The 56,065-nt window shown below is 71.3% G+C and carries 55 protein-coding genes (1 of these 55 cut by a window edge); 36 read left to right on the forward strand and 19 right to left on the reverse strand.

Annotated elements, in window-relative coordinates:
* Positions 1–90: 90 nt before the first annotated feature.
* The 7 genes from AS857_RS35375 (at position 91) to AS857_RS35400 (ending at position 5,852) form a co-directional block, all read left to right on the forward strand.
* The gene (locus tag AS857_RS35375; RefSeq protein ID WP_058047654.1) at positions 91–741 is read left to right on the forward strand and encodes an HAD family hydrolase; all 651 of its coding nucleotides are present in this window, start codon (positions 91–93) and stop codon (positions 739–741) included.
* Between the two features lie 82 nt (positions 742–823).
* A complete protein-coding gene (locus AS857_RS35380; protein ID WP_058047580.1) occupies positions 824–1,996 on the forward strand; it encodes an acetoin utilization protein AcuC in 1,173 nt (390 codons plus the stop codon).
* A gap of 129 nt (positions 1,997–2,125) precedes the next feature.
* Complete coding sequence (locus tag AS857_RS35385; protein WP_245700782.1) at positions 2,126–2,965, forward strand: phosphatase; 840 nt, start codon at positions 2,126–2,128, stop codon at positions 2,963–2,965.
* Between the two features lie 128 nt (positions 2,966–3,093).
* Complete coding sequence (locus AS857_RS35390; RefSeq protein ID WP_123975194.1) at positions 3,094–3,303, forward strand: helix-turn-helix domain-containing protein; 210 nt, start codon at positions 3,094–3,096, stop codon at positions 3,301–3,303.
* 110 nt (positions 3,304–3,413) lie between these two features.
* Complete coding sequence (locus AS857_RS38355; protein WP_003948845.1) at positions 3,414–3,512, forward strand: 30S ribosomal protein bS22; 99 nt, start codon at positions 3,414–3,416, stop codon at positions 3,510–3,512.
* Positions 3,513–3,738: 226 nt separating this feature from the next.
* Positions 3,739–4,785: an NAD-dependent epimerase/dehydratase family protein gene (locus AS857_RS35395; protein WP_058047581.1), complete on the forward strand. Its 1,047-nt coding sequence runs from the start codon at positions 3,739–3,741 to the stop codon at positions 4,783–4,785.
* A gap of 14 nt (positions 4,786–4,799) precedes the next feature.
* Positions 4,800–5,852, forward strand: a complete 1,053-nt coding sequence (locus tag AS857_RS35400; protein ID WP_058047582.1) for a lysophospholipid acyltransferase family protein — start codon at positions 4,800–4,802, stop codon at positions 5,850–5,852.
* Between the two features lie 76 nt (positions 5,853–5,928).
* Here AS857_RS35400 and AS857_RS35405 read toward each other — a convergent pair whose 3' ends face one another.
* The 4 genes from AS857_RS35405 to AS857_RS35420 all read right to left on the reverse strand — a co-directional run bounded on the left by AS857_RS35405 (position 5,929) and on the right by AS857_RS35420 (position 9,987).
* Positions 5,929–7,131, reverse strand: coding sequence for a DUF5667 domain-containing protein (locus AS857_RS35405; RefSeq protein ID WP_058047583.1), 1,203 nt, complete (start codon positions 7,129–7,131; stop codon positions 5,929–5,931).
* A gap of 205 nt (positions 7,132–7,336) precedes the next feature.
* Positions 7,337–8,170, reverse strand: coding sequence for an ECF subfamily RNA polymerase sigma factor, BldN family (locus AS857_RS35410; RefSeq protein ID WP_058047584.1), 834 nt, complete (start codon positions 8,168–8,170; stop codon positions 7,337–7,339).
* Between the two features lie 481 nt (positions 8,171–8,651).
* On the reverse strand, positions 8,652–9,590 hold the full coding sequence (locus AS857_RS35415; protein ID WP_058047585.1) for an HAD family hydrolase: 939 nt from the start codon (positions 9,588–9,590) through the stop codon (positions 8,652–8,654).
* A 118-nt stretch (positions 9,591–9,708) separates the two neighbouring features.
* Positions 9,709–9,987, reverse strand: a complete 279-nt coding sequence (locus tag AS857_RS35420; protein WP_079110954.1) for a glutaredoxin family protein — start codon at positions 9,985–9,987, stop codon at positions 9,709–9,711.
* A gap of 447 nt (positions 9,988–10,434) precedes the next feature.
* Here AS857_RS35420 and AS857_RS35425 point away from each other — a divergent pair, with 447 nt between their 5' ends.
* The 6 genes from AS857_RS35425 (at position 10,435) to AS857_RS35450 (ending at position 16,833) form a co-directional block, all read left to right on the forward strand.
* A complete protein-coding gene (locus AS857_RS35425; protein ID WP_058047587.1) occupies positions 10,435–11,226 on the forward strand; it encodes a redox-sensing transcriptional repressor Rex in 792 nt (263 codons plus the stop codon).
* Positions 11,223–12,665 carry a glutamyl-tRNA reductase gene (locus tag AS857_RS35430; protein ID WP_058047588.1) on the forward strand — a complete coding sequence of 481 codons (1,443 nt, stop codon included), beginning with the start codon at positions 11,223–11,225 and terminating at the stop codon, positions 12,663–12,665. The genes AS857_RS35425 and AS857_RS35430 overlap by 4 nt, the downstream gene beginning before the upstream one ends.
* Positions 12,662–13,630, forward strand: coding sequence for a hydroxymethylbilane synthase (gene hemC / locus AS857_RS35435; protein ID WP_058047589.1), 969 nt, complete (start codon positions 12,662–12,664; stop codon positions 13,628–13,630). Before AS857_RS35430 ends, hemC begins: the two co-directional genes overlap by 4 nt.
* Positions 13,627–15,276: a bifunctional uroporphyrinogen-III C-methyltransferase/uroporphyrinogen-III synthase gene (locus AS857_RS35440; protein ID WP_058047590.1), complete on the forward strand. Its 1,650-nt coding sequence runs from the start codon at positions 13,627–13,629 to the stop codon at positions 15,274–15,276. Before hemC ends, AS857_RS35440 begins: the two co-directional genes overlap by 4 nt.
* Entirely contained in the window at positions 15,273–16,268 is a 996-nt protein-coding gene (gene hemB / locus AS857_RS35445) for a porphobilinogen synthase (protein ID WP_058047591.1), read from the forward strand. Before AS857_RS35440 ends, hemB begins: the two co-directional genes overlap by 4 nt.
* 133 nt (positions 16,269–16,401) lie before the next feature.
* Positions 16,402–16,833 carry an ATP-binding protein gene (locus AS857_RS35450; protein WP_058047592.1) on the forward strand — a complete coding sequence of 144 codons (432 nt, stop codon included), beginning with the start codon at positions 16,402–16,404 and terminating at the stop codon, positions 16,831–16,833.
* A 34-nt stretch (positions 16,834–16,867) separates the two neighbouring features.
* Here the strand turns inward: AS857_RS35450 and argS are convergent, their stop codons facing one another.
* Entirely contained in the window at positions 16,868–18,622 is a 1,755-nt protein-coding gene (gene argS, locus AS857_RS35455) for an arginine--tRNA ligase (protein ID WP_058047593.1), read from the reverse strand.
* Positions 18,623–18,782: 160 nt separating this feature from the next.
* Here argS and lysS point away from each other — a divergent pair, with 160 nt between their 5' ends.
* Positions 18,783–20,519 (forward strand): lysine--tRNA ligase, encoded by a 1,737-nt coding sequence (gene lysS, locus AS857_RS35460; protein ID WP_058047594.1) that lies wholly within the window; start codon positions 18,783–18,785, stop codon positions 20,517–20,519.
* 66 nt (positions 20,520–20,585) lie between these two features.
* Here lysS and AS857_RS35465 read toward each other — a convergent pair whose 3' ends face one another.
* Positions 20,586–21,299, reverse strand: coding sequence for a hypothetical protein (locus tag AS857_RS35465; RefSeq protein WP_058047595.1), 714 nt, complete (start codon positions 21,297–21,299; stop codon positions 20,586–20,588).
* A gap of 108 nt (positions 21,300–21,407) precedes the next feature.
* On the reverse strand, positions 21,408–22,268 hold the full coding sequence (locus AS857_RS35470; RefSeq protein WP_058047596.1) for a hypothetical protein: 861 nt from the start codon (positions 22,266–22,268) through the stop codon (positions 21,408–21,410).
* A gap of 163 nt (positions 22,269–22,431) precedes the next feature.
* Between AS857_RS35470 and AS857_RS35475 the strand changes: the two genes are divergently transcribed.
* Complete coding sequence (locus AS857_RS35475) at positions 22,432–23,625, forward strand: RtcB family protein (protein ID WP_058047597.1); 1,194 nt, start codon at positions 22,432–22,434, stop codon at positions 23,623–23,625.
* Between the two features lie 75 nt (positions 23,626–23,700).
* Here the strand turns inward: AS857_RS35475 and AS857_RS35480 are convergent, their stop codons facing one another.
* The 3 genes from AS857_RS35480 to AS857_RS35490 all read right to left on the reverse strand — a co-directional run bounded on the left by AS857_RS35480 (position 23,701) and on the right by AS857_RS35490 (position 25,368).
* Complete coding sequence (locus AS857_RS35480) at positions 23,701–24,096, reverse strand: VOC family protein (RefSeq protein WP_058047598.1); 396 nt, start codon at positions 24,094–24,096, stop codon at positions 23,701–23,703.
* A 116-nt stretch (positions 24,097–24,212) separates the two neighbouring features.
* Positions 24,213–24,956 (reverse strand): SDR family NAD(P)-dependent oxidoreductase, encoded by a 744-nt coding sequence (locus tag AS857_RS35485; protein WP_058047599.1) that lies wholly within the window; start codon positions 24,954–24,956, stop codon positions 24,213–24,215.
* A gap of 61 nt (positions 24,957–25,017) precedes the next feature.
* Positions 25,018–25,368, reverse strand: coding sequence for a YnfA family protein (locus AS857_RS35490; protein WP_058047600.1), 351 nt, complete (start codon positions 25,366–25,368; stop codon positions 25,018–25,020).
* Positions 25,369–25,845: 477 nt separating this feature from the next.
* Between AS857_RS35490 and AS857_RS35495 the strand changes: the two genes are divergently transcribed.
* Entirely contained in the window at positions 25,846–26,229 is a 384-nt protein-coding gene (locus tag AS857_RS35495; protein WP_058047601.1) for an STAS domain-containing protein, read from the forward strand.
* 60 nt (positions 26,230–26,289) lie between these two features.
* Positions 26,290–27,027 (forward strand): GAF and ANTAR domain-containing protein, encoded by a 738-nt coding sequence (locus AS857_RS35500; protein WP_058047602.1) that lies wholly within the window; start codon positions 26,290–26,292, stop codon positions 27,025–27,027.
* Positions 27,028–27,121: 94 nt separating this feature from the next.
* Here the strand turns inward: AS857_RS35500 and AS857_RS35505 are convergent, their stop codons facing one another.
* The gene (locus AS857_RS35505) at positions 27,122–27,754 is read right to left on the reverse strand and encodes a hypothetical protein (RefSeq protein WP_079110946.1); all 633 of its coding nucleotides are present in this window, start codon (positions 27,752–27,754) and stop codon (positions 27,122–27,124) included.
* A gap of 129 nt (positions 27,755–27,883) precedes the next feature.
* Here AS857_RS35505 and hemL point away from each other — a divergent pair, with 129 nt between their 5' ends.
* From hemL to AS857_RS35545, 8 genes are all read left to right on the forward strand, one after another.
* Positions 27,884–29,218, forward strand: a complete 1,335-nt coding sequence (hemL, locus tag AS857_RS35510; protein ID WP_058047604.1) for a glutamate-1-semialdehyde 2,1-aminomutase — start codon at positions 27,884–27,886, stop codon at positions 29,216–29,218.
* Between the two features lie 53 nt (positions 29,219–29,271).
* A complete protein-coding gene (locus tag AS857_RS35515; protein WP_079110955.1) occupies positions 29,272–29,919 on the forward strand; it encodes a histidine phosphatase family protein in 648 nt (215 codons plus the stop codon).
* A 177-nt stretch (positions 29,920–30,096) separates the two neighbouring features.
* Positions 30,097–31,305 (forward strand): polysaccharide deacetylase family protein, encoded by a 1,209-nt coding sequence (locus AS857_RS35520; protein ID WP_058047606.1) that lies wholly within the window; start codon positions 30,097–30,099, stop codon positions 31,303–31,305.
* A gap of 105 nt (positions 31,306–31,410) precedes the next feature.
* A complete protein-coding gene (locus tag AS857_RS35525; RefSeq protein ID WP_058047607.1) occupies positions 31,411–32,034 on the forward strand; it encodes a TlpA family protein disulfide reductase in 624 nt (207 codons plus the stop codon).
* A gap of 49 nt (positions 32,035–32,083) precedes the next feature.
* Positions 32,084–32,821 carry a cytochrome c biogenesis CcdA family protein gene (locus tag AS857_RS35530; RefSeq protein ID WP_058047656.1) on the forward strand — a complete coding sequence of 246 codons (738 nt, stop codon included), beginning with the start codon at positions 32,084–32,086 and terminating at the stop codon, positions 32,819–32,821.
* Between the two features lie 4 nt (positions 32,822–32,825).
* Positions 32,826–34,685 carry a cytochrome c biogenesis protein ResB gene (gene resB, locus AS857_RS35535; protein ID WP_079110947.1) on the forward strand — a complete coding sequence of 620 codons (1,860 nt, stop codon included), beginning with the start codon at positions 32,826–32,828 and terminating at the stop codon, positions 34,683–34,685.
* Positions 34,685–35,836: a c-type cytochrome biogenesis protein CcsB gene (ccsB, locus tag AS857_RS35540; protein WP_058047658.1), complete on the forward strand. Its 1,152-nt coding sequence runs from the start codon at positions 34,685–34,687 to the stop codon at positions 35,834–35,836. The genes resB and ccsB overlap by 1 nt, the downstream gene beginning before the upstream one ends.
* Before the next feature lie 96 nt (positions 35,837–35,932).
* Positions 35,933–36,493, forward strand: coding sequence for an SRPBCC domain-containing protein (locus tag AS857_RS35545; protein ID WP_058047608.1), 561 nt, complete (start codon positions 35,933–35,935; stop codon positions 36,491–36,493).
* Positions 36,494–36,525: 32 nt separating this feature from the next.
* Here AS857_RS35545 and AS857_RS35550 read toward each other — a convergent pair whose 3' ends face one another.
* Both AS857_RS35550 and AS857_RS35555 read right to left on the reverse strand, forming a co-directional pair.
* Positions 36,526–37,953: a phosphocholine-specific phospholipase C gene (locus AS857_RS35550; protein WP_058047609.1), complete on the reverse strand. Its 1,428-nt coding sequence runs from the start codon at positions 37,951–37,953 to the stop codon at positions 36,526–36,528.
* A gap of 316 nt (positions 37,954–38,269) precedes the next feature.
* Entirely contained in the window at positions 38,270–38,575 is a 306-nt protein-coding gene (locus tag AS857_RS35555; RefSeq protein ID WP_058047610.1) for a PLD nuclease N-terminal domain-containing protein, read from the reverse strand.
* Between the two features lie 87 nt (positions 38,576–38,662).
* Between AS857_RS35555 and AS857_RS35560 the strand changes: the two genes are divergently transcribed.
* From AS857_RS35560 to AS857_RS35570, 3 genes are read left to right on the forward strand one after another with little or no spacing between them, the layout of a single operon-like run.
* On the forward strand, positions 38,663–40,114 hold the full coding sequence (locus AS857_RS35560; protein ID WP_058047611.1) for a menaquinone biosynthesis decarboxylase: 1,452 nt from the start codon (positions 38,663–38,665) through the stop codon (positions 40,112–40,114).
* Positions 40,111–41,031, forward strand: coding sequence for a menaquinone biosynthesis prenyltransferase MqnP (gene mqnP / locus AS857_RS35565; protein ID WP_058047612.1), 921 nt, complete (start codon positions 40,111–40,113; stop codon positions 41,029–41,031). The genes AS857_RS35560 and mqnP overlap by 4 nt, the downstream gene beginning before the upstream one ends.
* Positions 41,032–41,082: 51 nt before the next feature.
* Positions 41,083–41,778 carry a UbiX family flavin prenyltransferase gene (locus tag AS857_RS35570; protein WP_079110948.1) on the forward strand — a complete coding sequence of 232 codons (696 nt, stop codon included), beginning with the start codon at positions 41,083–41,085 and terminating at the stop codon, positions 41,776–41,778.
* Here the strand turns inward: AS857_RS35570 and AS857_RS40545 are convergent.
* Positions 41,775–41,921 (reverse strand): hypothetical protein, encoded by a 147-nt coding sequence (locus AS857_RS40545; protein WP_173864878.1) that lies wholly within the window; start codon positions 41,919–41,921, stop codon positions 41,775–41,777. The genes AS857_RS35570 and AS857_RS40545 overlap by 4 nt on opposite strands.
* 132 nt (positions 41,922–42,053) lie before the next feature.
* On the opposite strand from AS857_RS40545, the gene AS857_RS35575 reads away from it, so the two are divergent.
* The 5 genes from AS857_RS35575 to AS857_RS35595 all read left to right on the forward strand — a co-directional run bounded on the left by AS857_RS35575 (position 42,054) and on the right by AS857_RS35595 (position 46,638).
* Entirely contained in the window at positions 42,054–42,509 is a 456-nt protein-coding gene (locus AS857_RS35575) for an Lrp/AsnC family transcriptional regulator (RefSeq protein ID WP_058047613.1), read from the forward strand.
* 51 nt (positions 42,510–42,560) lie between these two features.
* Positions 42,561–43,724: an aminofutalosine synthase MqnE gene (gene mqnE / locus AS857_RS35580; protein WP_058047614.1), complete on the forward strand. Its 1,164-nt coding sequence runs from the start codon at positions 42,561–42,563 to the stop codon at positions 43,722–43,724.
* A gap of 82 nt (positions 43,725–43,806) precedes the next feature.
* On the forward strand, positions 43,807–44,094 hold the full coding sequence (locus AS857_RS35585) for a DUF4229 domain-containing protein (protein ID WP_058047615.1): 288 nt from the start codon (positions 43,807–43,809) through the stop codon (positions 44,092–44,094).
* A 363-nt stretch (positions 44,095–44,457) separates the two neighbouring features.
* A complete protein-coding gene (locus AS857_RS35590) occupies positions 44,458–45,789 on the forward strand; it encodes a dicarboxylate/amino acid:cation symporter (RefSeq protein WP_058047616.1) in 1,332 nt (443 codons plus the stop codon).
* 150 nt (positions 45,790–45,939) lie between these two features.
* Positions 45,940–46,638: a TetR/AcrR family transcriptional regulator gene (locus AS857_RS35595; RefSeq protein ID WP_382044726.1), complete on the forward strand. Its 699-nt coding sequence runs from the start codon at positions 45,940–45,942 to the stop codon at positions 46,636–46,638.
* Between the two features lie 36 nt (positions 46,639–46,674).
* Here AS857_RS35595 and AS857_RS35600 read toward each other — a convergent pair whose 3' ends face one another.
* Positions 46,675–47,397: a hypothetical protein gene (locus AS857_RS35600; RefSeq protein ID WP_144440929.1), complete on the reverse strand. Its 723-nt coding sequence runs from the start codon at positions 47,395–47,397 to the stop codon at positions 46,675–46,677.
* A 145-nt stretch (positions 47,398–47,542) separates the two neighbouring features.
* Here AS857_RS35600 and AS857_RS35605 point away from each other — a divergent pair, with 145 nt between their 5' ends.
* Positions 47,543–49,426, forward strand: coding sequence for an AMP-dependent synthetase/ligase (locus tag AS857_RS35605; protein WP_058047619.1), 1,884 nt, complete (start codon positions 47,543–47,545; stop codon positions 49,424–49,426).
* A gap of 33 nt (positions 49,427–49,459) precedes the next feature.
* On the opposite strand, the gene AS857_RS35610 is transcribed toward AS857_RS35605, so the two are convergent.
* Together AS857_RS35610 and AS857_RS35615 are read right to left on the reverse strand one after the other, a co-directional pair.
* The gene (locus AS857_RS35610; protein WP_058047620.1) at positions 49,460–50,626 is read right to left on the reverse strand and encodes a lipase family protein; all 1,167 of its coding nucleotides are present in this window, start codon (positions 50,624–50,626) and stop codon (positions 49,460–49,462) included.
* 155 nt (positions 50,627–50,781) lie between these two features.
* Positions 50,782–51,840: an AraC family transcriptional regulator gene (locus tag AS857_RS35615; RefSeq protein ID WP_058047621.1), complete on the reverse strand. Its 1,059-nt coding sequence runs from the start codon at positions 51,838–51,840 to the stop codon at positions 50,782–50,784.
* Between the two features lie 208 nt (positions 51,841–52,048).
* Between AS857_RS35615 and AS857_RS35620 the strand changes: the two genes are divergently transcribed.
* The gene (locus AS857_RS35620; protein WP_058047622.1) at positions 52,049–53,797 is read left to right on the forward strand and encodes an AMP-dependent synthetase/ligase; all 1,749 of its coding nucleotides are present in this window, start codon (positions 52,049–52,051) and stop codon (positions 53,795–53,797) included.
* A 164-nt stretch (positions 53,798–53,961) separates the two neighbouring features.
* Here the strand turns inward: AS857_RS35620 and AS857_RS35625 are convergent, their stop codons facing one another.
* Complete coding sequence (locus AS857_RS35625; RefSeq protein WP_003984261.1) at positions 53,962–54,165, reverse strand: cold-shock protein; 204 nt, start codon at positions 54,163–54,165, stop codon at positions 53,962–53,964.
* A gap of 285 nt (positions 54,166–54,450) precedes the next feature.
* Here AS857_RS35625 and AS857_RS35630 point away from each other — a divergent pair, with 285 nt between their 5' ends.
* Positions 54,451–55,341: a menaquinone biosynthetic enzyme MqnA/MqnD family protein gene (locus tag AS857_RS35630; RefSeq protein ID WP_058047623.1), complete on the forward strand. Its 891-nt coding sequence runs from the start codon at positions 54,451–54,453 to the stop codon at positions 55,339–55,341.
* Positions 55,342–55,389: 48 nt separating this feature from the next.
* Here the strand turns inward: AS857_RS35630 and AS857_RS35635 are convergent, their stop codons facing one another.
* Positions 55,390–56,065, reverse strand: partial view of an alpha/beta hydrolase gene (locus AS857_RS35635; protein ID WP_079110949.1) — the 3' portion only. 437 nt of this gene lie beyond the right edge of the window; only the last 676 of its 1,113 coding nucleotides appear in the window; its start codon lies off the right edge, out of view; the stop codon is at positions 55,390–55,392.

Raw genomic sequence — 56,065 nt, forward strand, 5'->3', positions numbered from 1 at the left:
CGCCGAACAATTTTTCAGCCTCAGGCCCTGAGTGTTATCACTCGGGGCCTGAGGCATTTTTGCGTTCCGGGCCTCTAGGGTGACGTCATGATGCGCTATGACCTCGTCATCTTCGACAACGACGGTGTGCTCGTCGACAGCGAGCCGATCGCCAACCGGGTCCTCGCCGACTACCTCACCGAACTCGGGCACCCCACCACGTACGAGGAATCCGTCCGGGACTACATGGGGTCGGCCGTGCACCGCGTCCACGACCTGGTGCTCGAGCGCACCGGCCGGCAGCTGCCCGCCGACTTCGACACCACCCTGCACTCCCGCACCTTCGATGCCTTCGACCGCGAGCTGCAGCCCATAAAGGGTGCTGTGGAGGTTCTCGAGTATCTGGTGGCCACCGGCGTTCCGTACTGCGTCGCCTCCTCCGGGACCCATGAGCGGATCCGGTACGGCCATGGCCGTACCGGGCTGGACGAATGGTTCGAGGAATCCTGGATTTTCAGCGCGGAGGACGTCGGCAGGGGCAAGCCGGCCCCGGACCTCTTTCTTCACGCCGCTCGTTCCATGGGCGTCGATCCCGCCCGCTGTGTCGTCGTCGAGGACAGCCCGCTGGGCGTCCAGGCCGCGCTCGCCGCCGGAATGGACGTCTACGGCTACACCGGTATGACTCCGGCGGAGCGGTTGACCGAGGCCGGCGCCAAGGGATTGTTCGGCGACATGACCGAACTTGCTCGGCTCCTCGTCTGACCCACTCGTCCACCCATTCATCTCATCGCCTTGTCCGAACCTCCTCCGATTTCCGTCCGGCCCATCCACTACGGTGACGCTCATGAGCGGCCGTGCGCAGTTGATGTGGGACGAGGCGGTAACGGGCTACGACTTCGGGCCCGGCCACCCCATGGATCCGGTGCGGCTCGCGCTCACCATGCGGCTCGTCGAGGCGCTCGGCCTGGACCGTGCCGTACGCGTCGCCGCGGCCCGGCCCGCGGGGGATTCCACGCTGCGGCTGGTGCACCGCGAGGACTACATCGCCGCCGTGCGTGCCGCGGCCGCCGACCCCGCGTCCGCCGACGGCTCGTACGGTCTCGGGACGCCCGACGTCCCGGCCTTCCCGGCCGTGCACGACGCCTCGGCGCTGATCGCCGGGCAGTCGGTGGGCGCCGCGGAATCCGTATGGCGCGGTGAGGCCCTGCACGCGGTGAACTTCGCCGGCGGGCTGCACCATGCGATGCCCGGCGCGGCGTCCGGGTTCTGCGTGTACAACGATGCGGCCCTCGCCGTGGCCCGGCTGCTGGAGCTCGGGGCCGAGCGGGTCGCGTACGTCGACGTGGACGTGCACCACGGTGACGGCGTCCAGGCGGCCTTCTGGGAGGACCCGCGCGTCCTCACCGTCTCCCTGCACGAGCACCCCAGCACGCTCTTCCCGCAGACCGGCTGGCCCCAGGAGACCGGTGGTCCGGGAGCCGAGGGGAGTGCCGTGAACGTGGCGCTGCCGGCGGGGACGGGTGATGCGGGGTGGCTGCGGGCGTTCCATGCCGTGGTGCCGGAGCTGCTGGCCGCCTTCCGTCCGCAGGTGCTGGTGACGCAGCACGGCGCCGACACGCACTTCGAGGATCCGCTGGCCCATCTGGCGGTGTCCTTGGACGCCCAGCGGATGGTGGCCGAGGCCTGTCACGCGCTGGCTCACGAGCATGCGGAGGGGCGGTGGGTCGCCCTGGGCGGTGGCGGGTACGCGGTGGTCGACGTCGTGCCGCGGTCCTGGGCCCATCTGGTGGGGATCGCCGCGGGGGTGCCGGTGACTCCCGAGAGTGCCGTTCCGGAGGAGTGGCGGGCCGAAGTGTTCCGTCGTACGAGGCAGTTGGGGCCGTACCGGATGACGGACGGGCGCCGGCCGGAGTGGAAGGACTTCACGGATTCGGGGTACGACCCGGGGGACCGGCTCGACCAGTCGATCCTCGCGACGCGGCGTGCGGTGTTCCCGGCCCACGGTCTGCTCCCGTAATCGGAGGAAGATGACGCTGCGTCACGCGGGCCGTGCCGCGGCGTGCAGGCCGTGCAGGCCGTTAGGCCGACCGTGGGATCCTGCGCGAATCCCCTTCGGCCCGGGGGCGGTTCCGTCAGCATCGGAACCGTGCTGACCGAGCTGCCCGCCCAGTCCTGTGCTCAACGTGCCCTCCGTAGCCACCTCCTCCACTCCCGTATCGCCGGTGTCGTATCCACCTCCCGGGAGCGGAGTCTGAGCCGCTATCGGATGTTCGTGGCCGGAGACCCCCGGGCGTTGCTCGGGCTGGAGCCGGAACGGGACTGGCGGCTGGGGGACTTGTTACAACTGATGGGCCGCAAGTGTGGGGTTTCGGCCGATCCCGGTCACACTTCGGGGCAGGATGTCATCGACCCCGACCGTACGATCGTGGCACTGAGTGCCTTGGCGGACCGGCTCCCCGCGGCGGCCGCGGCCGCCGCGCCGGTGCTGATCGGCACCGGTCACCCGCACCGGCTCCTGGGCTTCTACGCCGGGTTGGCCGCCGGTCTCTCGGCGGCGGGATGCACTGTCCTCCGTCCGGCGCAGGGTCGAAGTGTCGACATAACGACCCGGTTCGGGGTACGTACCTACAACCTGGACTACGTTCGAGGCGTCGCGCTGGTGCGTGAACCCGGCGCACGTGGGTGTGGAAGTGAGCCCGGCGTACATACGCATTCTCCGCTCCCGCTTCGGGTGGCCCTGGGAGCGGCGATGGACGGTGACGGACCGCTTCCGGCGGTGGTCATCGGGGACCACGGCTGGGTCTGCGGGGCAGGTCAGCTGGGTATTGAGGCCCTTGGCCTGGCGGATGCGGACGACCCGGCGCCGTTCGTCGGGCAGGCGGAGGGGCGGGTGTCCGTCGTCGTTCCGCTTGATGACACTGTGCGGTCTGATTACTACCGACCGCTTACTCGCTATGTACTCAATCGAGCGTGTCTGTCACAGTAGGCGGCCGATGGCTGCTCCTCTTCCCCACTCGCATCACCCGCCCCTAACCTGGGGAGTGAGCGCGCAGCGACGAGGAGTCACCGGAGGGGAAGCCGGTGCGCGTCATGTGCGGAAGGTTCAGGTGTGTCATGGCTGCTGACCAGAGGCCTCTCAACGAGGTCGTGTTCCTGACCGTGGCGGAAGTCGCCGCGGTGATGCGAGTGTCCAAGATGACCGTGTACCGCTTGGTGCACAGCGGTCATCTGCCGGCGATCAGGGTGGGCAGGTCGTTCCGGGTCCCGGAGCAAGCGGTGCACGAGTACCTCCGAGAGTCCTACGTGGGGGTGGAAACAGCCTGACGGGGGCCCTGGATTACGCTGATCGCCCGGTGCCGGGTAGGCTGGCCCGATGTAGGTCGTGTGGGCTCGGACGCCCCGCACCGAGTGAATCGATGTAAGCGAGGGTAGTCGTGGGCTCTGTTATCAAGAAGCGGCGTAAGCGGATGGCCAAGAAGAAGCACCGCAAGCTGCTCAAGCGCACGCGCGTTCAGCGTCGCAACAAGAAGTAAGCGGCACGCCGCTGTGCTCGTCCCGCAGCCCTTCCACCGATCATGGTGGGAGGGCTGCGGTGCATTGCGGGCAGGTTGCAGTGAGTGAAGCCTCGGCTACGGCTTGAAATGTAGCTCCCCGCATCGGCCGGTCATCACAGCGCAACAACGACCCGCTACGGTGGCCGCGGCAGCACCACTCATGGGTAGGTCGTGGGCGGATCGTGGGCAGAGGAAGGCGCTGATCTTGGGCAAGGTCGTGCTCGTCACCGGAGTCGCACGGCAGCTGGGGGGCCGGTTCGTCCGCCGCATCCAGCGCGAGCCCGATGTGGACCGGGTGATCGGGGTGGACGCGGTGCCACCCGCGCACCATCTGGGCGGGGCCGATTTCGTACGGGCGGACATTCGCCATCCCAGGATCGCGCGGGTTCTGGCCGAACACGCTGTGGACACGGTGGTCCACATGGATGTGAACGGCACCCCGCTGGGCAAGCGCGGCAGCCGGGCGTCGGTCAAGGAGACCAACGTCATCGGCACGATGCAGCTGCTCGGCGCCTGCCAGAAGACGCCCTCGGTCAAGCGCCTGGTGGTCAAGTCGAGCACCAATGTCTACGGATCCGCGCCACGCGATCCCGCGATCTTCACCGAGACCACCCCGCCGAAGTCGCTGCCCAGCGGGGGCTTCGCCAAGGACGTGGTGGAGGTCGAGGGGTACGTGCGCGGCTTCGCCCGGCGCCGGCCCGACGTGGCGGTGTGCGTGCTGCGCTTCGCGAACATCCTCGGGCCCTGCGCCGACTCGCCGCTCGCGGAGTACTTCGCGCTGCCCGTGCTGCCCACCGTCCTCGGCTTCGACCCCCGGCTGCAGTTCGCCCACGAGGACGATGTGATCGAGGTGCTGCGGATCGCCTCGGGCGAGCCGCGCAGGGGCACGCTCAACAGCGGCACCTTCAACGTCGCGGGGGACGGGGTGCTGCTGCTCTCGCAGGCGGCCCGCCGCCTCGGGCGTCCCACGCTCCCCTTCTTCCTGCCGACCGTCACCTGGGTCGGCTCCGCACTGCGTTCGGTCGGCGTGACGGACTTCTCGCCCGAGCAGATCCGGCTCCTCACGCACGGGCGGGTCGTCCGGACCACCCAGATGCGCGAGGTCCTCGGCTTCGATCCGCGCTACACCACGGCGGGGGCCTTCGAGGACTATGCGCGCAGCCGAGGGCCCGGGCTGCTGCCGCCCGAGACCCTTGCCCGTACCGTCGACCGGATCGCTGCGGCACTGCCTGCCGGCCGCGGCCAGAAGTGAGGAGCGCACCCACCATGGCGGACGCGAAGGTCATCCCGTTCGGCGGCGAGGAGCCGCGGTCCAAGCGCAAGGGCAAGCGGACGGGGCGGGCCCGTACGAACCGCGTCTCGTCCCTCGCGCCCGTGCCGCCGCAGCGGGACGTGGACCAGGCCGCGGCGGCCGAGCCCGAGCAGCCGGTGGCCGCGGACGGCAGCACCCGGGGGCGGGGGCCTGAGGCCGCGCAGGAGGGCGGCTGGGACCGGAAGCTGGCGCACGGGCTGAGCTTCCTGCGGCGGCGGATCACCGGCGAGTACGAGGTCGACGAGTTCGGCTACGACGAGGAGCTGACCGACCAGGTCCTGATGTCCGCGCTGCGGCCGTTCTACGAGAAGTACTTCCGGGTCGAGGTGAAGGGCATCGAGAACATCCCGGAGAAGGGCGCGGCCCTGGTCGTCGCCAACCACTCCGGGACGCTTCCGGTGGACGGGCTGATGCTGCAGGTCGCGGTGCACGACCACCACCCGGCCGACCGGCACATCCGGATGCTCGCCGCGGACCTGGTCTTCATGCTGCCGGGCGTCAACGAGGTCTCCCGCAAGCTCGGGCACACCCTCGCCTGCGCGGAGGACGCGCAGCAGCTCCTGGAGCGGGGCGAGGTGGTCGGGGTGATGCCGGAGGGGTTCAAGGGGATCGGGAAGCCGTTCTCGGAGCGGTACAAGCTCCAGCGCTTCGGCCGGGGCGGCTTCGTGTCGACGGCACTGCGTGCCGGGGCGCCGATCGTGCCGTGCTCGATCGTCGGGGCCGAGGAGATCTATCCGATGCTCGGCAATTCCCGGACGGTCGCGCGGCTGCTGGGGATTCCGTACTTCCCGCTGACGCCCGCGTTCCCCTGGCTGGGGCCGCTGGGGCTGGTGCCGCTGCCGACGAAGTGGACGATCCAGTTCGGGGAGCCGATTCCCACGGACGGGTATCCGCCGGAGGCCGCGGACGACCCCATGCTGATGTTCAACCTGACCGACCAGGTACGAGAAACGATTCAGCACACGTTGTACAAGCTGCTTGTGCAGCGGCGATCTGTGTTTTTCTGACCGGACCATGGCGGCCGGCGTTCTTCTGAGCCCCGTATCTTCCGGGGCCGAAGAACGCCGGCCGCCTGCCGCGCTGCTACTTCGGATCGTCGCCGTGGATGCCCAGGCCCGGGAGGATGTCCGGGAGGACCGGCGGGATCGTGATGCTCGGCTGCTTGGCCGGCTTGCTCTCCTTGCCGTGCGACGTGCCCTCCGGGCTGGCGCTGCCGGGCGCCGAGGGGGGCTTCAGCAGCCCCGTACCCCCGAGGAGGCCCTCGTGCTCCTCATGGCCGCCGGGGGCCGCCGGGTGCTGCCGGCCGCCGCCCGCGTGCTTGCCCTCGCCGCTGGACGAGGACGACGGCTTGGGCGCGGCGTGGCCCGAGCGGGCGGACGTGCCCGGGGAGGGGACGTCCGGCCGGACGGACGAGCCGTGCTTGCCGTGGTGGGCGGGCAGCAGGGACTGCAGCGGCTTGACCTCTTCGTCTATGGCGAAGAGGACCGAGCTCACTTCGGCTCCCACGTCGGCCAGTTGGACCGGGAGCTTCTCGCGCAGCTGGCTCCAGCTCTCGCGGTGCGAGGACGCGAAGCTGGAGAGGCGCTGGATGGGGCCGAGCGAGCGGTCGCGCTTGTAGGCGGTGTGCAGCAGGCGGTGGCCTTCGGAGGCGTCCTGGCGCATGCCCGAGAGCGTCTTGCGGATCTCGCCCAGGACCTCGTGGTCCAGGGTGCTGCCCAGCTTGCCGCGCTCCATCAGGCGGCGCGCCTCCTGCAGGCGGGTGGAGGCCCGGTCGAGCAGCAGGCCGCCGCGGTCGGAGTCGTCGTCGGCCATGCCGAGGCGGAGATCCTCCATGCCGCGCTTGAGCGGATAGAGCGAATCGCCGGGCAGGGCATTGGAACTGGCGGCCGCCACGCCGCCGAACGCACCCGCTGCCACACCCACGGTCAGCCCGCCCGCGGCGAGCCCCTTCGACCAGCGGGAGCGCGGCCGGAGCCGGCCCAGCGCGCGGTGGGCGCCGCGCCCCGACCGGCGGGCCTTCTGCTCGGGGAGGGCGGCGGAGTCACCCCCTGCGAACTGGGTCTCCATGGCAGCGATGAGCTGTGCCCGCTGCACGGTCTTGGTCTCCGGATCGAGCCCGGGGCGGGGCAGCTCACCGAGCCGGCCCGTGAGGGCCAGCAGCCTGCCCGGCTCCGCGCCTTCGGCCGGCGGATCGGGCTGTGTGGCCGCCGCGTCCTGGACTTCCTGCTGCTCCAGGGACCGGGCGAAGGCGTTCGCCCGCCGGTGCGCCGATACGTTCGCGATCACAGGCGGCACCTCCTCTCGTCATGACGGTCGACTCCTCTGAACACCTGGAGGGTTGCACGCCGTGATGAGCCTCCACTCGATCGAGTGAGTGGCTGCGGGCATGGCGTGACCGCAGGGAGTCTGCAACCCGCACAACGACTGGCGCGCCAGCCGGGTTACGCGCCTTGGGCGATGTGACCGCTGGTGAGTGAACGGGCGCGCACGGTTAACGCGCGTCGTCGGGAAGGAGGCGGGCCAGGGTGCGGACCGCGCGGTACTGGAGGGTCTTGATGGCGCCCTCGTTCTTGCCCATGACGCGGGCGGTTTCGGCGACCGAGAGCCCCTGCAGGAAGCGCAGGGTGACGCACTCCTGCTGCTGGGGGTTGAGCTTGCGCACCGCCTCCAGCAGCGCGGCGTTGGACAGGGACTCGAGGACGGAGTCCTCCGGGCTGCGCTCGACCTCATTGGCGTCGAGCATCTCGCCGGTGGTCACTTCGAGCCGGAACCTCGACGACTTGAAGTGGTCGGCGACCAGATTGCGGGCGATCGTCACGAGCCAGGCGCCGAAGTCGCGGCCCTGCCAGGTGAAGGTGCCGATGCGGCGCAGGGCGCGCAGGAACGTCTCGCTGGTGAGGTCCTCCGCGGTGGCCCGGCCGCCTACCCGGTAGTAGATATAGCGGTAGACCGTATCGGCGTACTGGTCGTAGAGACGGCCGAAGGCCTCGGCCTCCCCGGCCTGGGCGCGCTCGACCAGGTCGAGCATGCGGGCGCTGTCGCTGTCCGCGCTGGGGCGGCGCGTTGACGTGGCGGAGCCGGAGGGCGCGGCGGACGACGCGGTGGCCGCACCGCCCCGGCGGGCGGCTCGTCTGCCCACCGCCGCGCTGCTCTCGGCGAGGGCGTAGCAGGGGCCGGCGTGGCCGGCACGGCCGCCTCCTGCAGGGGCGAGCGTGGCGAGGGCGGGGACGGCGTACGCGGTGGGGACGAAACCGCGCAGGCGGTCGAGGACCGTTGCGCGAAGCGTAGCCAGGCCCGAGGCGTCAACCCCGACGTGTGGGTACACGGGACTCCCAGAGGCAGAGCTTCCATCACGTGCAGTACGGAACCGTTCACTCGTCGTAGGGACAAGGGGGTACCGGTTTGCGTCTGAGGAGAATAACGCTTCGTACAGGCAGCACTACACCGAGTTGCTCAAATCATCGTTTCCGTTCGATCTCTTACCGGTTGGGGATCGATCAAATATCGAACTATGAAAGGAGGTTGAACAGATTTGGTCATGGTGTGGCCGAATGGGCGGCGTGTTGTGGCAATCCGGACGCGGAAGGACTGAGGAGGAGGATGTGAGGGTATGAAGACAGGATTGCCTGAGAGTGACGCCCGGCTACGCGCTGTTGCCGAACCTTTGTGGCGACGACGCGGCGTGGTGGCGTGAAGTGGACGGCGCGGTACGGCGCGCCGCCGCATGAATCCGCCCGGGAGCCGCTAGAGCGGGCCGGGCGGGGGAGCGGGACGTGCCCGCGTCGGTTCCGGTGTCGGCGCCCGCGTCAGTGCCGGCGCCGGTGCAGGGCCACGGCCGCGGCCGCGCCGCCCGCCAGGGCGCCCACGCCGGCCGCCGCCGGGATGCCGACCTTGGCCGCCTTGCGGCCCGTACGGTAGTCGCGCAGCCGCCATCCGCGCTCGCGGGCGTGCTTGCGCAGCCGGCTGTCGGGGTTGACGGCGTAGGGGTGGCCCACGAGCGAGAGCATCGGGATGTCGTTGGCCGAGTCGCTGTAGGCGGCGCAGCGCGAGAGGTCGAGCCCCTCGGCCGCGGCCAGGGCGCGGACGGCCTCGGCCTTCGCCGGGCCGTGCAGCGGCTCGCCGACGAGCTTGCCGGTGTAGACGCCGCCGATCGACTCGGCGACGGTGCCGAGCGCGCCGGTCAGCCCGAGGCGGCGGGCGATGATCGTCGCGGCCTCGACGGGCGCGGCGGTCACGAGCCAGACCTTCTGTCCCGCGTCGAGGTGGGCCTGGGCGAGGGCCCGGGTGCCGGGCCAGATCCGCTCGGCCATGTACTCGTCGTAGATCTCCTCGCCGATGGTCATCAGCTCGGAGACGCGGTGGCCCTTGACGATGGACAGGGCGCTGTCGCGGGCGTCCTGCATGTGCTCGGCGTCCTCGCCGGCCAGCCGGAACCACACCTGCTGCCAGGCGAAGCGGGCGAGCTCGCGCTTCTGGAAGAACCGCCGCTTGTACAGCCCGCGGCCGAAGTGGAAGAGGGAGGCGCCCTGCATGACCGTGTTGTCGAGGTCGAAGAAGGCGGCGGCGTGCATGTCGCCGACGACGGGGAAGTCCGGCTCGGACGGCTGCTGCGCGGCGCCCTCGGCGCTCTCGGCAGCGCTCTCCTGAGCGGTTTTGCGGGCTGCTTCCGCCGCGGCCTCGCCTGCCAGCACGCTGCGTGCCGTGGCTGAGCGCCTGCGCGGAGTGATCCATCCCAGTGCGGCCATGGCCCGAGCATAGCCAGTTTGTTCGGGGTAACCGGAGTCGGGATGATTCCGGGGCGTGAACTTCCCTTGACGCTCCGGTTACCCCCGGCGGGTCCGCGTGCGCGCGGGCGGGGAGGGGTCAGCCCGCGAGGGCCTTGCGCAGCCGGTCGGGGTCCACGCGCCAGAAGTCGTGCTGGGCGCCGTCGACGAGGATCACCGGGATCTGCTCCCAGTACTTGCGGTGGAGCTCCTCGTCCTGGGTGATGTCCTTCTTCTCCCAGTGGGCGCCGAGTTCGCCGCAGACCTCGGCGATCACGGCCTCGGCGGCGTCGCACAGGTGGCAGCCGGGCTTGCCGATCAGGGTGACCGTGCTGTCGGCGGGGTTCTTGCGGGGGCGGCGGCGCAGCAGGGGGGTCATGCCCGCCATTGTGCCCGCCCCTGGTGCCCGTCCGTGTGCGCCCGTATGCAATGGCGTGCTCCCGGCTCGTTCAAACGTGCGGGATGGGTGCCTGGGTCGACTACCATCATGTGGCGATTTATTGGTGTCCGGGGTTTTTTCTGGGCGGGGTCCGGGGTTTCCTCCGGTAAGCAAGCAGTGAGTCAGGAGTGAGCGCCCGTGTCCCCGTGGACGCTCCCCTGGGTCGTGTGTGACGGGTGTGGCTGCTGTTGCAGTGCGGCCGGTCGTCCCCGGGAGGGGCCGAATGGTTCCCGGAGAGGGCCGAAAGGCCGCGTGACCCCGGTCACTTTGACCGGGCAAAACGGACACCATCTTTGTGCACGCGTTCACAAAGGCATAGCCTGCGTTCGACGGGGCGGTCCTGGGACGAGGCGCCGCCCGCAGCCCCGCTCTACCCGCAGGAGCACCGTGGCAACTGGCCGAACTCACCGACCGGCGACCCGAAGCCGAGGGATTCCCGAGGCCACCGTCGCCCGGCTTCCGCTGTACCTGCGCGCACTGACCGCGCTCTCCGAGCGCTCGGTGCCCACGGTCTCCTCCGAGGAGCTCGCGACCGCGGCGGGGGTCAACTCCGCCAAGCTGCGCAAGGACTTCAGCTACCTCGGTTCCTACGGCACCCGCGGTGTGGGCTACGACGTCGAGTACCTCGTCTACCAGATCTCCCGCGAGCTCGGCCTGACCCAGGACTGGCCGGTCGTCATCGTCGGCATCGGAAACCTCGGCGCGGCCCTCGCCAACTACGGCGGCTTCGCCTCCCGCGGCTTCCGCGTCGCGGCCCTGATCGACGCCGACCCCGCCATGGCCGGCAAGCCGGTCGCCGGGCTGCCCGTGCGTCACACCGACGAGCTCGAGTCGATCATCACGGACAACGGCGTCTCCATCGGTGTCATCGCCACCCCGGCCGGCGCCGCCCAGCAGGTCTGCGACCGGCTCGTGGCTGCCGGGGTCACCTCGATCCTCAACTTCGCGCCCACCGTGCTCTCCGTGCCCGAGGGCGTCGACGTGCGCAAGGTCGACCTGTCGATCGAGCTGCAGATCCTCGCCTTCCACGAGCAGCGCAAGGCGGGCGAGGAGACCTCCCCCGCACAGGAGACCGCCGTGGCCGCCACGGCGCAGCCCCGCTCCGGCGCGGGCGTGCGCTCGGCCGCGGGCGGCAGGAAGGGACCGGACGGGGACGTACCCGCCGTGATGCCGGCATGAGCCTTCTCGTCGTCGGACTGAGCCACCGCAGCGCGCCGGTGAGCGTGCTGGAGCGCGCCGCCCTCGCGCGCGAGGCGCAGGCCAAGCTGCTGCAGGACACCCTCGCGGCCGAGCCCGCCACCGAGGCGGCCGTCCTCGCCACCTGCAACCGCATCGAGCTCTACGCCGACGTGGACAAGTTCCACGCCGGTGTGGCCGAGCTGTCCACGCTCCTCGCCCAGCACTCGGGCGTCGGGCTGGAGGAGCTCACTCCGTATCTCTATGTGCACTACGAGGACCGCGCCGTCCACCACCTGTTCTCGGTGGCCTGCGGGCTGGACTCGATGGTCGTCGGCGAGGGCCAGATCCTCGGCCAGATCAAGGACGCCCTCGCCCTCGGCCAGGAGCTGCACACCGCCGGGCGGCTGCTGAACGACCTGTTCCAGCAGGCCCTGCGGGTCGGCAAGCGCGCCCACAGCGAGACCGGGATCGACCGGGCGGGCCAGTCCCTGGTCACCTTCGGCCTGGAGCGCCTGGCCGACGGCGTGCCGCTGGGCGACTGGGCCGGCGGCAGGCGGGCCCTCGTCATCGGCGCCGGCTCGATGTCCTCCCTCGCCGCGGCGACGCTGGCGCGGGCGGGCGTCGCCCACGTGGCCGTCGCCAACCGCACGCTCGCTCGCGCGGAGCGCCTGGCGGAGATCCTCACCGAGCCGGGTGCCCGGGCCGCCGCCGGCTTCACGGCCTCGGCCGTGGAGATGGCCGCGGTGCCGAAGGAGCTCGCGTTGGCGGACGTCGTGGTCAGCTGCACCGGCGCCATGGGCGTCGTGCTGACGGCCGAGGCCATACGCGCTGCGCTCGCCTCCCGTCCGGAGGCGGCCGGCGCCGGTCGTACGGACGCGGCCTGCGCTCTCGACGCCGCCTGCGGCGACGCGGCCCGCACCGGCGACCGCCTCGCCCTCCTCGACCTCGCCATGCCGCGCGACATCGACGCCGCCGTCCACCGCTTGGAGGGCGCACGGCTCGTCGACATCGAGTCGCTCGCCGAGGCCTCCGCCGACGCGCCCATGGCCGCCGACGTCGACCGGGTGCGCGCCATCGTCTCCGACGAGGTCGCCGCCTTCGGCGCCGCCCAGCGCGCCGCCCACATCACCCCCACCGTGGTCGCCCTGCGCACCATGGCCGCGGACGTCGTCGCGAGCGAGATCGCCCGCCTCGACGGCCGCCTGCCCGACCTGGACGACAAGCAGCGCGCGGAGATCACCCAGACCGTGCGCCGCGTCGTCGACAAGCTCCTCCACGCGCCCACCGTGCGCGTCAAGGAGCTGGCCTCCACCCCCGGCGGCGCCGGCTATGCCGACGCGCTGCGAGAGCTCTTCGACCTCGACCCGCAGGCGGTCGCCGCCGTCAGCCGGGCCGACTCGCAGGCCGGTACGCACAACACGGCACGGGAGCCGGCATGAACGACAACTCTTCGCGGCCGCTGCGCCTCGGCACGCGCCGCAGCAAGCTCGCCATGGCCCAGTCGGGCCAGGTGGCGCAGGCCGTGCAGCAGCTGACCGGTCGCCCGGTGGAGCTGGTGGAGATCACCACCTACGGCGACGTCTCGCGCGAGTCCCTCGCGCAGATCGGCGGCACCGGCGTCTTCGTCTCCGCGCTGCGCGACGCGCTGCTCGCGGGCGAGATCGACTTCGCCGTGCACTCCCTGAAGGACCTGCCCACCAAGCAGCCCGAGGAGCTGGCCCTCGCGGCGATCCCGCCGCGCGAGGACCCGCGCGACGTGCTGATCGCCCGCGACGGCCTGACCTTCGAGACCCTTCCCGAGGGTGCCCGCATCGGCACCGGCTCCCCGCGCCGCATGGCCCAGCTCAACGCCTGGGCCCGCGAGCTCGGCAAGGACATCGAGACCGTGCCCATCCGCGGCAACATCGACACCCGCATCGGCTTCGTCACCGACGGCGAGCTCGATGCCGTGGTGCTCGCCGCTGCGGGGCTGTCGCGGATCGGCCGCAGCGCCGAGGTCTCGCAGTTCCTGGAGCCCGACGCAGTTTTGCCCGCCCCCGGCCAGGGGGCCCTGGCGATCGAGTGCGCCATGACCAACGCACCCCTCGCCGCGACGCTCGCCGAGCTCGACGACCCGTACACCCGGGTCGCCGTGACGGCCGAGCGTTCCCTGCTCGCCGCCCTGGAGGCCGGCTGCTCCGCACCCGTGGGTGCGCTGGCCGACCTGTTGGCCGACGGGCAGATTGTCACCGAAATGCGCCTGCGGGGCGTCGTCGGCACGACCGACGGCAAGACGCTGGTGCAGCTGTCCACCACCGGCCCCGTGCCGTCGTCCAGCGAAGAAGCCGTGGCCATGGGCCGCGAGCTCGCCGCAGCGATGCTCGACAAGGGAGCGGCCGGTCTTATGGGGGAGCGAGCACTTTGAACCCCACCGCCCCGAACCACCCCGTGCACGGGCACGTCACCTTTCTCGGTGCCGGCCCCGGAGACCCGGGACTGCTGACGCTCCGCGCCGTGGAGGCGCTCGCGGCCGCGGACGTCCTGATCGCCGATCCGCAGGTGCTCGACGTGGTGCGCACGCATGCGCGCGCCCATGTGGACATGCCTGCCCAGACGGTTACTGACGAGGCATCAAAAACCGCGGACGTCCCCGTCCTTAGGGACACCGCCAATCTTGTCATGACGGCCGCGCGCAGCGGCAAGCGGGTCGTCCGTGCCGTTCTCGGCGACCCCGGTCTCGACGGCGACGCCGCCGACGAGATGCTCGCCTGCGCGGCCGAGGGCATCACCTTCGAGGTGGTTCCCGGCGTCGCCACGGCCGTCGGCGTGCCCGCCTACGCCGGTGTGCCGCTGCGTGACGGCAAGGGCGGCGACGTGCGCTTCGTCGACGCCCGCACGGCCTCGGCCACCTGCTGGTCCGAGGTGGGTGCCAGCGAGGTCACCGCTGTCGTCTCCACCACGCTCGACTCCGTCGTCTCCGCCGCCGGCGAACTGGTCTCCGCCGGCCGCGGTCCCGACACGCCGATGACCGTCACGGTCGCCGGCACCACCACGCGCCAGCGCACCTGGACCGCCACCCTCGGCACCCTGGCCCAGGTGCTCAAGGCCGCCAAGGTGCTGCCCTCGGCCGACGGCGCCCAGCCGGTCATAGCCGTGGTCGGCGAGCGCAGCGCTGCCGAGCAGCGCGACCGGCTCTCCTGGTTCGAGTCCAAGCCGCTCTTCGGCTGGAACGTCCTCGTGCCGCGCACCAAGGAGCAGTCCGCCTCGCTCTCCGACCAGCTCCGTTCCTACGGCGCCGTGCCCAGCGAGGTCCCGACCATCGCCGTCGAGCCGCCGCGCACCCCCCAGCAGATGGAGCGCGCGGTCAAGGGCCTGGTCACCGGCCGCTACGAGTGGATCGCCTTCACCTCGGTGAACGCCGTCAAGGCGGTGCGCGAGAAGTTCGAGGAGTACGGGCTCGACGCGCGTGCCTTCGCCGGCATCAAGGTCGCGGCCGTCGGCGAGCAGACCGCCAGGTCGCTGATCGAGTTCGGCGTCAAGCCCGATCTCGTGCCGTCCGGCGAGCAGTCCGCCGCCGGCCTGCTGGAGGACTGGCCGCCCTACGACCCGGTCTTCGACCCGATCGACCGCGTCTTCCTGCCGCGCGCCGACATCGCCACCGAGACCCTGGTGGCCGGCCTGATCGAGCTGGGCTGGGAGGTCGACGACGTCACCGCCTACCGCACCGTCCGGGCCTCGCCGCCGCCGGCCGAGACCCGCGAGGCCATCAAGGGCGGCGGTTTCGACGCCGTGCTCTTCACCTCGTCGAGCACGGTGCGCAACCTCGTCGGCATCGCCGGCAAGCCCCACAATGTCACCGTCATCGCCTGTATCGGCCCGGCCACCGCGAAGACCGCGGAGGAACACGGCCTGCGGGTGGACGTGCTGTCGCCCGAGCCTTCGGTGCTCAAGCTCGCCGAGGCGCTCGCGGACTTCGGCGCGGCCCGCCGGGACGCCGCCCTGGAGGCCGGCGACCCGGTCACCCGCCCGAGCGAGCGACGGCCCGGATCGCGTAGAAGGGCACGGAGTTGAGCACCACCTACGGCACGTTCCCGGGGTCCCGCCCCCGGCGCCTGCGCACCAGCCCCGCCATGCGCCGCATGGTCGCGGAGACCCGTCTGCACCCGGCCGACCTGATCCTTCCCGCCTTCGTGCGGGAGGGCATCGGCACGCCGGTGCCGATCACCTCCATGCCGGGGGTCGTCCAGCACACCCGTGACACCCTGCGCAAGGCGGCCGTCGAGGCGCTGGAGGCCGGCGTCTCCGGGATCATGCTCTTCGGCGTCCCGGAGGAGTCCAAGAAGGACGCCGCCGGCACCGCCGGCACGGACCCGGACGGCATCCTGCAGGTCGCCATCCGCGACGTGAAGGCCGAGGTCGGCGACGAGCTCGTCATCATGTCCGACCTGTGCCTGGACGAGTTCACCGACCACGGCCACTGCGGCGTCCTCGACGCCTCCGGCCGCGTCGACAACGACGCCACGCTCGAGCGCTACGCCGAGATGGCGCAGGTCCAGGCCGACGCGGGCGTCCACGCCGTGGGCCCCAGCGGCATGATGGACGGCCAGGTCGGCGTCATCCGCGACGCCCTCGACCAGACCGGCCACGAGGACGTCTCCGTCCTGGCCTACACCGCCAAGTACGCCTCCGCGTTCTACGGCCCCTTCCGCGAGGCCGTCGGCTCCTCGCTGCAGGGCGACCGCAAGACCTACCAGCAGGACCCCGCCAACAGCCGCGAGTCGCTGCGCGAGCTCGCGCTCGACCTCGCCGAGGGCGCGGACATGGTCATGGTCAAGCCGGCCCTGCCGTACCTGGACATCCTGGCCAAGGTCGCCGAGGCCGTCGACGTGCCGGTCGCCGCGTACCAGATCAGCGGCGAGTACGCGATGGTCGAGGCCGCCGCCGCCAACGGCTGGATCGACCGCGACCGCGCGATCATGGAGACCCTGACCAGCGTCAAGCGCGCCGGGGCCAACATGATCCTCACCTACTGGGCGACCGAGGTCGCGCGGCAGCTCCGGTAGGGGCCGTCGGTTCCGGTAAACGTTGTAGACAGCAAGGGCCGGTGCCCGGGGGAATTCCGCCGAAACAGTGGAAAGCCCCCGGGCACCGGCCCTAGCTTGTGGCGCACACCGTTCCCTCTGCGGAGACGCGCCCATGAGCACCGACCCCGAGCTCCCCGAGAGCTGGGAGTACACCCTCCAGGTCCCCTGCGACCCGCTCGCCCCCTGCATCGCCCGCCGCACCCTCCGCACGATCTTCGAGGAGCACGGCTTCGCCCGCGTGGCCGAGACCGCCGAGCTGCTCACCTCGGAGCTGGTCACCAACTCCTACCGGCACTCCGAAGGGCCCGCCTCCGTACGCGTCAGGCGCGAAGGCAAGGGAAAGGGGGTGCGGGTGACCGTGTGGGACACCAACCCCGCGCTGCCCGGCCTGCAGGCCACCGCGCTGCCCCGGGAGGACGCCGAGGAGGGCCGCGGGCTCGCGCTCGTGATGCGCTGCGCCGACAGCTGGGGAGGGTTCGCCCTGCGCCGGCAGCCCCAGGGGCTCACCGGCAAGCTGGTGTGGTTCGAACTGGGGGCGGGGTGAGGGACCCCGCCCCCGGTCCGGTCGGTCCGGTGTCTCAGAGCTGCTCGGGCGTCCGGATGCCCAGCAGCGACATGCCCTGACGCAGGGTGCGGGCCGTCAGGTCGCACAGGAAGAGGCGGTTCTCCACCTGCTGCGGCGTCTCGGCCTTGAGGACCGGGCACTCGGCGTAGAACGTCGTGTAGAGCGAGGCCAGCTGGTAGAGGTACCCGGCGAGCTTGTGCGGCTCGTAGGAGGCCGTGACCTCGGCCAGGTTCTCCCCGAACTGGTCCAGGTGCATGCCCAGGGCGCGCTCGGCCGGGGCCAGCGCGAGCTCCGGGTGGGCGACCGGCCGGGCCTCGCCCGCCTTGCGGAGGATCGACTGGATCCGGGCGAAGGCGTACTGGAGGTAGACGCTGGTGTCGCCGTTGAGGGACACCATCTGGTCCAGGTCGAACTTGTAGTCGCGCGAGACGGACGTCGACAGGTCCGCGTACTTCACCGCGCCGATGCCCACCTGGGCGCCGCGCTCGGCGATCTGCTCCTCCGTCAGGTCCTGGGCCTTCTCCCGGACGACGGCCGTCGCGCGGTCGATCGCCTCGTCGAGCAGGTCGACCAGGCGGACCGTCTCGCCCTCACGGGTCTTGAACGGCTTGCCGTCCTTGCCGAGGACCGTGCCGAAGCCGAGCTGGACGGCCTTGACGTCGTCGGTCAGCCAGCCGGCCCGGCGGGCGGTCTCGAAGACCATCTTGAAGTGCAGGGACTGCCGGGCGTCCACCACGTACAGCAGGGTGTCGGCCTTCAGGTTGCCCACGCGGTCGCGGATCGCGGACAGGTCCGTGGCCGCGTAGCCGAAGCCGCCGTCGGACTTCTGGACGATCAGCGGCGAGGGCTTGCCGTCCGGGCCCTTGACGTCGTCGAAGAAGACGCAGAGCGCGCCGTTGGAGCGGACCGCGACGCCGGACTCCTCCAGCAGGCGGCAGGTCTCGGCGAGCATGTCGTTGTAGCCGGACTCGCCGACGATGTCCTCGTCGCGGATCTCCACGTCGAGCTTGTCGAAGACCGAGTAGAAGTAGATCTTCGACTCGTCGACGAACCGCTGCCACAGCGCGAGGGTCTCCTCGTCGCCGGCCTGGAGGTCGACGACCCGGCGGCGGGCGCGGGCCTTGAACTCCTCGTCGGAGTCGAAGAGCGTCCGCGACGCCTTGTACAGCCGGTTGAGGGAGGACATGGCCTCCTCGCCGGAGACCTCGCCCTCGTGGTCCAGCTCGTGCGGGTGCTCGATCAGGTACTGGATGAGCATGCCGAACTGGGTGCCCCAGTCGCCGATGTGGTGACGGCGCACGACCTGCTCGCCGGAGAACTCCAGGATCCGCACCACCGCGTCACCGATGACCGAGTTGCGCAGGTGGCCGACGTGCATCTCCTTGGCCACGTTCGGCTGGGCGTAGTCGATGACGGTGGTGCCCGGGTGCTCCGCGAACGGCACGCCCAGGCGGTCGTCGGCGGCGCGCGCGGCCAGGGTCTTCACGATCGCCTCGTCCGTGATCGTGATGTTCAGGAAGCCGGGGCCCGAGACCTCGACCTCCTTGATCAGATCACCGGCCGGAAGGCCCTCGACGACCTTCGCCGCCAGCTCGCGCGGATTGCCCTTCAGCTTCTTGGCCAGCGCCAGCATCCCGTTGGCCTGGAAATCGGCCCGGTCGCTTCGGCGCAGCAGCGGATCGGCGGCACCGGCCTCCGGCAGGGCTGCCGAGAGCGCGTCCGCGATGCGCTGGTGGAGCGAGGAAGCGAGGGAGGGAACCGAAGCCATGGGAAGGTGCCATTCCGGTAGGCGGCATGTGATGGTCCCCCCGATTATCCCATGCGCCTACCACGGCCCCCGCGGTAATTTCGCCGCAGCCGGGCAACCCCGGAGCCACCCCTCCCGTCTGGGACAATGGTCATGCCAGGACCGTAAGGAAGGAAGTGCCGTGGCTCAGGCTCAGAGCACCGAGGCCGATTGGGTCTCCCGTTTCGCCGACGAGGTCATTGCCGAAGCGGAGCGCCGCGCCCCCGGCAAACCGATCGTCGTTGCCTCCGGCCTGTCCCCCTCCGGCCCGATCCACCTCGGCAACCTGCGCGAGGTCATGACCCCGCACCTCGTTGCCGACGAGATCCGCCGCCGGGGCCACGAGGTCCGGCACCTGATCTCCTGGGACGACTACGACCGGTACCGCAAGGTGCCCAATGGCGTCCCGGGCATCGACGAGTCCTGGGCCGCCCACATCGGCAAGCCCCTGACCTCCGTCCCGGCCCCGGCCGGCTCGGCGTTCCCGAACTGGGCCGAGCACTTCAAGGCCGCGATGGTCGAGGCGCTCGCCGAGCTCGGCATCGAGTACGACCCGATCAGCCAGACCGAGCAGTACACCTCCGGTGTCTACCGCGAGCAGGTCCTGCACGCGATGAAGCACCGCGCCGACATCGACGCGATCCTCGACCAGTACCGGACGAAGGACAAGGCGACCGGCAAGCCCAAGAAGCAGCAGCAGAAGCCCGTCGACGAGGCCGAGCTGGAGGCCGCCGAGGGCTCCGGCGCCGCCGCCGAGGACGACGGGAGCGCCGGCGGTGCGGGCTACTTCCCGTACAAGCCGTACTGCGGCGCCTGCGAGCGCGACCTCACCACCGTCACCGCGTACGACGACGAGTCCACCGAGCTGGCCTACACCTGCGTGTGCGGCCACTCCGAGACCGTCCGCCTCAGCGAGTTCAACCGCGGCAAGCTGGTCTGGAAGGTCGACTGGCCGATGCGCTGGGCCTACGAGGGCGTGATCTTCGAGCCTTCGGGCGTGGACCACTCCTCCCCGGGCTCGTCCTTCGTCGTCGGCGGCCAGATCGTCCGCAAGGTCTTCGGCGGCGAGCAGCCCATCGGCCCGATGTACGCCTTCGTCGGCATCAGCGGCATGGCCAAGATGTCGTCCTCGAAGGGCGGGGTCCCGACCCCCGGCGACGCTCTGAAGATCATGGAAGCGCCGCTGCTGCGCTGGCTGTACGCCCGCCGCAAGCCCAACCAGTCCTTCAAGATCGCCTTCGACCAGGAGATCCAGCGGCTCTACGACGAGTGGGACAAGCTGGAGGCCAAGGTCGCCGACGGCAGCGTGCTGCCCGCCGACGCCGCCGCCCACGCCCGTGCCGCCCGCACGGCCGCCGGCGAGCTGCCCCGCACGCCGCGCCCGCTGCCGTACCGCACGCTCGCCTCGGTCGTCGACATCACCGCCGGCCACGACGAGCAGACCCTGCGCATCCTCAGCGACCTCGACCCGGCGCACCCGGTCACCTCGCTCGACGAGGTCCGCCCGCGCCTGGGCAAGGCCGAGCACTGGATCAACACCCAGGTCCCGGCCGAGTCCCGCACCATCGTGCGCTCCGAGCCCGACACGGAGCTGCTCGGCTCGCTCGACGAGCAGGGCCGCGAGTCGCTGCGGCTGCTCCTGGAAGGCCTGGACGACCACTGGTCGCTCGACGGCCTCACCACGCTCGTCTACGGCGTGCCCAAGGTCCAGGCCGGCCTGGAGCCCGACGCCAAGCCGACCCCGGAGCTCAAGGTCGCCCAGCGGTCCTTCTTCGCTCTGCTCTACCACCTGCTGGTGAGCCGCGACACCGGCCCGCGCCTGCCCACGCTGCTGCTCGCGGTGGGGGCGGACCGGGTGCGGAAGCTGCTCGCCGCGTAGTTCCGGTTACGCAAAGGCGCCGGTGAGCTCGATTCGAATCGAGCTCACCGGCGCCTTTGCGTTTGCTCAGCTCTTGTTCGCCGCGGCGACCGCGGCCACCGCCTCCTTGGCCGCGTCCTGCGCGCCCTTGGCGATCTCGTCCGCCGCCGGGTTCTTCGCGCCCTGGAAGCCGGCGCCGCTGTACTTCACCGTGACCACGACGTTGCCCGTGCGGGCGACGACGGTCGCATTGCGGTAGTCGTCGTCGTCCTTCTTGGTGTCCGTGGCGACCAGGTTCGCGCCCTCGCCGATGCCCTCGGCCTTCTCGGTCTTCGCGTCCTTGGCGCCGTCGGCGGTCGTCGCCTTGGTCACCTGCTGCTCGGCGAACTTCTCGGCGCGCTTCTCGCCCGAGCCCAGCGTCGGGTCGGAGGCCAGCCGCTTGTAGGAGACGGTCAGCGAGCGGAACTGCAGGTCCTTGACGTCCTCGTCGTTCAGGCCGTTCCAGAAGCAGCTCGCCGAGTCGTTCGCGTCGCTGGTGGGGAGGGCCTCGCCCTCCTTCTTCTTCGCCTTCGGCACCAGCTTGTCGATCGTCTTCTCGTCGATGGTCTTGCAGACCTCCGGCGGCAGCTTGGCGAACGTCGCCGCCTTCACCGACGGCGAGGCGCTGGGGGCCGGTGCCGAGGCGGAGGGCGAGGACTTCTTCTTGTCGCCGTCGTCGTCCGAGCAGCCGGTGGCGACGAGCATCACCGGTACTGCGGCGCAGGCGAGGAGTCGGGCGAGTCGCGGGGCTGTTCGGTGCATGGGTCCTTCGCTCGTTCGGTGTCGAGGGGCGGGGCGCCTGGGCGCCCTCACCCCGCCTGATCGGCACGGTACGCGGCCGACGCGGGCCGGTGGGGGATTGCCCACCGGCTAGTTGTTGAAGTTCCCCGCGTCGAGCTCCCGGGCCAGGGCCTGGGCCTTGCCCTGGAGGTCCTCGCTCCCGGGGATGTGCTGCTTGTCGGCCGACCACTGGTCGTAGGCGATGGTCACGATGACGTTCGCGGACCGGAAGACGATGTTGATGTCACGGTGCACGCCCGAACCGGCAGTGATCAGCTTGTCGTCGATGAAGGCGTCGTCGCCCAGGTCGTCCAGGACGCGCGGGGCCAGCGAGGCGCCGCCCGCCGGCGAACCGGAGGCCGAGGGCGCGCCCGGCCGGGACGCGGAGGGCGCCGGGGAGCCGCTCTGCGCTCCGCCCTGCGGGTGCGGGCCCGAGCTCGCGCCCTTCGAGGCCGAGGCCGAGGCCGAGGGCGCGGACGGGGAGCCGGAGGAGACCGGGATGTGCGCGGCGCCGGCCCGGCGGCCGTAGAGCTGCTCCGCGCGCTGCTCGTCGCTGACGCCGGGCTGGTACGAGACGACGCGCTCGAAGTCGACGGTCAGGTGCCGGGAGCCCTCCGGGGCCTCCAGATTCCAGCGGCAGCCGACGCGGCGGTCTGTGTCGTAGGTGATGGCGGCCTGGCCCTTGTAGAGCTTCGCGAGGGTGTCGCGGTCGGCCTCGTCGTCACCCGGGGTGGGCAGGAGCCTGCGCAGCGTCTCGCGGTTCACGTAGCCGCAGGGCTCGGGGAGGCTGCGGTACTTGCCGGGCTGTGCGGCGGGCGCGGTGGAGCCCGCCTGGCCGGGCTTGGAGTCGTCGCCGCCGTCGGCGCCCGCCCCGCCGCTGCAGGCGGTGAGCGCTGCGGCCAGCACGGCGGCGGCCAGTGCGGCGGCCGGTGCGTGAGCCCTTCGCTGCACGGTCCGTGGCTCCTTCCACCGAAAACGTGTTGCTGCCGCGGAGGCGGCGGCTGGACAGTATGTCTACCGCACGTGCCGCTGCGTCTGCCGGTTCACTGTCGTGAATCGTGATATATGTCCGGCTTTTGCGTTATCTTGCTTTTACGGGGTTATGAGGAAAACCATGTCCTACACCGAGGTGCCCGGCGCCCGTGTTCCGATCCGCATGTGGACCGACCCGGCCACGGTCGAGGACGTCGCCATGCAGCAGCTGCGCAACGTCTCCACCCTCCCATGGATCAAGGGACTCGCGGTCATGCCGGACGTCCACTTCGGCAAGGGGGCCACGGTCGGCTCGGTGATCGCCATGCAGGGCGCGGTGTGCCCGGCGGCGGTCGGCGTCGACATCGGCTGCGGGATGTCGGCGGTGAGGACGTCGCTGACCGCGAACGACCTGCCCGGTGACCTCTCCCGGCTGCGTTCGAAGATCGAGGAGGCCATCCCGGTGGGCTTCTCGATGCACGACGACCCGGTCGACCCGCGACGGCTGCACGGGCTGCCGACGGCCGGGTGGGACGACTTCTGGGGGCGGTTCGACGGGGTCGCGGAAGCGGTCAAGTTCCGTCAGGGCCGTGCGCTGAAGCAGATGGGGTCGCTCGGCGGGGGAAACCACTTCATCGAATTCTGTCTCGACGAGACGGGTGCGGTCTGGCTGATGCTGCACTCCGGCTCCCGCAACATCGGCAAGGAGCTGGCCGAGTACCACATCGGCGAGGCCCGGAAGCTCTCGCACAACCAGAACCTGGTCGACCGCGACCTCGCGGTCTTCGTCGCGGACACCCCGCAGATGGCCGCCTACCGGCACGACCTGTTCTGGGCCCAGGAGTACGCGCGGCACAACCGCGAGATCATGATGGCGCTCTTCAAGGACGTGGTCCGCAAGGAGTTCAAGAAGGCCAAGCCCATGTTCGAGCAGACCATCTCCTGCCACCACAACTACGTGTCGGAGGAGCGGTACGAGGGCATGGACCTGCTGGTCACCCGCAAGGGCGCGATCCGCGCGGGCGGCGGCGAGTACGGCATCATCCCGGGCTCGATGGGCACCGGTTCGTACATCGTGCGCGGCCTGGGCAACGAGGACTCCTTCAACTCCGCCTCGCACGGCGCCGGCCGCCGGATGAGCCGCAACCAGGCGAAGAAGCGGTTCTCCGAGCGGGATCTGGCCGAGCAGACGCGGGGCGTGGAGTGCCGCAAGGACCGCGGCGTGGTCGACGAGATCCCGGCCGCGTACAAGCCGATCGAGCAGGTCATGGACCAGCAGCGGGATCTCGTCGAGGTCGTCGCCAAGCTGAAGCAGGTCGTCTGCGTCAAGGGCTGACGCCTCCGGAGCTCCGGCGCTCCGGAGCTCCGACCCCGGTTGCCCGGGTCCGGCCGTCCGGACCCGGGCTTCCTGCTACTGCTGCACGTCCTGCGGGTACCAGCGCAGTTCGACGGTGTTGCCGTCCGGGTCGAGGACGTAGACCGACTCGGCGTCGCCGCGGGCGCCGTAGCGCTTGCCGGGGCCGTCGACGACGGTGAAGGTGCCGGCGTCGATGACGGCCTGCCAGTCCAGGGGCTCGACGACGAGGCAGATGTGGTCGACGTTGGAGGCGGCCGTGTCACCGCGCTCGCGCTCCACCAGGTCGATGATCGTGGTGGGGGCGACGCGCACCGACGGGAAGGGCACCCGGCCCGCGCGCCAGTCGTCCACGCGGACGGGGTCGAGGCCGAGCGGGCCGGTGTAGAAGGCGAGGGACCGCTCCGCGTCGGAGACGTTGAGGACGAGGTGGTCGAAGGCGATCACGCGCATGGGGTTCCCCTGTTCGATGCGGGCCGCCCGTCCGGGGGCGGCGTCGGTACGACGGTAGCCCGGGAATGATCGTTTCCGCTTCGGTCGCGGGTCCTGGGACCGAGGTCCCGGCCGGGTCAGGCCTCGCGGTGGACCTTGTGGTTCGAGGCCTGGGCGCGGGGGCGGACGACGAGCAGGTCGACGTTCACGTGCGGCGGCCGGGTGACGGCCCAGCCGATGGTGTCGGCGACGTCCTCGGCGGTGAGCGGCTCGGCGACGCCCGCGTAGACGGCGTCGGCCTTGGCGCGGTCGCCGCGGAAGCGGGTGAGGGCGAACTCGTCGGTGCGCACCATGCCGGGGGCGATCTCGATGACGCGGACGGGCTGCCCGCACAGCTCCAGGCGGAGGGTTTCGGCGACGGCGTGGGCGCCGTGCTTGGCGGCGGCGTAACCGCTGCCGCCTTCGTAGGTGCCGAGGGCGGCGGTGGAGGAGAGGATCAGGACCGTTCCGTCGCCGCTCGCGGTGAGGGCGGGGAGCAGGGCCTGGGTCATGTGGAGCACGCCGAGGACGTTGACCTCGTACATGGTGCGCCAGTCGGCGGGGTCGGCGGTGGCGACGGGGTCGGCGCCGTGGGCGCCGCCGGCGTTGTTGATGAGGACGTCGACGCGGTCGAGGCCGGCGGCGAAGGCCTCGACGGCGGCGCGGTCGGTGACGTCGAGGGCGTGGGCGCGGGCGCCGGGGAGCTCCTCGGCGAGGGCCGTGATGCGGTCGGCGCGGCGGGCCGTGAGGACGACGCGGTAGCCCTCGGCGGCGAGCCGGCGGGCGGTGGCGGCGCCGATGCCGCTGCTGGCGCCGGTGATGACGGCGGTGCGGGTGCTCATGGTGATGCCTCCTGGGGCGCGGCGCGGCCGATGTGGCGTGGGTGGTCCCCGGGCAGGATATTCAGCGGTTGCGGGGCACGTACATGATGATCGCCACGCCGACGAGGCAGACGAGCGCGCCGAGGACGTCGTAGCGGTCGGGCCGGTAGCCGTCGGCGACCATGCCCCAGGCGAGGGAGCCGGCGACGAAGACCCCGCCGTAGGCGGCGAGGATGCGGCCGAAGTGGGCGTCGGGCTGGAGGGTGGCGACGAAGCCGTAGGCGCCGAGGGCGACGATGCCGGCGCCGATCCAGGCCCAGCCGCGCCCCTCTCCGGAATGGCTGCCGCGCACGCCCTGCCAGACGAGCCAGGCGCCGCCGATCTCCAGGAGCGCGGCGAGGACGAAGAGGCCGATGGAGCGGGCGATGAGCATGTCCGCAGGCTACGGGCCGGGGTGGGGCTGCAGAACCGGCCGGTGCTCCTGCCTTCCCCTGGCAGGGGCCTCCGGCCGGCTCGTTCTCCACCGCGGAGGTACCGGCTTGGCGGGAGGCATGTCCGGTGCGTCGGCGGGAGGCGGTGACCGGGGGCCGGGGCCACGGGCTTCACCCTAGGGCGTGGGCGGGACCTCCGGAAGGCTGGCGGAGGAGGCTTCGGGGAACGGCGGAAAGTAGGGGTTCGAGGGGTGAGGACCCGGATGGGGGCACGGGTGGAAGCACGGGTGGAAGCACGGCGGTGGGTTTCGCGAGGCCGTTCCGGCAACTTTCATTCGTTCGAGCGTTGCACTCCCACCACCCTCGGCTGCGCAAGCATCCGGCCATAGCCTCGCAGGAGCTGCCCCGGACCCTGGTGGCAACGGTGCGCGGGGTCGGCTTCGTGCACTGTTCCATGCAGCCCGAACTGGGGAGCAGTCGTGGCGGAGTGGCAGGGCACGGCCCGTATCCGGGCAGTGGGCCGGTGGAGCGTTCTGGAGCTCGCCGGGGAGATCGACCTCGCGGCGGTTCCGGAGGTGGAGGAGCTGCTGGCCCGGCTGGTGGCGCGGGAGCAGCCGGCCGTGGTGATCGATCTGAGCGGGGTGACGTTCTTCGACTGCGCCCTGCTGGGGCTGCTCGTCCGGGGCCGGACGAGGGTGCTCGGGGCCGGGGGCAGCTTCGATGTGCTGTGCATCCGGCCGTGGTCGTTGAAGCTTCTGCGGGTGGCCGGGTTGCTGGAGGTCTTCTGCCCGGTCGCCTCCCTCGCGGATCTGGCCGATCTCGACGCCCTCGGAGGCCGCCGGCACCGTGGTGCCAGGGCGTAACGTGAACCTCGCGGGCCGTTCGTCCGGGAGACCGGCAGGGCCCGTCCGCGAGCGGAGGGGATGGTGGCCGTGGCAGGCCGGCAACGCATGCTGGAGATCCTCGTCGAGGCCGTCGATTCGCTGATCGACGACTTCGATCTGATCGACTTTCTGCACCGGCTGACCGCTCACTGTGTCGAGTTGCTCGACATCGACGCCGTGGGCGTGATGATCGTCAACTCGTGCGGTGAGCTGCAGGTCATCGCGGCCTCGGACGAGCACACCCGGCTGCTGGAGCTGTTCGCCCTCCAGCACGATCAGGGCCCCTGTGCCGAGTGCTACCGCACGGGGCTGCCGCAGCTGGACATCGACCTGGAGTCCCCGCGGGCCGGGGCGGCCTTCGGCGCGTTCGCGGAGTACGCCCGCGGGGCGGGTTTCCGCGTCACGCACGCCATTCCCATGCGGCTGCGCCATCAGGTCATCGGCGCGCTGAACCTCCTCCACTCCCGGCCCGGCGGCATCGCCGAGCCGGACGTCCGGCTGGCGCAGGCGCTGGCGGACGTGGCGACGATCGCCATCCTCCAGCAGCGCACCATCGAGCGGGGCAATGTCGACAAGGCGCAGTTGCAGGCGGCGCTGAACAGCCGTGTGGTCATCGAGCAGGCCAAGGGCGTGCTGGCCGAGCGCTGGCAGATCGGCCCGGACGAGGCGTTCGAGAGGCTGCGGGGCTATGCCCGTCCGCGTCAGCTGCGGCTGTCGGAGCTTGCCCGGCAGGTGGTCGAGGGCACGCTGGACACGACGGTGCTGGCACCGGGCTGAGCGCCCTGGCGCGGGATCCGGTGGCCGGTGGCCGGTGCGGCGGATCCGGTCACGCCGGTCCGGGGGCCGGGTGGGCCCGGGGGACCCGTGGGGGTCAGGGCCAGACGAGGCAGTAGGGCTGGTGGCCGTTCTCGTGCAGGCGGTGGGAGAAGTCCTGCCACTCGCGCAGGAGCTGGTAGACGCCGAAGGCGTCGCGGGGGCCGCCGCGGTCGGGGACGGTGGACCAGATGAAGGCGGCGGCGCCGACGGACTCCTCGCCGACGCCGCGCAGCGGGTCGACGACGGTCATGGGGAGCTTCACGACGGCGTAGTCGGGGTGGAGGACGACCAGCTCGAGCGGGGGGACCTTGTGCAGGGGTATGCCCTCGATGCCGGTGAGCACCATGGCGGCCACGGTCTCCGGCTTGATGCGGGTGAACATGCCGCCCATGCCGAGCTCGTCGCCGCCGAGCTCCTCGGGGCGCATGGAGATGGGGACGTTGGCTGCGGCCGCGCTGTTGGGTGCCCCGAAGTACTTGTAGGTCACCCCCACTCGGCCACTCCTGCTTCCTGTGCCTGCCTTGCTGCTCGCGAGGCCGTCCGTACCGCCCGCGAGGCCGTCCGTCCTGCCCGCGAGGTCTTCTTCGCGCCGGTCGCGCCGGCCCCTGTGGCGCCCCCTGCGGGACTGCCGGGCGCGCTCGGGGCCCAGGTCTCCGGTGCCCTCACCCACTCCGCCACCGCGCTGCATATCTCCACCTGACCGCTTTTTCCTACGCAGCACTGCCCCCGCCGCGCAACCCGATCATCGTCTCAGAGACCTCCCCCGTGAAGGGCATGTGAAACGCCCGGATCGGACTCGTCGCGAGGCTCTGAGACCATGGCTAGCGTGAGCTACCCATACCCCATGCATGCGCCAGTCTCGCAGACACTCTTCGACCGCGCCGCTGTCGTGACGCCCGGCGGCGTGAACTCCCCGGTCCGGGCGTTCCGTGCCGTGGGTGGTACGCCCCGGTTCATGGTGTCCGGTACCGGTCCGTACCTCACCGACGCCGATGGCCGGGAGTACGTCGACCTCGTGTGTTCGTGGGGTCCGATGATCCTCGGGCACGCGCATCCCGAGGTGATCGCGGCCGTCCAGGAGGCGGTGGCCCGCGGTACGTCGTTCGGTACGCCGGGTGAGGGGGAGGTCGCGCTCGCCGAGGAGATCGTCGCGCGCATCGAGCCCGTGGAGCAGGTGCGCCTGGTGTCGTCGGGCACCGAGGCGACGATGTCGGCGATCCGGCTGGCGCGCGGTTTCACCGGCCGGGCCAAGGTGATCAAGTTCGCGGGCTGCTACCACGGCCATGTGGACGCGCTGCTGGCCGCGGCGGGCTCGGGCGTGGCGACGTTCGGGCTGCCGGACACGCCGGGGGTCACGGGTGCGCAGGCCGGGGACACCATCGTGCTGCCGTACAACGACCTGGAGGCGGTGCACGAGGCGTTCCACGCGTTCCCCGGCGAGATCGCCTGTGTGATCACGGAGGCGTCGCCGGGCAACATGGGCGTGGTGCCGCCGATGCCGGGCTTCAACCAGGGGCTGAAGGACGCGTGCGCCAAGAACGGCGCGCTGTTCATCTCCGACGAGGTGATGACGGGCTTCCGCACGAGCAAGGCGGGCTGGTACGGCGTCGACGGCGTGAAGCCGGACCTGATGACGTTCGGCAAGGTCATGGGTGGCGGTTTCCCGGCGGCGGCCTTCGGCGGCCGGGCCGATGTGATGGCGCACCTGGCTCCGGCGGGCCCGGTGTACCAGGCGGGCACGCTCTCGGGAAACCCCGTGGCGACGGCGGCGGGCCTGGCGCAGCTGCGGCTGCTGGACGACGCGGCGTACGAGAAGGTCGACGCGGTGTCCGCCGAGATCAGCGGCCTGGTGAGCGAGGCGCTGAGCAAGGAGGGCGTGGCGCACCGCCTGCAGACGGCGAGCAACATGTTCTCGGTGTTCTTCACGGGCCGTGAGGTGCGGAACTACGACGACGCGAAGGCGCAGGAGGCGTTCCGTTTCAACGCCTTCTTCCATTCGATGCTGTCGCAGGGCGTGTACCTGCCGCCGTCGGCGTTCGAATCGTGGTTCGTGTCGACGGCGCACGACACGGCGGCGATCGAGCGGATCGCCGCGGCGCTGCCGGCGGCGGCGCGGGCGGCGGCCGGGGCGACCGAGGAGGGGGCCAAGTGAGCTCGGCGAAGGACGCGGAGAAGAAGCAGGACGAGATCACCGTGGTGCACCTGATGCGCCACGGCGAGGTCCACAACCCGGAGGGCGTGCTCTACGGGCGCCGGGCGGGCTACCACCTGTCGGACCTGGGCCGCCGGATGGCGGACCGGGTGGCCGAGCACCTGGCGGGGCGGGACGTCACCCATGTGGTGGCTTCGCCGCTGGAGCGTGCGCAGGAGACGGCGACGCCGATCGCCAAGACGCACGGTCTGGACCTGGCGACGGACGAGCGGCTGATCGAGGCGGCGAACGTCTTCGAGGGCAAGACGTTCGGCGTGGGCGACGGCGCGCTGAAGAAGCCGGCCAACTGGAAGTACCTGACGAATCCTTTCCGTCCGTCGTGGGGCGAGCCCTACGTGGAGCAGGTCGTCCGGATGATGCGTGCGCTGGATGCGGCGCGCGATGCCGCGCGGGGCCACGAGGCGGTGTGCGTGAGCCATCAGCTGCCGATCTGGATCGTGCGCAGTTTCGTGGAGCGGCGGCGGCTGTGGCACGACCCGCGAAAGCGCGAGTGCACGCTGGCGAGTCTGACGACGTTCACCTATAGGGGGGACAAAATCGTCTCGGTCGGCTACAGCGAACCGGCCCGGGATCTGGTGCCGGCGCACCTTCTCGCGGGGGCCAAGCCGGTGAAGGGCGGGGCCAAGGCGTTCGGCGCCTGAGGGCCGTTCGGGGGCCGCGGTTGCTCCATTGGGCCGTGGCGACTGCGTAAATGCGGGGCAACTCCCTGAAGAGGGGGGAAACTGCGCAACCGTCGTACTCGACGCGCCCTCTCACGCAATGTCGTTTTATATGGACGACATACGGCGTGGGGCACGGCGAGTACGGACGGAGTCGACATGCGCGACATCAGCCGACGAGGTCTCCTCGGATGGGGAATGGGAGCGGCCGCGGCGCTGGGCGGCGTCGCCGGCTGCTCGGCGGAAGCGGTGCCCGAGCGGCACGATCAGGCGGCGAAGGCGGTCGAGCGGGCGAAGGCGAAGCCGATCGGCGACGGCTCGACGGCCGACGCCGGGCCCCAGCCGCATCAGCCGCCGGAGCCGGAGCGGCTGGAGCCGGGGCAGAAGCCGCCGCAGTTCGTGATCTTCTCGTGGGACGGGGCGGGAGAGGTCGGCAACGGCCTCTTCCCGCGGTTCCGGAAGCTGGCGCAGGACCACGGCGCGCGGATGACGTTCTTCCTCTCCGGGGTCTACCTGCTGCCGGAGTCGAAGAAGCGGCTGTACAAGCCGCCCAACAACCCGGTCGGCGCCTCCGACATCGGCTACCTCACGGACGAGCACGTCCGGGCGACGCTGACGAACCTGCGGGAGGCGTGGCTGGAGGGGCACGAGGTCGGCACGCACTTCAACGGCCACTTCTGCTCGGGCGAGGGGTCGGTCGGGAAGTGGGACGGGGACGACTGGGAGTCGGAGATCGAGCAGGCGGTCTCCTTCGTCACGGAGTGGCGGACGAACACCGGGTTCACCGATCTGGACCCGCTGCCGTTCGATTACCGCAAGGAGCTCGTGGGCGCCCGGACGCCGTGTCTGCTGGGGCAGGAGAACCTGCTGCCGACCGCTGCGAAACTGGGCTGGCGCTATGACGCGAGTTCGCCGGGCGGGACGCAGGTGTGGCCGTCGAAGAAACACGGTCTGTGGGATCTCCCGCTGCAGCAGATTCCCTTTCCCGGGCATTCGTTCGAAGTCCTGTCGATGGACTACAACATCCTCGCCAATCAGTCGAAGAACACCACGCGCGGTCCCTCGGTGCATTACCCGCACTGGCGGCAGCAGGCCACCGACGCCTATCTCGCCGGATTCGAGCGGGCGTACGAGACGAATCGCGCGCCGTTCTTCGTCGGCAACCACTTCGAGGAGTGGAACGGCGGCATTTATATGGATGCGGTGGAGGAAGCCATCAAACGCATCGCCGACGATCGTCACAAGGACGTGCGCCTGGTCTCCTTCCGGCAGTTCGTCGACTGGCTGGACGCCCAGGACCCGGCCGTGCTGAGCGGCCTGCGCCGGCTCGAGGTCGGCGAGAAGTGGCACGCCCGGGCGGCCGGCTGAACCGGCGGGCGGCCGGAGCCGCTCCCGGACGGCCGCCCGGACCCGTACGAAGTGCCTGCAGGGGGGCGCGGAAGATCCCTAAACGGACCATGCGAAACTTTTCACATGAGTGCCTGCCGCGCCTTTCGACGCCCCGGACCACGCCGGCGTATCACCATGCCGGCCATCCTCGCCGCCGTTGCGGCGCTGTCCCTGACCGCCTGCGGCTCGGGTGACAACCCGAAGAGCGGCGGCCAGACCCAGTTCGTGCAGGGAACGGGCGGCGTCAGCGTCGTCAACGACAAGAGCGGGCGGCAGGACGCGCCCGACCTCTCCGGCAAGACGCTGGACGGCAAGGCGCTCGACATCGCCGAGGACTACAAGGGCAAGATCGTCGTCCTTAACGTCTGGGGTTCGTGGTGCGCCCCGTGCCGCGCCGAGGCCAAGAACCTCGTCAACGTCGCCAACGACTACAAGGACAAGGGCGTGCAGTTCGTCGGGCTCAACACCCGCGACTCCGACCCCGCGCCGGCGATCAAGTTCGAGAAGGAGTTCGAGGTCCCGTACCCGAGCCTCTACGACTCCGCCGGCAAGCTGCTGCTGCGCTTCCCCGCCGGCAGCCTCAACCCGCAGTCCATCCCCTCCACCGTCTTCATCGACCGCGACGGCAAGATCGCCGCACGCGCGATCAAGGCGCTGACCGAGGAAGAGCTGCGCAAGACGCTCGACCCGCTGGTCGCGGAGAAGTGATCCGGTGACCCCCGCCACCTCCGCCGCCGTCACGGTCGCCGTCGGCGAGATGAACCAGACGGTGCTCTCCGGGGCGCTGCTGCTGGCCCTGCCCGTCGCCCTGCTCGGCGGGCTGGTCTCGTTCTTCTCGCCCTGCGTGCTGCCGCTCGTCCCGGGCTACCTGTCGTACGTGACGGGGGTCAGCGGAGCGGACCTGGCCGAGTCCCGCAAGGGGCGGATGATCGCCGGGTCCACCCTGTTCGTGCTCGGCTTCACCTTCGTCTTCGTCTCCATGGGCACCCTCTTCGGCTGGGTCGGCCGGGCGCTCCTGGTGCACCAGGAGACGATCACCAAGGTGATGGGGTTCCTCACCATCGCGATGGGCCTCGCCTTCATGGGGCTGCTCAGCAAATTCGGGCAGCGCGAATTCCGCTTCCACACCCGGCCCACGATGGGCCTGGTGGGGGCGCCGCTGCTGGGGGCGCTCTTCGGGCTCGGCTGGGCGCCGTGCATCGGCCCGACGCTCGCCTCCGTCCTCTCCCTCTCCTCGACCCAGGCCAGCGCGGGCCGCGGGGCGCTGCTGACCGTGGCCTACTGCCTCGGCCTCGGCCTGCCGTTCATCCTGACCGCGGTGGCCTTCCGGCGCGCGCTCGGCGCGTTCGGCTGGGTCAAGCGGCACTATGCATGGGTCATGCGCGCCGGCGGGCTGATGCTGGTCGCGGTCGGCGTGCTCCTCGTCACCGGGGTGTGGGACAGCCTCATCCGCGAACTGCAGACGTGGTCCAACTCCTTCGTCCCCGAGGTCTGATCAGATGGGCAACACGAACGGCTCCGCCGGCACCGACGGCCGGCCCCCCGGCTCCGGCGCCGCCACGGACATCCCGGCCGCCCGGGCCGCCCCGGCCACGGCCGAGGCCGAGAGCGCGGCCGACGCCGCGGGGGTGGAGTCCGCGGGTTCCGCGATGTCGACCGCGCCCCGCGAGGACGCCGACGCCGGCCAGGCCGTGCCCGGCTCCTTCGGCGGCGTCCGCAAGCCCGGCGTGCTCGGGGGAGCGGCCTGGTCCGCCCGCGAGGCGATCGGCTGGGCCCGCTGGTTCTGGCGGCAGCTGACCTCCATGCGGGTCGCCCTGATCCTGCTCTTCCTGCTCTCCCTGGCCACCATCCCCGGCTCCCTCGTCCCGCAGACCAGCGTGGACGCGGTCAAGGCCGAGGCGTGGCACAAGAGCCACGAGACGCTCGGGCCGCTCTACGAAAAGCTCGGCCTCTTCCACGTCTACAGCTCGGTGTGGTTCTCCGCGATCTACATCCTGCTGTTCACGTCCCTGGTCGGCTGCATCATCCCGCGCACCTGGCAGTTCGTCGGCCAGCTGCGCGGCCGCCCGCCGGCCGCCCCGCGCAACCTCAGGCGGCTGCCCGCCCACACCACGTGGCGCACGGACGCCGGGCCCGAGGAGGTCCTGGCCGCGGCCCGCAAGCTGCTGAAGAAGCAGCGCTTCCGCACGGAGGCGGCGGGCGACGCGGTGGCCTCCGAGAAGGGCTACCTGCGCGAGGCCGGCAACCTCGTCTTCCACATCGCGCTGATCGTGATGCTCGTGGCCTTTGCCTCCGGGCAGCTGTGGAAGTCCGAGGGCCAGAAGCTGATCGTCGAGGGCGACGGGTTCGCCAACACGCTCGTCCAGTACGACGACTTCAAGTCCGGCTCGCTCTTCAAGGCGGACGACCTCAAGCCCTTCAGCTTCTACCTCGACAGCTTCGAGGCCAGCTACGAGCGCACCGGCCCGCAGCGCGGCACCCCGCGGACCTACGAGGCCCACGTCACCTACCACGAGGGCTCCGACGGCCCCGGCCGCAAGGCGACGATCAAGGTCAACGAGCCGCTGGAGACGTCCGGCTCCAAGGTCTACCTGATCGGCCACGGCTACGCCCCGGTGGTCACCGTCCGCGACGGGCAGGGCGACATCTCCTTCCGCGGCGGGATCCCCTCGCTGCCCATCGACAACAACATCACCGAGTCGACCGTCCTGAAGGTGGGCGACTACCGCACCAAGGACGGCAAGAAGGACCAGATCGGCTTCAAGGGCAACTTCGTGCCCACCATGGACCTGACGACCGGCTCGATGCTGTCCCAGTTCCCCGACCTGGACAACCCGCGCCTCGTCCTCACGGCCTACCACGGCAGCCTCGGCACCGACGCCGGCACGCCGCAGAACATCTACCAGCTCGACGTGTCCAAGATGACGCAGTTCAAGGGCAAGAACGGCAAACCCTTCGCGCAGGCCCTCAAGGTCGGCGACACCATGACGCTGCCCGACGGCGGCACCCTGAAGTTCGACGGCATCAAGCCCTGGGCCACCTTCCAGGTCTCCCAGCAGCCCGGCAACGTCACCGCCCTCGTCGGAGCGGTCGCAGCCCTCGTCGGCGTGGCCGGCTCCCTGTTCATCCAGCGCCGCCGCGTGTGGGTGCGGGCCGTCCGCGGCGCCGACGGGCACACCGTCGTCGAGGTGGCCGGCCTCGGCCGCAGCGAGTCCGCGAAACTCCCCGAGGAGCTCGCCGACCTCGCCGCCGACCTGCAGGCCGACGCCCCGCCCGTGCCCGCCACGGACGCCCCCGACCCCGCGGAGTCCGCCGAGTCCGCGGATTCCTCCGCAGCATCCGAAGGAGCGCGCGCGTGATCCCCATCGCTGCCGCAGCCAACGAGAACCTGGCGAACATCAGCAACGTGCTGATCTATTCGGCCATGGCCGTCTACACCCTGGCCTTCCTCGCCCACATCGCCGAGTGGGTGTTCGGCAGCCGCAGCGCCGTGGGCCGCACCGCCGCCGCGATCACCACCGAGGCGGCCGGCGCCACGGGCACCGCGGGCGCCGCGAGCGCACAGGGCGGCGGCACCGCCGTCCTGGAGCGCCCCAAGGTCGTCACCCGCTCCGGCCCCGGCAGCCGCGACGTGCCCGACGGCCCGGGCGCCGCGGGCACCAGCGAGAAGGGCGACGTCTACGGCCGCATCGCCATCTCGCTGACCGTGCTGTCCTTCCTGCTGCACGCGGGCTCGGTGCTCACCCGGGCGCTGTCCGTGGAGCGGGCGCCCTGGGGCAACATGTACGAGTTCTCCACGACCTTCGGCATGACGGTCGTCGGCGTCTACCTCGGCCTGCTGGCCTTCAAGAAGAACGTGCGCTGGCTCGGCCTGCCGCTGACCACCACGATCCTCCTGGACCTCGGCCTCGCCGTCTCCGTGCTCTACACCGAGAGCGACCAGCTCGTCCCGGCCCTGCACTCGTACTGGCTGTGGATCCACGTCTCCACCGCCATCCTGTGCGGCGCCGCGTTCTGGGTCGGCGCCTGCTCCACCCTGCTCTACCTCTTCCGCGACGGCTACGAGGCCCGCCTGGTCGAGGGCCGCACCGGCGCCGGCCTGCGCCGCTACCTGAACGAGCTGCCGCAGGACCGCAAGTACGCCCGCTTCAAGGCCAAGCTCGCGCTGCGCACCGACAACCCCATGTCGCGCCTGCCCTCCGCCGCCACCCTCGACAAGCTGGGCTACCGCATCAACGCCACGGTCTTCCCGCTGTGGACCTTCACGATCGTCGCGGGCGCCATCTGGGCCGAGGCCGCCTGGGGCCGCTACTGGGGCTGGGACCCCAAGGAGGTCTGGTCCTTCATCACCTGGGTCGCCTACGCCTGCTTCCTGCACGCCCGCGCGACCGCCGGCTGGAAGGGCCGCAAGGCCGCCTACATCGCGCTCGCCGCGTTCGGCTGCTACATCTTCAACTACTACGGCGTGAACATCTTCGTCACCGGCAAGCACTCCTACGCCGGCGTCTGAGCGGTCACCCGCACCCCGCACAGCAGCCCCCCGTACGGCCCGTTTCCCGCACTCCCCGGAGCGCGGGAGGCGGGCCGCGGTGGTAGAGCTGGACCCATGGAGATCCCCTCCCTGTACGGCAAGTCCGAGCCCCGGGGCGAGGACAGCCACCTGCTGCGCTACGAGCTGTCGCTCCCCTTCCCCAAGGCCGAGGTGTGGCTGGCCATCGCCACCCCCGAGGGCCTGCCGACCTGGCTGGCCGCGGCCGAGCCCTTCGAGCAGCGCGAGGGCGGGGCCATCACCCTGCGCTGGCTGAACACCGACGCGGCCGGGCACTCCACGGTCGCCCCCGGCCGGGTCACCGCCTGGCAGCCGCAGCGGCTGGCCGAGTACACCGTCGACATCCACGGCCGGATCCGCTTCGAGCTGGAGGACGCCCCCGCCAGCGTCGGCGGCACCCTGCTGCACTTCACCAACGAGTTCGCCGGCCCCGACAACGTCCGCCTGGACTGCCTTGCGGGCTGGCACCACCACTTCGAGTACCTCCTGGAGGCCCTCGCCGGCCGGCCCGCCGACTGGACGGGGTGGACCCTCGAACGGTGGCGGAAGCTGCGCGCGGAGTACGAGCTGCGCGGCACCGGCGACCCGGGCGAGCCGCCGGGCGGCGCCACCGGCTGACGTCCACGGGCTGCGCAGGCCCCGCCGGTCCGTCAGCGCCGGGGCCGGCTGCCCTTCTCCTGCTCGGGCGGCTGCTGGCGGGCGCCCGGCAGCGTGGGCTTGGGCAGGTGGGCGACCTTCCAGCGGGCCTCGTCGAGCTGCTCCTTGGTGTCCGCGGGCAGCCGCGGCGGCCGCGGGGCCTTGTCGGTGAAGCCGAAGGCCGAGGTCAGGTCGCCGAAGGTGCGGCGGCGCCAGGCGCTGATGTTCGGCTCCCGCACCCCCGTCCACACCTCCAGGAAGCGCAGCACCGAGGTGTGGTCGAAGGCGTCGCCCGCGGCCCAGCCGCCCACCGTCCACGGCGAGACGATCAGGCACGGCACCCGGAAGCCGCCGCCGATCGGCAGCTTCCCCACGAACTCGTCCGCGGTGCCCGCCGGGGGGACCGGCGGCGGCACGTGGTCGAAGAGCCCGTCGTTCTCGTCGTAGTTCAGGATGAACGCCGTCTTCGCCCACACCTCGGGGTTGTCGGCGATGGCCTCGATCTTCTTGGCCACGTAGTCCGCGCCGGCGGCCGGCAGGTAGCGCGGGTGCTCGGACTGCGCCGCGGTCGGGATGATCCAGGAGACGGCCGGCAGCCGGCCGTTCCGGGCGTCGTCCTCGAAGGTGCCCGCGGGCAGCCGGCGCATCCCCCGCTCGTACAGCGGATCGCCCGGCTTGGCGTCCTTGAACTGGGCGAACTGCTCCAGGAGGTTGCAGCCGTAGTTGTCCTCCTCCTGGTAGACGCGCCAGCTGACGCCCGCCGCCTGCAGCCGCTCGGCGTAGGTGGTCCAGCGGTAGGGGGAGGGGGCGGTGTTGTCGATGACCGGGCCGCCGCGGGTGGCACCGGGGTCGATGGTGCCCGTCATCCAGTAGAGCCGGTTGGGCCAGGTGGGGCCGAGGACCGAGCAGAAGTAGTTGTCGCAGAGGGTGAAGGTCTCCGCGAGCGCGAACTGGAAGGGGATGTCCTCGCGCGTGTGGTAGCCCATCACGTACGGGCCGTTCGCGCCGTCGGCCTTGCGGTGCGCCGGCATCCAGCGGTCCATCTTCCCGCCGTTCCACGCCTCGTGCTGGACGGCCCAGGCATGGCTGGTGGACGGGATGGCCTGGGCGCTCGTCTTCTGCGTGTCGAGCCGGAACGGCAGCAGGTAGCCGGCCGGGTTCTTCTCGTCCGGCTGGTGGAAGACGTCGCGGCCGCCCGGCAGCTTGACGGCGTCGGGGTCGGCGAAGCCCCGTACGCCCTTGAGGGTGCCGAAGTAGTGGTCGAAGGACCGGTTCTCCTGCATGAGCAGGACCACGTGCTCGATGTCGCGCAACGAGCCGCGCCGGGCCGGTCCGGCGGCGACCGCCCGCCGCACGCTCGGCGGCAGCAGCGACAGTGCCGCGGCGCCGCCCACGGCGCCCGCGGCGGAGCCGATGAGTCTGCGTCGGGTCATGTCGGGCATGGCGTGTGCCCCTCTCCCTGGAGTCGCGTGAGGCCTCAGTGTGGCCTGTCGGACTCTCCCGGCACGGGTGTGTCAAAGGCAGGAGAGGGTGCGTGAACGGGGTGCCAAATGGCTGTGAAGAGGGACGAGTTGATCTCTGAGGCGGCGTACGGCGGCCGGGATCGGGTTTTCTTATTACCCGATCGGGCGATGGGCGGCTACGCCGTACGGCGGGTGACTGCCGTGACACCGGGTGACGGCCGGACGGGCGAATCCTCCGACCGGCCGTCAGGGCGCGGCCGCGGGGGCGGATCCGGGGGCGGATCCCGGGGCGGGATCAGGCCGCGGGCGGCGGGTCGCCCTGGTCGCGCCGGAGGGACTTCAGGAACTCGGGGTTGTCGTCGGGCGCGACCCACTTCCGCTCGCCGCCCCGCCCGTGGCCGCGCGGCCCGGCCGCGGCACGCGGGCGCCCCGCGATCAGCCAGGCGACCGGCCCGATCAGCACCTCGCCGAAGAGCAGGATGACGATCACCCAGGCGATCTTCGGCAGGCCGCGGACCTCTTTCTCCGGGGTGTTCAGACAGTCCACGAAGGCGTAGATCCACAGCGCCAGGATCAGCAGGAACGGCAGATACCTGAGCATGTCGGACGGCTCCCCGGGGACGGCGGTACGGGCCGCTCGGCGGCCCCGATACCGGTCCAGCGTAGTGCGTGCTTGATACTGGAGCGCATGGCTTACGACGACCTTCGCTCGTTCCTCCGGGCGCTGGAGCGCGACGGCGACCTCAAGCGCATCAAGGCGGAAGTCGATCCGTACCTGGAAATCGGTGAGATCACCGACAGGGTGAACAAGGCGGGCGGCCCCGCGCTGCTCTTCGAGAACGTCAAGGGCGCGGACATGCCGCTCGCCATGAACGTCTTCGGGACCGACCGCCGGCTGCTCAAGGCGCTCGGACTGACGTCCTACGACGAGATCAGCGACAAGATCGGCGGACTGCTCAAGCCCGAGCTGCCGCAGGGCTTCGTCGGCATCCGCGAGGCGTTCGGCAAGCTCGGCTCGATGACGCACGTGCCCCCGCGGAAGATCAAGGACGCTCCGGTGCAGGAGGTCGTCCTCACCGGCGACGACGTCGACCTCGACAAGCTGCCGGCGCTCTTCACCTGGCCCGAGGACGGCGGCTCCTTCTTCAACCTGGGCCTGACCCACACCAAGCACCCGGAGACGGGCGTGCGGAACCTGGGCCTGTACCGCCTGCAGCGCCACGACAAGCGCACCATCGGCATGCACTGGCAGATCCACAAGGACAGCCGCAACCACTACCAGGTCGCCGCCAAGCGCGGCGAGCGGCTGCCGGTCGCCATCGCCTTCGGCTGCCCGCCGGCCGTCACCTACGCCTCCACGGCGCCGCTGCCCGGCGACATCGACGAGTACCTCTTCGCCGGCTTCGTCTCCGGCAAGCGCATCGAGATGGTCGACTGCAAGACCGTTCCGCTGCAGGTCCCCGCCAACGCCGAGGTCGTCGTCGAGGGCTGGCTGGAGCCGGGCGAGATGCTCCCGGAGGGCCCCTTCGGCGACCACACCGGCTTCTACACGCCGCAGGAGCCGTTCCCGGCGCTGACGATCGACTGCGTGACGATGCGCAAGCGGCCGCTGCTGCAGTCCATCGTGGTCGGCCGCCCGCCGACGGAGGACGGCCCGCTGGGCCGGGCCACGGAGCGGTTCTTCCTGCCCCTGCTGAAGATCATCATTCCGGACATCGTGGACTACCACCTGCCGGAGTCCGGCGGCTTCCACAACTGCGCGATCGTCTCGATCGACAAGAAGTACCCCAAGCACGCGCAGAAGGTCATGCACGCGATCTGGGGCGCGCACATGATGTCGCTGACCAAGCTGATCATCGTGGTGGACGCGGACTGCGACGTGCACGACCTGCACGAGGTGTCCTGGCGGGCCCTCGGCAACACGGACTACGCCCGCGACCTGACGGTCGTCGAGGGCCCGGTCGACCACCTCGACCACGCCTCGTACCAGCAGTTCTGGGGCGGCAAGGCGGGCATCGACGCGACGGCGAAGTGGCCCGAGGAGGGCTACACGCGCGACGGGGGGTGGCCGCACATGGTCGAGTCCGATCCGGAGACGGCGGCGAAGGTCGACCGCAGGTGGAAGGAGTACGGGCTGTGACGTCCGCAGCGGAAGGGGTCCTCAACCCGGGCCCGGCGCCGTCGAGCGGCAAGGTGAAGGCATTCCTCCGGCTCGTGATGATCGAGCACTCGGTCTTTGCGTTGCCCTTCGCCTACATCGCCACCCTCACCGCGATGTTCCGCACCTACGGCAACGTCCACTGGACGCGGCTGCTGCTGGTCACCGTCGCGATGGTGGGCCTGCGCACCTTCGCGATGGCCTGCAACCGCATCATCGACCGCGAGATCGACGCCCGGAACCCGCGCACCGCGAACCGCGAGCTGGTCACCGGCGCGGTGTCCGTGCGCTCGGCGTGGACCGGCGCCGGGATCGCCGTCTTCTTCTTCCTGGGCGCGGCGGCCCTGCTGAACCCGCTGTGCCTGGCGCTGGCCCCGATCGCGGTCGTGCCGATGGTGGTCTACCCGTACGGGAAACGATTCACCGACTTCCCGCACGCGATCCTGGGCCTGGCCCAGGCGATGGGCCCGGTGGGCGCGTGGCTCGCGGTGACGGGGGAGTGGTCCTGGGAGGCGGTGGTCCTGGGGCTCGCGGTGGGCGTGTGGATCGGCGGCTTCGACCTGATCTTCGCCTGCCAGGACGTGATGGCGGACCGCGCGCACGGGGTGAAGTCGACGCCGGCCCGCTTCGGCGTCCCGGCGGCGCTGCACGGCGCGCGCGTGTGCCATGTGATCACCACGGGCCTGCTGGCCTGGTACGGGGCGATGACGGATGCGGGGGTGTTCTTCTGGGTCGGTCTGGCCGTCGTGGCCGGGGCGTTCCTCTACGAGCACACGATCGTCAAGCCGCACGACCTGTCCCGCCTGAACAGGGCATTTTTCACGGTCAACGGCTTCATCGGCATTGCGCTTTTCGTGTGCGCCCTGCTGGATCTGGTGGCGCGGGGCCTCGGCGTCTAGCCGGGGCCGCCTCGCGCGGGCGCTCCCGGGCCTGCGGCTAGGCTCGGGGGCGTGGAGCCGTACGAACGAGTAACGCAGCGCCCGGAGCGCCGGCCGTGGGTGGTCGGGGTGTCCGGGGCGTCCGGGACGCCGTACGCCGCCGCCGTGGTGCGGGGGCTGCTGGCGGCCGGGGAGGCCGTCGACCTGGTGGTGAGCCGCGCGTCGCGGCTGACGCTGCTGGACGAGACCGGGATCAAGTTCCGCGACGCGCACTGGCAGGACGACCTGCGCGAGTGGCTGGCGCTGGGGGCCGACGGGAAGCCGCACTTCGGGGAGGCCGTCCTCGACGACGTCCGGTTCTGGCCCGCCGGGGATCTCGCCGCGGGGCCGTCGTCCGGCTCGTACCCGGCGAAGGGGATGCTGATCGTCCCGGCGAGCACGGCCTGTGTGGCCGGTGTGGCGCTGGGGTTGTCGAAGGACCTGCTGCAGCGGGTCGCGAGCGTGACGCTGAAGGAGCGGCGGCCGCTGGTCGTCGCCGTGCGGGAGACGCCGCTGAGCGGTCAGACGCTGCGGCAGCTGGTGGCGCTCGACGAGGCGGGCGCAGTGGTGCTGCCCGCCTCTCCGGCGTTCTACGCGGGTGCGACGCACATCCAGGATCTGGTGGACTTCGTCGCGGGGCGGGTGCTCGATGCGGCGGGTGTGCCGCACCGGCTGTACCGCCGGTGGAAGGGAGAGCTGGGTGGTGCGCGCTCCCCGGAGGGGGACTAGCGCTTATTGGCGCGCGCGGCCCGGCTGATGCTGCGCGCGGCCCTGGCCTCGGCGCGGCGCTCGGCGGTCTGGTGGGCACGCGAGCGGTTGGCCAGGTCCTGCATCTCACGCATGCGGGCGTAGGCCATCTCGATCGTGTACACGGTTACGTCACTCCTGAAGGATCGTCGTTGATCTAGCGAGTTGAGCGAAGATTTACGGGCTACAAAGCCCCGCATGCCTTAGATTCTACATGAAACGCGGCGAGTTCGCCGATTATTGAAAGGTGCCAGGTTATGGACGCGGTGGACAGGCAGCTCATCCAGGCCCTCCGGGAGAACGGCCGGGCCTCGTACGCGGAGCTGGGCCGGCTCGTGGGCCTCTCCGGGCCGAGCGTCACCGACCGGATCAACCGCCTGGAGGCGGCCGGCGTCATCACGGGGTACCGCGCGACCGTCAACGCCGCGTCGCTCGGCCTCGGCGTCACCGCCCTGATCGGCCTGCAGCTGTCGGACAGCGCCGACCACGAGGACGTGGCGCGCCGGCTGCGCGACCTGGCCGAGATCGAGGACTGCTGGTTCATCGCGGGCGACGACTCGTACATGCTCAAGGTCCGCGTCAGCGACGTGGACGGCCTGGAGCGCACCATCCGCCGGCTCTCCGGCACCAAGGGCGTGAGCCGCACCCGCACCACGATCGTGCTGTCCACGAAGTGGGAGAACCGGGTCGGCGAACTGCCGGACGAGGCGTAGGGATACGCTCGGAGAGTTGCGTAAAGCGGAAGTATCGGAGAGGCGGACGTCATGGACGCTGGGCTCAAGCGCGAGCTGGAGGAGAAGGTCCTCGCCGGGGAGCGGCTGACCCGTGAGGACGGCATCGCCCTCTACGAGTCCGACGACCTGGCCTGGCTGGGCGGGCTCGCCCACCACGTCCGCACGCAGAAGAACGGCGACGTCGTCCACTTCAACGTCAACCGTCATCTGAACATGACGAACGTGTGCACGGCGTCGTGCGCGTACTGCTCGTTCCAGCGCAAGCCGGGCGAGAAGGACGCGTACACGATGCGCATCGAGGAGGCCGTGCGCCTCGCCAAGGCGATGGAGAGCGAGAACCTCACCGAGCTGCACATCGTCAACGGCCTGCACCCGACGCTGCCCTGGCGCTACTACCCGCGCTCCCTGAAGGCCCTCAAGGAAGCGCTGCCGAACGTCTCGCTGAAGGCCTTCACCGCCACCGAGATCCAGCACTTCGAGAAGATCTCCGGCCTGCCCGCCGACGAGATCCTCGACGAGCTGATCGACGCCGGCCTGGAGTCGCTGACCGGCGGCGGCGCGGAGATCTTCGACTGGGAGGTCCGCCAGCACATCGTCGACCACGACACCCACTGGGAGGACTGGTCGCGCATCCACCGCCTGGCGCACTCCAAGGGGCTCAAGGGCCCGGCGACGATGCTCTACGGCCACATCGAGGAGCCGCGGCACCGCGTCGACCACGTCCTGCGGCTGCGTGAGCTGCAGGACGAGACCGGCGGCTTCCACGTCTTCATCCCGCTGCGCTACCAGCACGACTTCGTGGACATGAAGGACGGCAAGGTCCGCAACCGCCTGCAGGCCCGGACCACGATGGCGACGGGCGCCGAGGCGCTGAAGACCTTCGCGGTCTCGCGGCTGCTGTTCGACAACGTGCCGCACGTCAAGGTGTTCTGGGTGATGCACGGCGTGCAGACCGCGCAGCTCGCCCTGCAGCACGGTGCGGACGACATGGACGGCTCGGTCGTCGAGTACAAGATCACGCACGATGCGGACAACTACGGCACGCCCAACAAGCTGACCCGTGACGATCTGCTGGAGCTGATCCGCGAGGCGGGCTTCCGCCCGGTGGAGCGGAACACCCGCTACGAGATCATCCGCGAGTACCCGGGCCCGGACGCCTCGCTGCGCGAATCGCCGCAGCCGATGCGGGTCTGAGATCCACTTCGGGGCGTGCTGTACTGGTTTGGCTGAAGAAGCGCGCCCCCCTTCGGTCGTCGTCGAGAAGAAGGTCCCGTCCGTGAGTAGCCAGAAGTACGCGTCGCTCCGTTACACCGCCCTGCGATTCGCCCTGCTCATCGGCTGCTTCGCCCTCGTCTACGTGCTCTGCTACGCGCACGTCATCCCGCTGGGCGTGGGCAGTTCGAACCTCATGTGGATGGTGCTGCTGTCGCTGATCCTGTCGGCGCCGCTGAGCTGGGTGCTGCTGCGCAAGCAGCGCGACGCGATGTCCGTGCAGATCGTCGAGCGCGTGGACCGGGCGAAGGACCGCATCAACTCCAACGCCGCTCAGGAGGACGGGGCGTGACCGACGAGGTGTAACCCTCGTCACGTTTGCCCGATTTTTCGCCGATGCCCCGGCGTGGAGCTTCCCGCTCCACGCCGGGGCATCCGGCGTTTCGGGGGCGTACGGGTGCCCCGCGTACCCAAAGAAGACCTTTGGGCTCCTCAAAGTCCGAGTGTTAACGTATTGGACATGAAGACAGCAGCAGCGCACCAGTTCCCCACGGGCCCCGTGCTCGTGGCGCGCCTGCACGTCGATCTTTGCCGCTGTGTCTCCGCGGCCTGTTGTCGCCGCTGACGCCATGTCCACCGCGGCCGGAGATCCTGCGCAAACGGATTTCCCCGGCGCCTCACGCCCTTTTTCTTCCGTCTGTAACCGGAGCTTCCGTTGTCATCGACACCCCCGTCCCCCACGGCGTCCCTGCGCGGGCGCATACCCAACGTCCCGTTCTGGGCCCAGATCCTGCTCGGTCTCGTCCTCGGCGCCCTGCTCGGCTGGGCCGCCAAGAGCGGTGACATCTCCTGGCTGTCCACCACGCTGGGCAAGATCGGCGACATCTTCGTCCAGCTGCTGATGCTGGTGATCGCGCCGCTGGTGTTCTTCGCGATCCTGGTGTCGATCACCAACCTGCGGAACGTCTCCAACGCCGCCCGGCTGGCCACCCGCACCCTGATGTGGTTCATGATCACGTCGCTGATCGCGGTCGTCATCGGCCTCGGCATCGGCCTGCTCACGGACCCGGGCGCGGGCACCGGCCTGACCGCCGCCGACGGCGCCGAGCCCAAGAAGCACGGCTCCTGGATCGACTTCCTCACCGGGATCGTCCCGACCGACATCGTCACGCCCTTCACCGAGCTCAAGGTCCTGCAGATCGTCTTCATGGCCGTGGTCGTGGGCATCGCGATCCTGAAGGTCGGCGAGAAGGCGCAGCCGGTCCTCACCCTCAGCCACTCCGTGCTGGAGCTGCTGCAGAAGGCCCTGTGGTGGGTCATCAAGCTCGCCCCGCTGGGCACGCTCGGCCTGGTCGGCACGGCCATCTCCACGTACGGCTGGAACCTGCTGAGCAAGTACGCGACGTTCACCGCGGACATCTACGTGGGCTGCGCCATCGTGATGTTCGGCGTGTACCCGCTGCTGCTGGCCGGCGTCGCCAAGGTCAACCCGCTGCAGTTCTTCAAGGGCGCCTGGCCGGCCATCCAGCTGGCCTTCGTCTCCCGCTCCTCGGTCGGCACGATGCCGCTGACGCAGAAGGTCACCGAGCGGCTCGGCGTGCCCAAGGAGTACGCGTCCTTCGCGGTGCCGTTCGGCTCGACGACCAAGATGGACGGCTGCGCCTCGATCTACCCGGCCATCGCCGCGATCTTCGTCGCGCAGGTCTTCGACGTGCCGCTGGAGGTCAAGGACTACATCCTGATCGCCTTCGTCTCGGTGATCGGCTCTGCCGCGACCGCCGGCCTGACCGGCGCCACGGTGATGCTGACCCTGACGCTGTCGACGCTGGGGCTGCCGATGGCGGGCGTGGGCCTGCTGCTGGCGATCGACCCGATCGTGGACATGATGCGCACCGCCACGAACGTTGCAGGTCAGTCGGTCGTGCCGATCCTGGTGGCCTCCCGGGAGGGGATCCTGGACCGCGCGGCGTACGCGACGGCCGACGGTTCCCGTCTGGAGGACGGCGAGTCCCGCGTGGACGCGCAGCCCCAGCCCGTGGCCGCCTGACGGTCCGGTTCCCGGCTGCCTGACGGGGCCGGTCCACGCCGCCTGACGGGATCTTGACTGACCCGTCCGTAGGGAGTGGACCGAACGGCCCTACCCCGCATCCCTCCACCCCGTAACATTACCTGCCGGTAACGTGACGGGGGCGGAGGGATGTTTGTCGTGAATGCTGCACAGACCGACGTACTTCAGGCCCAGGGGAAGCCGAAGGGCAGGACGAAGCGCATGCCGCGGGAGGTGCGCGAGCGCCAGATGCTCGACGCCGCCGTGGCCGTGTTCGCGCGCCGGGGGTACCGGGCCGCGTCGATGGACGAGATAGCCGAGCTGGCCGGGGCGTCCAAGCCCCTGGTCTACCTCTACCTGCACTCGAAGGAAGACCTCTTCAGCGCCTGCATCCGGCGCGAGGCGGAGGCGCTCATCGCGGCCGTCCAGGCGGCGGTGGACCCGGGAGCCCCGGCCGACCGGCGGCTGTGGAACGGGCTGCGCGGGTTCTTCGCGCACACCGCCGCGCACCCCGACGGCTGGGCGGTGCTGCACTGCCAGGCGCGCACCCACGGGGAGCCCTTCGCGCTGGAGGTGGCCGCGCTGCGGCAGCGGCTCGTGGACGTCGTCACCCGGCTGATCACGGAGACGGCCGAGGCCGGCGGCTGCACCGAGCCGCTGCCCGAGGTCGAGGTCGCGGGCCTCGCCCACGCCCTGGTGGGTGCGGCCGAGTCGCTCGCGGGGTGGTCCAACGAGCGTGACGGCACCGGCTCCTGCGAGCGGCAGACGGCGGAGACGCTCATGAACTTCGCCTGGACGGGGCTGGAGAATCTGAGGAACGGGCGGCGCTGGGCGCCCGCCCGTTCCTGACGCCGGCGGAGTCCGGGTGCGGGGCCTGCGGCCCGCTCAGCGCTGCACGCCCTTGCGGCGGCGCGCGGTGAGCACCCCGGCCCCGCCGAGGACGCCCGCCGCCGCCAGCGCGCCGCCGATGAGGGCGGGGTCGGTGTCCGGGCGCTCCTGGGGCGCCTCGCCGGCGGCGACGCCGCCCTTGGGGGGCGTTTTGCCGGTGGCGTCGCCGGTCTTCCCGTGGTCGGCGGTCTTCTTCGCGGTCTTCTCCGCGGCCTTCCCGGTGTTCCCGGTGTTCCCGGCGGCGGTGTCGCGGGCGGCCTCGCCGTTCCTGCTCTTGACGGTGGTCTGGGTGATCAGGCCGGTCTTCCGGTCGAGGGTCACCTTCAGGCCGCCGTCGAGGGTGACGGAGGGGGCGGAGGCGGTGAGCGTGGCGAAGACGAAGCCGTCCGGGCCGGTGACGACGGCCTTGTAGGAGCCGTCGCCGAGCTTGGTGATGACGGCGTACTTGCCGTCCTTCAGCTGCACGGTGCGCCGTGAGCCGCCGGTGTCGCCCTTCCGGGCGTCCTGCTTCGTGTCGTTGCCGGTGTCCCTGGCGGTCTCCTCGGCGGTGTCCTGTCCGGTGTCCGGCCGGGACGGCGCCCCGGAGGTCGCGCCCGGCGTGCCGGCGGTGCCGCCGCCGTCCGCGGCGAGCGCCGCGGTGGGCACGGCGACCGTGCCGGCGAGCACGGCGGTGGCTATGGCGGTACGGAGTGCGGTGCGGGTGCTTCGCGTGGTGTTCATGGCCACGACGCTAAAACGGGCGCAACGGGGCACGTATCGGCAAAACGGGCAGACGGCGGGTGGCCGTAAGGACTAGCGGCGGTCTGGAGGGAGCGGCTCCCGAGGCGTAGATTGCCGCCATTTACCGCCCAGTAGGGAGCCGCACGTGTCCGTACCGCACAGCGTCGCCCCACCCCGCGTCACCTTCGTCGAGGGAGTCGTCCGCGAGGCGTCCCTCCCGCCGCTCGTCCCGCCCGTCTCCCGGGGGTCCCTCGGCGACCTGCCCTTCGACAACGCCGCCGAGGCCCCCGCCGACCCCGTCCTCAGCCGCAAGCAGCCCGACGGCACCTGGCGCGACGTCAGCGCCGCCACCTTCGCGGCCGAGGTGCTCGCCACCGCCAAGGGCCTGATCGCCCACGGGCTGCGGCCCGGCGACCGGCTCGCCATCATGGCCCGCACCCGCTACGAGTGGACGCTCCTGGACTTCGCCGCCTGGGCCGCCGGGCTGGTCACCGTCCCCGTCTACCCCACCTCCTCCGCCGCGCAGGTCCGCTGGATCCTGCACGACTCCGGGGCCGCCGCCTGCGTCGTCGAGGGGCCGGAGCAGGCGCGGCTCGTGGCGGCCGAGCGCAGTGCCCTCCCGGGCCTCGCCCACCTGTGGGAGTTCGACGCGGGCGCCGTTCCCCGCCTGATGGCCGCGGGCCGCGGCCTGCCCGGGACGGCCGTCACCGAGGCCCGCGCCACCCGCGGCCCCGACGACATCGCGACCCTCATCTACACCTCGGGTACCACCGGCCGGCCCAAGGGCTGTGTCCTCACCCACGCCAACTTCTTCACCGAAGTCGACAATTCCACCGAGCTGCTGCACCCCCTCTTCAAGGCCGCCGGCAAGGCGCCCGCCGCCACGCTCCTCTTCCTCCCCCTCTCGCACGTCTTCGGCCGGACCGTCGCCGTCGGCTGTATGCGAGCCCGCGTCCGCGTGGGCCACGCCCCCTCCCTGCGCACCGAGGACCTGCTCGCGGACCTCGCCGGCTTCCGGCCCACCTTCCTGCTCGTGATCCCCTACGTGCTGGAGAAGGTCTACAACACCGGCCGGGCGACCGCCGAGAAGCTGGGCCGCGCCGCCTCCTTCGACCGCGCCGCCCGCGTCGCCCGGCGCTGGGGCGAGGCGGAGGCGGCCCGCCGGCACGGCACCGGCCCGGGTCCCGGCCCGGCGCTGCGCGCGGCCCGCGCCCTGTACGACCCGCTGGTCTACCGCCGGATCCGCGCCGCCCTGGGCGGCGAGGTGCGCTACGTGCTCAGCGGCGGTTCCCCGCTCGGCGAGCGCCTCGCGGCCTTCTGCACGGGCGCGGGCATCGAGGTGTTCGAGGGCTACGGCCTCACCGAGACCACGGCCGCCGCCACCGTCACCCCGCCGCACCGTCCCCGCCTCGGCACGGTCGGCTGGCCGCTGCCCGGCGGCGCCGTGCGGATCGCGGAGGACGGCGAGGTGCTGCTGCGCGGCGGGCACGTCTTCGCCGGCTACTGGGACGGCGAGCTGGGGAAGGCGGTGCCCGCGGCGCCGGGGGAGTGGTTCCCCACCGGCGACTTGGGGGCGCTCGACGCGGACGGCTACCTCACCATCACCGGCCGGAAGAAGGAGCTGCTCGTCACCTCCGGGGGCAAGAACGTCGCGCCCGCGCCGCTGGAGGACCGGCTGCGCGCGCATCCCCTGGTCGGCCAGTGCATGGTCGTCGGCGACAACCGCCCCTGCATCACCGCCCTCCTCACCCTGGAGGCCGACGGTATCGCCCACTGGTGCCGCATGCACGGCAAGGAGGGCCTGCCGCCGGAGGAGCTGGTGCGGGACGGCGAGCTCCTGGCCGAGCTGCAGACGGCGGTGGATGACGCGAACGCCCTGGTCTCGCGGGCGGAATCGATTCGCCGCTTCGCCGTCCTGCCCGTGGACTTCACGGAGGAGGCCGGCCACCTCACGCCGTCCATGAAGCTCAAGCGGGAGGTCATCGCCCGGGACTTCGCGGAGGAGGTGGAGCGGCTGTACGAGCGCTGAACCGGGGGCCGCCCGGTCCAGCGCCCGACGCGATCAGCAGTTGCCCGCCGCGGACCTGCCGGCGAACCGGTCGGCGAGCCAGTTCGCCGCCGGGACGGACTCCGCGATCACGCCCACGACGTGCTCGGCCAGCGGCAGCGACTTCCACTGCACGGCTGCCCTCTTCGTGCACCAGGCGGCGCGCAGCTGCTGGGCGCCCTTGTAGGGGATGAGCTCGTCGAGGGTGCCGTGGTAGAGGTAGACGGGCCGGTCGGGGGCGCGGGTGCCGAGGTCGGATGAGTGCAGCATGCGCTGCCAGTCCGGCTCGTGCAGCGGGTTCCTGACCGTCACGTCCGAGATCCGCTTGAACAGGCCCGCGGCGGCGTTCGCGACCACGCAGTGCTTCTTGAGGAAGTCGACGTGCCGCCTGCCCTTGTCGTTGAGGTAGGAGCCGAGGCGCAGCTCGGGGAAGGCCGCGTCCTGCCCGATCGCGCCCATGAGGACCAGGCCGCCGCCGATGCCGCCGTCGTTGTACTCGGCGACCTCGACGAGGTCGGCGGGGACGCCGCCCGCGGCCGTGCCCTTGAGGTTCAGCTCGGGGGCGTACGACGCGTGCAGCTCGGCGGCCCAGCCGGCGGCCTGGCCGCCCTGCGAGTAGCCCATGATGCCGACCGGCGAGCTCTCGGCCAGCCCGGCCTCCGGCAGCCGCAGGGCGGCGCGGGCCGCGTCGAGGACGGCGTGGCCCTCGGCCCGGCCGACGGTGTACGTGTGGTCGCCGGGCGTCCCGAGGCCCTCGTAGTCGGTGACGGCCACCGCCCAGCCGCGCAGCGTGAGCTGCTGGATCAGGTTCGCCTCCACCGTCGTCCCGTACGGGAAGCCGGCCGACGGGGCGCAGTGGTCGGCGAGCCCGATCGTCCCCACGGCGTACGTCACGAGCGGGCGCGGCCCCTTTCTGCCGTCCTGGGGGACGATCACCGTCCCGGAGACGACGTTGGGGGCGCCCTTGGCCGTGGTGGAGCGGTAGGTGACGTGCCAGGCCTTGGTGCCGGTGGGCTGGCCGGGCAGCGGGTGAAAGGACGTCGGCGCGGAGGTGACGACGTCACCCGGCGCGGTGGCGGGCACGGGCCCGGCGGCGCCCGCCGTGCCCGCGAGGCCCAGTGAGACGGCCAGCGCGGCGACGGCGGCCCAGGCCTTCGTACGCAGGTGCCTACGCAAGTGCATGCGGCTCTCCCGACAGTGCAGTGGTGAGGGGTCACTCATGTCTCGTCGCGGATCCCCTCCGCGAAACTCCCCGGGGACGGCGGGAGTCGGGGAGACCGTAGTGACTGACGGGTAGGAAAGAAGCTGACCGGAAAGCTCAGCTTTGCTGACCCCGTTCACGGTCGGCCTTGCTGACCCCGTTCGCGCCCGCCCCGGAGCCGGTACGCCCCCGGCGTGGTGCCCGTCCAGCGGCGGAACGCGCGGTGGAAGGCCGTGTCCTCCGAGAAGCCCAGCCGCGCCGATAGCTCCGCGATCGGCTCCCGCCCCTCCGCCAGCCCGGCCACCGCCGCCTCCCGCAGCACCTGGTCGCGCAGCCGCCGGTAGGACGTGCCCTCCTCCTGCAGCCGCCGCCGCAGCGTCGCCGGGCTGACCGCGAGCCGCGCGGCGAGCTGCGCCACCTCCGGCAGCCGGGCCGCCCGGCGCTGCGGGGCCGCCGCCTCCCGCAGGGCCCGCGCCAGGGCGTGCCGCACCTGCTCGGCGACCGTCGTGCCGTACTCGCGGCGGCTGAGCAGCCCGGCGGGCGCGCGCCGCAGCAGCTCCGCCAGGCCGGCCTCGTCCCGGACGACGGGCGCGGCCAGCCAGCGCGGGTCGAACCCGGCGCGGGTGCGCGGCGCGCCGCAGCGGACCGGGCAGCCGAACAGCAGGCCGTACTCGCCCGCGTACGGCGGCGCCGGGTGTGCGAACTCCGCCCAGCGCAGGGGGATCCTGCGGCCGATCAGCCAGCTCGCCACGCGGTGCCAGACCAGCACCAGGCACTCGGCGACGAAGGGGGCCTCGGCGAGCGCCCGCAGATCGGTGCGCACGGCGAACGCGGCGTCGGGGCCGGTGCGTTCGACGGCGAGGTCGGGGCCGCCGGGGAAGAGGCCGTAGAAGCGGGTGGCGCGGCGCAGGGCCGTGCCGAGGTCGGGGCAGCCGATGCTCGCGTGGCACATCATCGCGAACGTGCCGGGCCGGCTGGGCTCGGGCCCCAGGCCCAGGAACTCGTCGCGGGTGGCCTGCCGGACGGCGGTGACCAGGCGGGTGAACTGCTCGGGCGACACGCGCGCGTGCGCGTCGCCGAGGAGCAGCGGGGGGATGCGGGCGCTCTGCAGGAGCGGCACGGTCTCGATGCCGAGTCGCCGCGGGCCGGTGAGGGTGGCGCGTACGTGATGCACGGTGATCGTGCGACTCGTCATACGGATGACGGTAACTCCGTTGAGCGCCGGGGTCAGTGGGGCCGACCGTTCCGGTCATCCCCTGCGCGGGCGAACGTCCCTAACGTTCGGGAAGGCCCCGGCACGGGGCGCGCTCGCACGCGGGTGCGCCCGTACGCGGATGCGCTCCTACGCGGGGCCCGGGTGGTCCGGCGGTGCCGAGCAGGGATCAGCCACCAGGGAGGAAGCGATGCCGCGCCAGCGCCCCCGTACGCTCGCCGTTCTCGCCCGGTGGGCCGCCGGGCACCACGGCCCCGTGCCCGCCCAGCGGTTCCGCCGCGGCGAAGGGTGGGCGGAGCTCACCTACGACGCCTTGTGGGCCGCCGTGGAGGAGACCGGGCGCGGTCTGATGGCCCTCGGGGTGCGCCCCGGGGACCGTGTCGCCGTGCTCTCCGAGACCAGTCCGGCATGGACCCGTACCCACTTCGGCGCGCTGGCCGCCGGCGCCGTCGTGGTGCCCGTCTACCCGACGGCGGGCGACGAGGAACTGACCTGGGTGCTGGCCGACTCGGGGGCCTCCGTGGCCGTGTGCGGGAACGCGGACCTGGCGGCGCGCGTGACGGCCGTCCGCGGCAAGCTGCCGGAACTGCGGCACGTGGTGCTGATGGACGACCCGCTGCCCCACGGCGAGGTGCCCGCGGCGGAACTCCTCGCCCGGAGCGCGGCCGTCACCCCGGCCGACCTGTGCGCCGTCGTCTACACCTCCGGCACCACCGGCCCGCCCAAGGGCTGTTGTCTCACGCACGGCAACTTCACGGCCGTCGACGACGCCTCCGCCGACCTCGTCGGGGGCGGGCCCGGCGACGTCACGTACCTCTACCTGCCCCTCGCGCACCTCCTCGCCCAGCTGATCCAGCTGTCGGTGTTCGTCCGCGGCGGCACCCTGTGCTACTTCGGCGGGCGGATCGAGGACGTCGTCGCCGAGCTGGCCGAGGTGCGGCCCACGCACCTGCCGTCCGTACCGCGCCTGTTCGAGAAGGTGCACGCGACGGTGGTGTCGCTGGCCGAGGCCTCGGGGCCGGACGGCCGGGCCCGCCTTGAGGCGGCGGTGCGGACCGGGCTGGAGGCCGCCGGCGTGCGCGCGCGGGGCGAGGAGCCGGCGGGTGAACTGCTCGCGGCCTGGCGGGCGGCGGACGAGAGCGTGTTCGCACGGGTCCGGGCGGCCTTCGGGGGACGGCTGAAGCTTGCCGTCACCGGAGCGGCCCCGATCGCCCCGCAGACCCTGGACTTCCTGCGCGCCTGCGGCATCGCCCTCTACGAGGGCTACGGCATGACGGAGGCCACCGGCGTGATCACCCTGAACCACCCGGGCGGGGTCCGCCCCGGGACGGTGGGCAGGCCGGTGCCCGGCGTAGAGGTGCGGATCGCGGAGGACGGCGAGGTGCTGGCCCGCGGCCCGGGGGTCTTCGCGGGCTACCGCAACGCCCCGGCCGCGACCGCCGGGATGCGGGATACGGAGGGCTGGCTGCACACGGGGGACCTCGGCGCGCTCGACGCGGACGGCTATCTCACGATCACCGGCCGGAAGAAGGACCTGATCATCACGTCGGGCGGCAAGAACCTCGCGCCGTCGCCGGTCGAGTTCGCCGTGCAGCAGTCCCGTTGGGTCTCCCGCGCCGTGCTGATCGGCGACCGCCGCCCCTATCCGGTGGCGCTGCTCACGCTGGACGCGGAGGAGGTCGGGGCCTGGGCGGCGCGCGAGGGCGTGGACCTCGGCGGCCGGCCGGCCCGGCACCCGGCGGTGCGGGCGCTGTGCGCGGAGGCGGTGGAGGCGGCGAACGCAACGGCGTCCCGGCCGGCCCGGATTCGGGCCTTCGGGATTCTTGACGGAGATTTCACAGTGGCGGACGGGACGCTGACGCCGACCCTCAAAGTCCGGCGGTCCGTGATCGCCGAACGCTATGCGATCGAAATCAATGCGTTGTACGACAGAAAGTGAAAGAAACTGGTCAACAAGAAGTCGCTAAGGGAGGGTTAACGATCAGCGACGGGTAGGGGAAAGGCAGGAGCCCCGCCCCTCCGCCGAAGCGGAGGAGCAGGGCTCCTTGGGTACAGCGCGTCGACCGCGATCGGTCGAGCCGTCGCACCGGAGGGATCCGAGGATCAGACCGGGGTGACGTTCTCCGCCTGCGGGCCCTTCGGGCCCTGCGTGACGTCAAAGTTGACCTGCTGGTTCTCCTCGAGGGAGCGGAAGCCAGAGGCGTTGATCGCGGAGTAGTGGACGAAGACGTCGGGGCCCCCGCCGTCCTGGGCGATGAAGCCAAAGCCCTTTTCAGCGTTGAACCACTTCACGGTTCCGGTAGCCATAAAGCCCTCCTTGGGCCCAAAGGGTTGCCCTGCTCCAGAACCTGCGAGAAGTCTGAAAACTACAAAAGCCTGCGGGTCACATGCTCCGCAGGCTCTGTACTGCAAGGGAAACCAAACTGCAACTTGCGGCGAGCCTAGCACGCGAGGGTTCTCGCGCGGAAGGAGTTGAAGATCACGCTGTCGGATGGTTTTCCCGGTGTTCCTGACGGAAAAGATCCCCAGTCGGGCACCGCCCGGGCGCACCCCGCCCCCGCCGTCCCGGCCGCCCGGGGCTAGCCTCCGGATGTGGACATTTCTGCCTCGGCCGTAGAGACCGACCCCGAAGCCGGCACCCCCCAGCGCAGCCGTCCGCGCGTGGGTCACATCCAGTTCCTGAACTGCGTGCCCCTCTACTGGGGCCTCGCGCGCACCGGCACCCTGCTGGACCTGGACCTGACCAAGGACACCCCGGAGAAGCTCAGCCGGCAGCTGATCGAGGGCGAGCTGGACATCGCCCCGGTCACCCTCGTCGAGTTCCTGCGCAACGCGGACGACCTGGTCGCCCTGCGCGACATCGCCGTGGGCTGCGACGGCCCGGTCATGTCCTGCGTGATCGTCTCGCAGGTCCCCCTGGACCGGCTGGACGGCGCCCGCGTCGCGCTCGGCTCCACCTCCCGCACCTCCGTGCGGCTGGCGCAGCTGCTGCTGGCCGAGCGGTACGGCGTGCAGCCGGACTACTACACCTGCCCGCCGGACCTGGGCCTGATGATGCGCGAGGCGGACGCCGCGGTGCTGATCGGGGACGCCGCCCTGCGGGCCTCCCTGCACGACGCCCCGCGGCTGGGCCTGGAGGTCCACGACCTCGGGCAGATGTGGAAGGACTGGACGGGGCTGCCGTTCGTCTTCGCGGTGTGGGCCGTGCGCCGGGAGTACCTGGCCCGCGAGCCGCACATCGTGGCCAAGGTCCACGAGGCCTTCCTGGCCTCCCGGGACGTCTCCCTGGAGGAGGTGGCGAAGGTGGCCGAGCAGGCGGCGCGCTGGGAGGCCTTCGACGCCGGGCTGCTGGAGCGCTACTTCACGACGCTGGACTTCCGCTTCGGCCCGGACCAGCTCGCGGGCGTCACCGAGTTCGCCCGCCGCACGGGCCCGACGACGGGCTTCCCGGCCGACGTGCGGGTGGAACTGCTGGAGCCCTGACCCCCCGGAGGGGATCAGGGCTCCTGGAACAAGCAGTCAGCCTGGAGGCTACGGGGCGACGGGGCCCACCATGTGCTCACTGATCCACTGCATGCTGCCCGCGTTCATGCCCTCGATGTAGGTCTTGGCGTTGTGCCGACCGCCCTCGATCTTCTGCAGGCGCGTGTGGACCGGGCCCTTGTTGCCGTAGGTCGCGATGAACTTGTCCACGTGCGGGATGACGCTGGCCTCCTTCGTCCCGTACTGGAACGCGAGGTAGACGTCGGTCCCGGGCTTGTTCGCGGCGATCAGGTTCTTCGCGAGGACCTCGGGGTTGTTCTCGGCCTTCTCCTTCTCGTGGCCCTTCCACAGCGGGGAGTCCGGGACGATGTCCGGGCCGGAGGCGATCACGGCCTTGAACTTGTCCGGGTGCTTCAGGACGGCCTTCAGGCCGGAGAAGGCGCCGGAGGAGGAGCCCATGAACGCCCAGCCGTCGCGCGACTTCACCGTGCGGAAGTTGGCCTTCACCAGGTCCGGGACGTCCTCGGTCAGCCAGGTGCCCATCTTGGGCTGGCCCGGGATGTCACTGCCGTCCCAGTAGAGGCCGCCGTCGTCCGGCTTCGGGTTGAGGACCGGCATGGCCAGGATGAACGGCTTGCCCTTGCCCTCGTTGTACCACTTGGTGACCGACGACTCGAGGTGCAGGCCTCCGTCGTCCATCCAGTAGTTGTTCGGGAAGCCGGGG

The organism is Streptomyces roseifaciens, assembly GCF_001445655.1.
Lineage (GTDB): Bacteria > Actinomycetota > Actinomycetes > Streptomycetales > Streptomycetaceae > Streptomyces > Streptomyces aureoversilis.

Coding starts and splice junctions, on each gene's coding strand:
- AS857_RS35375 (WP_058047654.1), top strand. CDS start 91: ATGCGCTATGACCTCGTCATCTTCGACAACGACGGTGTGCTCGTCGAC.
- AS857_RS35380 (WP_058047580.1), top strand. CDS start 824: ATGAGCGGCCGTGCGCAGTTGATGTGGGACGAGGCGGTAACGGGCTAC.
- AS857_RS35390 (WP_123975194.1), top strand. CDS start 3,094: ATGGCTGCTGACCAGAGGCCTCTCAACGAGGTCGTGTTCCTGACCGTG.
- AS857_RS35400 (WP_058047582.1), top strand. CDS start 4,800: ATGGCGGACGCGAAGGTCATCCCGTTCGGCGGCGAGGAGCCGCGGTCC.
- AS857_RS35415 (WP_058047585.1), bottom strand. CDS start 9,590: ATGGCCGCACTGGGATGGATCACTCCGCGCAGGCGCTCAGCCACGGCA.
- AS857_RS35420 (WP_079110954.1), bottom strand. CDS start 9,987: ATGACCCCCCTGCTGCGCCGCCGCCCCCGCAAGAACCCCGCCGACAGC.
- AS857_RS35430 (WP_058047588.1), top strand. CDS start 11,223: ATGAGCCTTCTCGTCGTCGGACTGAGCCACCGCAGCGCGCCGGTGAGC.
- hemC (WP_058047589.1), top strand. CDS start 12,662: ATGAACGACAACTCTTCGCGGCCGCTGCGCCTCGGCACGCGCCGCAGC.
- AS857_RS35450 (WP_058047592.1), top strand. CDS start 16,402: ATGAGCACCGACCCCGAGCTCCCCGAGAGCTGGGAGTACACCCTCCAG.
- argS (WP_058047593.1), bottom strand. CDS start 18,622: ATGGCTTCGGTTCCCTCCCTCGCTTCCTCGCTCCACCAGCGCATCGCG.
- AS857_RS35465 (WP_058047595.1), bottom strand. CDS start 21,299: ATGCACCGAACAGCCCCGCGACTCGCCCGACTCCTCGCCTGCGCCGCA.
- AS857_RS35475 (WP_058047597.1), top strand. CDS start 22,432: ATGTCCTACACCGAGGTGCCCGGCGCCCGTGTTCCGATCCGCATGTGG.
- AS857_RS35480 (WP_058047598.1), bottom strand. CDS start 24,096: ATGCGCGTGATCGCCTTCGACCACCTCGTCCTCAACGTCTCCGACGCG.
- AS857_RS35485 (WP_058047599.1), bottom strand. CDS start 24,956: ATGAGCACCCGCACCGCCGTCATCACCGGCGCCAGCAGCGGCATCGGC.
- AS857_RS35490 (WP_058047600.1), bottom strand. CDS start 25,368: ATGCTCATCGCCCGCTCCATCGGCCTCTTCGTCCTCGCCGCGCTCCTG.
- AS857_RS35500 (WP_058047602.1), top strand. CDS start 26,290: ATGGTGGCCGTGGCAGGCCGGCAACGCATGCTGGAGATCCTCGTCGAG.
- AS857_RS35505 (WP_079110946.1), bottom strand. CDS start 27,754: ATGCAGCGCGGTGGCGGAGTGGGTGAGGGCACCGGAGACCTGGGCCCC.
- hemL (WP_058047604.1), top strand. CDS start 27,884: ATGGCTAGCGTGAGCTACCCATACCCCATGCATGCGCCAGTCTCGCAG.
- AS857_RS35515 (WP_079110955.1), top strand. CDS start 29,272: ATGCGCCACGGCGAGGTCCACAACCCGGAGGGCGTGCTCTACGGGCGC.
- AS857_RS35520 (WP_058047606.1), top strand. CDS start 30,097: ATGCGCGACATCAGCCGACGAGGTCTCCTCGGATGGGGAATGGGAGCG.
- AS857_RS35525 (WP_058047607.1), top strand. CDS start 31,411: ATGAGTGCCTGCCGCGCCTTTCGACGCCCCGGACCACGCCGGCGTATC.
- AS857_RS35530 (WP_058047656.1), top strand. CDS start 32,084: ATGAACCAGACGGTGCTCTCCGGGGCGCTGCTGCTGGCCCTGCCCGTC.
- resB (WP_079110947.1), top strand. CDS start 32,826: ATGGGCAACACGAACGGCTCCGCCGGCACCGACGGCCGGCCCCCCGGC.
- AS857_RS35545 (WP_058047608.1), top strand. CDS start 35,933: ATGGAGATCCCCTCCCTGTACGGCAAGTCCGAGCCCCGGGGCGAGGAC.
- AS857_RS35550 (WP_058047609.1), bottom strand. CDS start 37,953: ATGCCCGACATGACCCGACGCAGACTCATCGGCTCCGCCGCGGGCGCC.
- AS857_RS35555 (WP_058047610.1), bottom strand. CDS start 38,575: ATGCTCAGGTATCTGCCGTTCCTGCTGATCCTGGCGCTGTGGATCTAC.
- AS857_RS35560 (WP_058047611.1), top strand. CDS start 38,663: ATGGCTTACGACGACCTTCGCTCGTTCCTCCGGGCGCTGGAGCGCGAC.
- AS857_RS35575 (WP_058047613.1), top strand. CDS start 42,054: ATGGACGCGGTGGACAGGCAGCTCATCCAGGCCCTCCGGGAGAACGGC.
- mqnE (WP_058047614.1), top strand. CDS start 42,561: ATGGACGCTGGGCTCAAGCGCGAGCTGGAGGAGAAGGTCCTCGCCGGG.
- AS857_RS35595 (WP_382044726.1), top strand. CDS start 45,940: ATGTTTGTCGTGAATGCTGCACAGACCGACGTACTTCAGGCCCAGGGG.
- AS857_RS35600 (WP_144440929.1), bottom strand. CDS start 47,397: ATGAACACCACGCGAAGCACCCGCACCGCACTCCGTACCGCCATAGCC.
- AS857_RS35610 (WP_058047620.1), bottom strand. CDS start 50,626: ATGCACTTGCGTAGGCACCTGCGTACGAAGGCCTGGGCCGCCGTCGCC.
- AS857_RS35615 (WP_058047621.1), bottom strand. CDS start 51,840: ATGACGAGTCGCACGATCACCGTGCATCACGTACGCGCCACCCTCACC.
- AS857_RS35620 (WP_058047622.1), top strand. CDS start 52,049: ATGCCGCGCCAGCGCCCCCGTACGCTCGCCGTTCTCGCCCGGTGGGCC.
- AS857_RS35625 (WP_003984261.1), bottom strand. CDS start 54,165: ATGGCTACCGGAACCGTGAAGTGGTTCAACGCTGAAAAGGGCTTTGGC.